General features: G+C 41.4%; 52 protein-coding genes (1 of these 52 running past the window's edge). 7 read left to right on the plus strand and 45 right to left on the minus strand.

Annotation, left to right across the window (positions count from 1 at the left end; genetic code table 11):
- Nucleotides 1-372: 372 nt before the first annotated feature.
- From WC788_07275 to WC788_07315, 9 genes are all read right to left on the minus strand, one after another.
- Nucleotides 373-738 (minus strand): diacylglycerol kinase family protein, encoded by a 366-nt coding sequence (locus tag WC788_07275; protein ID MFA6097398.1) that lies wholly within the window; start codon nt 736-738, stop codon nt 373-375.
- 158 nt (nt 739-896) lie between these two features.
- On the minus strand, nt 897-1217 hold the full coding sequence (locus WC788_07280) for a hypothetical protein (GenBank protein MFA6097399.1): 321 nt from the start codon (nt 1215-1217) through the stop codon (nt 897-899).
- 141 nt (nt 1218-1358) lie between these two features.
- A complete protein-coding gene (locus WC788_07285; GenBank protein MFA6097400.1) occupies nt 1359-1685 on the minus strand; it encodes a hypothetical protein in 327 nt (108 codons plus the stop codon).
- A 464-nt stretch (nt 1686-2149) separates the two neighbouring features.
- Nucleotides 2150-2716 carry a GNAT family protein gene (locus WC788_07290; protein MFA6097401.1) on the minus strand — a complete coding sequence of 189 codons (567 nt, stop codon included), beginning with the start codon at nt 2714-2716 and terminating at the stop codon, nt 2150-2152.
- A 758-nt stretch (nt 2717-3474) separates the two neighbouring features.
- Nucleotides 3475-5157, minus strand: a complete 1683-nt coding sequence (locus WC788_07295; GenBank protein MFA6097402.1) for a hypothetical protein — start codon at nt 5155-5157, stop codon at nt 3475-3477.
- Between the two features lie 121 nt (nt 5158-5278).
- Nucleotides 5279-5998 carry an ABC transporter ATP-binding protein gene (locus WC788_07300; GenBank protein ID MFA6097403.1) on the minus strand — a complete coding sequence of 240 codons (720 nt, stop codon included), beginning with the start codon at nt 5996-5998 and terminating at the stop codon, nt 5279-5281.
- A gap of 180 nt (nt 5999-6178) precedes the next feature.
- Complete coding sequence (locus tag WC788_07305; protein ID MFA6097404.1) at nt 6179-7627, minus strand: saccharopine dehydrogenase NADP-binding domain-containing protein; 1449 nt, start codon at nt 7625-7627, stop codon at nt 6179-6181.
- Between the two features lie 233 nt (nt 7628-7860).
- Nucleotides 7861-8259 (minus strand): hypothetical protein, encoded by a 399-nt coding sequence (locus WC788_07310; GenBank protein ID MFA6097405.1) that lies wholly within the window; start codon nt 8257-8259, stop codon nt 7861-7863.
- A 329-nt stretch (nt 8260-8588) separates the two neighbouring features.
- On the minus strand, nt 8589-9200 hold the full coding sequence (locus tag WC788_07315) for a hypothetical protein (GenBank protein ID MFA6097406.1): 612 nt from the start codon (nt 9198-9200) through the stop codon (nt 8589-8591).
- A gap of 185 nt (nt 9201-9385) precedes the next feature.
- On the opposite strand from WC788_07315, the gene WC788_07320 reads away from it, so the two are divergent.
- Nucleotides 9386-10516 carry a DDE-type integrase/transposase/recombinase gene (locus tag WC788_07320; protein MFA6097407.1) on the plus strand — a complete coding sequence of 377 codons (1131 nt, stop codon included), beginning with the start codon at nt 9386-9388 and terminating at the stop codon, nt 10514-10516.
- A gap of 120 nt (nt 10517-10636) precedes the next feature.
- Here WC788_07320 and WC788_07325 read toward each other — a convergent pair whose 3' ends face one another.
- The 11 genes from WC788_07325 to WC788_07375 all read right to left on the minus strand — a co-directional run bounded on the left by WC788_07325 (nt 10637) and on the right by WC788_07375 (nt 20109).
- On the minus strand, nt 10637-10879 hold the full coding sequence (locus WC788_07325; GenBank protein MFA6097408.1) for a hypothetical protein: 243 nt from the start codon (nt 10877-10879) through the stop codon (nt 10637-10639).
- A 21-nt stretch (nt 10880-10900) separates the two neighbouring features.
- Nucleotides 10901-11179 carry a hypothetical protein gene (locus tag WC788_07330; protein MFA6097409.1) on the minus strand — a complete coding sequence of 93 codons (279 nt, stop codon included), beginning with the start codon at nt 11177-11179 and terminating at the stop codon, nt 10901-10903.
- 385 nt (nt 11180-11564) lie between these two features.
- Nucleotides 11565-12035 (minus strand): hypothetical protein, encoded by a 471-nt coding sequence (locus tag WC788_07335; protein ID MFA6097410.1) that lies wholly within the window; start codon nt 12033-12035, stop codon nt 11565-11567.
- A gap of 86 nt (nt 12036-12121) precedes the next feature.
- Nucleotides 12122-12916 carry a methyltransferase domain-containing protein gene (locus WC788_07340; GenBank protein ID MFA6097411.1) on the minus strand — a complete coding sequence of 265 codons (795 nt, stop codon included), beginning with the start codon at nt 12914-12916 and terminating at the stop codon, nt 12122-12124.
- 195 nt (nt 12917-13111) lie between these two features.
- Nucleotides 13112-13768: a hypothetical protein gene (locus WC788_07345; protein ID MFA6097412.1), complete on the minus strand. Its 657-nt coding sequence runs from the start codon at nt 13766-13768 to the stop codon at nt 13112-13114.
- Nucleotides 13769-13784: 16 nt separating this feature from the next.
- A complete protein-coding gene (locus tag WC788_07350; GenBank protein ID MFA6097413.1) occupies nt 13785-14582 on the minus strand; it encodes a DUF4145 domain-containing protein in 798 nt (265 codons plus the stop codon).
- An 85-nt stretch (nt 14583-14667) separates the two neighbouring features.
- A complete protein-coding gene (locus tag WC788_07355) occupies nt 14668-15801 on the minus strand; it encodes a HigA family addiction module antitoxin (GenBank protein MFA6097414.1) in 1134 nt (377 codons plus the stop codon).
- A gap of 5 nt (nt 15802-15806) precedes the next feature.
- Nucleotides 15807-16133 carry a hypothetical protein gene (locus WC788_07360; protein ID MFA6097415.1) on the minus strand — a complete coding sequence of 109 codons (327 nt, stop codon included), beginning with the start codon at nt 16131-16133 and terminating at the stop codon, nt 15807-15809.
- Nucleotides 16134-16879: 746 nt separating this feature from the next.
- Nucleotides 16880-18829 carry a hypothetical protein gene (locus WC788_07365; GenBank protein MFA6097416.1) on the minus strand — a complete coding sequence of 650 codons (1950 nt, stop codon included), beginning with the start codon at nt 18827-18829 and terminating at the stop codon, nt 16880-16882.
- A gap of 59 nt (nt 18830-18888) precedes the next feature.
- Nucleotides 18889-19200 (minus strand): hypothetical protein, encoded by a 312-nt coding sequence (locus WC788_07370; GenBank protein ID MFA6097417.1) that lies wholly within the window; start codon nt 19198-19200, stop codon nt 18889-18891.
- 297 nt (nt 19201-19497) lie between these two features.
- Nucleotides 19498-20109: a hypothetical protein gene (locus tag WC788_07375; protein MFA6097418.1), complete on the minus strand. Its 612-nt coding sequence runs from the start codon at nt 20107-20109 to the stop codon at nt 19498-19500.
- A 354-nt stretch (nt 20110-20463) separates the two neighbouring features.
- Between WC788_07375 and WC788_07380 the strand changes: the two genes are divergently transcribed.
- A complete protein-coding gene (locus WC788_07380; GenBank protein ID MFA6097419.1) occupies nt 20464-20868 on the plus strand; it encodes a hypothetical protein in 405 nt (134 codons plus the stop codon).
- 94 nt (nt 20869-20962) lie between these two features.
- Here WC788_07380 and WC788_07385 read toward each other — a convergent pair whose 3' ends face one another.
- The gene (locus WC788_07385) at nt 20963-22306 is read right to left on the minus strand and encodes a radical SAM protein (protein MFA6097420.1); all 1344 of its coding nucleotides are present in this window, start codon (nt 22304-22306) and stop codon (nt 20963-20965) included.
- Between the two features lie 292 nt (nt 22307-22598).
- Here WC788_07385 and WC788_07390 point away from each other — a divergent pair, with 292 nt between their 5' ends.
- Nucleotides 22599-22862 carry a hypothetical protein gene (locus tag WC788_07390; protein ID MFA6097421.1) on the plus strand — a complete coding sequence of 88 codons (264 nt, stop codon included), beginning with the start codon at nt 22599-22601 and terminating at the stop codon, nt 22860-22862.
- A 698-nt stretch (nt 22863-23560) separates the two neighbouring features.
- On the opposite strand, the gene WC788_07395 is transcribed toward WC788_07390, so the two are convergent.
- The 16 genes from WC788_07395 to WC788_07470 form a co-directional block, all read right to left on the minus strand.
- Entirely contained in the window at nt 23561-23869 is a 309-nt protein-coding gene (locus WC788_07395) for a hypothetical protein (GenBank protein MFA6097422.1), read from the minus strand.
- A 172-nt stretch (nt 23870-24041) separates the two neighbouring features.
- The gene (locus WC788_07400; GenBank protein MFA6097423.1) at nt 24042-25325 is read right to left on the minus strand and encodes a hypothetical protein; all 1284 of its coding nucleotides are present in this window, start codon (nt 25323-25325) and stop codon (nt 24042-24044) included.
- Nucleotides 25326-25621: 296 nt separating this feature from the next.
- The gene (locus WC788_07405) at nt 25622-25912 is read right to left on the minus strand and encodes a hypothetical protein (GenBank protein ID MFA6097424.1); all 291 of its coding nucleotides are present in this window, start codon (nt 25910-25912) and stop codon (nt 25622-25624) included.
- A gap of 397 nt (nt 25913-26309) precedes the next feature.
- Nucleotides 26310-27386, minus strand: a complete 1077-nt coding sequence (locus WC788_07410) for a TFIIB-type zinc ribbon-containing protein (protein MFA6097425.1) — start codon at nt 27384-27386, stop codon at nt 26310-26312.
- A gap of 97 nt (nt 27387-27483) precedes the next feature.
- Nucleotides 27484-27969 (minus strand): nucleoside 2-deoxyribosyltransferase, encoded by a 486-nt coding sequence (locus tag WC788_07415; protein ID MFA6097426.1) that lies wholly within the window; start codon nt 27967-27969, stop codon nt 27484-27486.
- Between the two features lie 133 nt (nt 27970-28102).
- Complete coding sequence (locus WC788_07420; GenBank protein MFA6097427.1) at nt 28103-28963, minus strand: hypothetical protein; 861 nt, start codon at nt 28961-28963, stop codon at nt 28103-28105.
- A gap of 48 nt (nt 28964-29011) precedes the next feature.
- A complete protein-coding gene (locus WC788_07425; GenBank protein MFA6097428.1) occupies nt 29012-29566 on the minus strand; it encodes a hypothetical protein in 555 nt (184 codons plus the stop codon).
- A 301-nt stretch (nt 29567-29867) separates the two neighbouring features.
- Nucleotides 29868-30866 carry a hypothetical protein gene (locus WC788_07430; GenBank protein ID MFA6097429.1) on the minus strand — a complete coding sequence of 333 codons (999 nt, stop codon included), beginning with the start codon at nt 30864-30866 and terminating at the stop codon, nt 29868-29870.
- Between the two features lie 235 nt (nt 30867-31101).
- Nucleotides 31102-31320: a hypothetical protein gene (locus WC788_07435; GenBank protein MFA6097430.1), complete on the minus strand. Its 219-nt coding sequence runs from the start codon at nt 31318-31320 to the stop codon at nt 31102-31104.
- A 183-nt stretch (nt 31321-31503) separates the two neighbouring features.
- A complete protein-coding gene (locus WC788_07440; GenBank protein ID MFA6097431.1) occupies nt 31504-31977 on the minus strand; it encodes a CxxC-x17-CxxC domain-containing protein in 474 nt (157 codons plus the stop codon).
- Between the two features lie 101 nt (nt 31978-32078).
- Complete coding sequence (locus WC788_07445) at nt 32079-32915, minus strand: hypothetical protein (GenBank protein MFA6097432.1); 837 nt, start codon at nt 32913-32915, stop codon at nt 32079-32081.
- 249 nt (nt 32916-33164) lie between these two features.
- Nucleotides 33165-33662, minus strand: coding sequence for a hypothetical protein (locus WC788_07450; GenBank protein MFA6097433.1), 498 nt, complete (start codon nt 33660-33662; stop codon nt 33165-33167).
- A 142-nt stretch (nt 33663-33804) separates the two neighbouring features.
- Nucleotides 33805-34713 carry a hypothetical protein gene (locus WC788_07455; GenBank protein MFA6097434.1) on the minus strand — a complete coding sequence of 303 codons (909 nt, stop codon included), beginning with the start codon at nt 34711-34713 and terminating at the stop codon, nt 33805-33807.
- 295 nt (nt 34714-35008) lie between these two features.
- Complete coding sequence (locus tag WC788_07460; protein ID MFA6097435.1) at nt 35009-35395, minus strand: hypothetical protein; 387 nt, start codon at nt 35393-35395, stop codon at nt 35009-35011.
- A 150-nt stretch (nt 35396-35545) separates the two neighbouring features.
- Complete coding sequence (locus WC788_07465) at nt 35546-36847, minus strand: hypothetical protein (protein MFA6097436.1); 1302 nt, start codon at nt 36845-36847, stop codon at nt 35546-35548.
- Between the two features lie 121 nt (nt 36848-36968).
- The gene (locus WC788_07470) at nt 36969-37844 is read right to left on the minus strand and encodes a hypothetical protein (GenBank protein ID MFA6097437.1); all 876 of its coding nucleotides are present in this window, start codon (nt 37842-37844) and stop codon (nt 36969-36971) included.
- Between the two features lie 443 nt (nt 37845-38287).
- Between WC788_07470 and WC788_07475 the strand changes: the two genes are divergently transcribed.
- Together WC788_07475 and WC788_07480 are read left to right on the plus strand one after the other, a co-directional pair.
- Nucleotides 38288-40213, plus strand: a complete 1926-nt coding sequence (locus tag WC788_07475; GenBank protein ID MFA6097438.1) for a hypothetical protein — start codon at nt 38288-38290, stop codon at nt 40211-40213.
- 342 nt (nt 40214-40555) lie between these two features.
- Nucleotides 40556-40984 (plus strand): hypothetical protein, encoded by a 429-nt coding sequence (locus WC788_07480; protein ID MFA6097439.1) that lies wholly within the window; start codon nt 40556-40558, stop codon nt 40982-40984.
- A 216-nt stretch (nt 40985-41200) separates the two neighbouring features.
- Here WC788_07480 and WC788_07485 read toward each other — a convergent pair whose 3' ends face one another.
- From WC788_07485 to WC788_07505, 5 genes are all read right to left on the minus strand, one after another.
- Nucleotides 41201-41917, minus strand: coding sequence for a DUF4386 domain-containing protein (locus WC788_07485; GenBank protein MFA6097440.1), 717 nt, complete (start codon nt 41915-41917; stop codon nt 41201-41203).
- A gap of 228 nt (nt 41918-42145) precedes the next feature.
- A complete protein-coding gene (locus WC788_07490) occupies nt 42146-43198 on the minus strand; it encodes a Fic family protein (GenBank protein ID MFA6097441.1) in 1053 nt (350 codons plus the stop codon).
- A gap of 630 nt (nt 43199-43828) precedes the next feature.
- Entirely contained in the window at nt 43829-47302 is a 3474-nt protein-coding gene (locus WC788_07495; GenBank protein ID MFA6097442.1) for a hypothetical protein, read from the minus strand.
- A 729-nt stretch (nt 47303-48031) separates the two neighbouring features.
- On the minus strand, nt 48032-52165 hold the full coding sequence (locus WC788_07500; GenBank protein MFA6097443.1) for a PxKF domain-containing protein: 4134 nt from the start codon (nt 52163-52165) through the stop codon (nt 48032-48034).
- A 591-nt stretch (nt 52166-52756) separates the two neighbouring features.
- Nucleotides 52757-53284: an RNHCP domain-containing protein gene (locus WC788_07505; protein MFA6097444.1), complete on the minus strand. Its 528-nt coding sequence runs from the start codon at nt 53282-53284 to the stop codon at nt 52757-52759.
- Nucleotides 53285-53555: 271 nt separating this feature from the next.
- On the opposite strand from WC788_07505, the gene WC788_07510 reads away from it, so the two are divergent.
- The gene (locus WC788_07510; GenBank protein MFA6097445.1) at nt 53556-54239 is read left to right on the plus strand and encodes a PIG-L deacetylase family protein; all 684 of its coding nucleotides are present in this window, start codon (nt 53556-53558) and stop codon (nt 54237-54239) included.
- A 6-nt stretch (nt 54240-54245) separates the two neighbouring features.
- Complete coding sequence (locus tag WC788_07515) at nt 54246-55148, plus strand: TIM barrel protein (protein MFA6097446.1); 903 nt, start codon at nt 54246-54248, stop codon at nt 55146-55148.
- Here the strand turns inward: WC788_07515 and WC788_07520 are convergent.
- The 3 genes in view from WC788_07520 to WC788_07530 are tightly spaced (each overlapping or abutting the next) and all read right to left on the minus strand, a layout consistent with a single transcriptional unit that may run on beyond the window.
- A complete protein-coding gene (locus WC788_07520) occupies nt 55126-55998 on the minus strand; it encodes a peptidoglycan bridge formation glycyltransferase FemA/FemB family protein (GenBank protein ID MFA6097447.1) in 873 nt (290 codons plus the stop codon). The genes WC788_07515 and WC788_07520 overlap by 23 nt on opposite strands.
- The gene (locus WC788_07525) at nt 55970-57229 is read right to left on the minus strand and encodes an aminotransferase class V-fold PLP-dependent enzyme (GenBank protein MFA6097448.1); all 1260 of its coding nucleotides are present in this window, start codon (nt 57227-57229) and stop codon (nt 55970-55972) included. The genes WC788_07520 and WC788_07525 overlap by 29 nt, the downstream gene beginning before the upstream one ends.
- Nucleotides 57219-57671, minus strand: the end of a protein-coding gene (locus tag WC788_07530; protein MFA6097449.1) for an NAD-dependent epimerase/dehydratase family protein. The gene runs 465 nt beyond the window's last position; the window shows 453 of its 918 coding nt (coding positions 466-918); its start codon lies beyond the right edge, outside the window; it ends in the stop codon at nt 57219-57221. The genes WC788_07525 and WC788_07530 overlap by 11 nt, the downstream gene beginning before the upstream one ends.

The following is a 57671-nucleotide window of genomic DNA, read 5'->3' on the forward strand; positions in this document are numbered from 1 at the left end:
AAGTAATAGAGAGATATATAGAAAAGCAAGGAAGAAAAGATGACATAAAACAGTTAAGGCTCTTTGAGCTGTAAATTACCACCAGACGCCCTGTGATGTCCAGCAGGACTCACAGGGTGATTCACAATTATTTTTTTTTGATTTCTTCTTTCTTAATATATGATAAAACTTTACATTTTTTTACCAAATTAACCTATTAGTAACTCCGGCGCTTCGCCGCACCGGATACAGAGAGGCTCTCCGCGCCGCCATCCGATATCCAAAAAGCATATTTGCAAGGCACGTATATTTTTATCTCTAATGAACTCATTAGGGACTTTTCCAAACCTGCGCACACCATCGTCCATAAGCTTGGAAAAGAATGGATGTATTTTAGAAATACAGAGCCATGATTTTAGGTAAAAATATATTCCATCCAATGATAACGGCTCCGATCGCCGGCACGAGCACAGCTCCTGCGGCAAGATCCTTGGACAGTCCCGCATACTTGTTATGATCCGGACAGATCATGTCCACGATGGTCTCTATTGAAGTATTTACCATCTCATATGCGATCACTACAACAATTATCGTGACCAGATCATTCCATTCGCCCCGGGAGAGATCAAGGATAAATCCCATAATAATGGTACAAATTGCGGCAAAATAATGAATGCGGATATTCCGCTCTTTGAATGAATATATTATACCCTGAAACGCGAATCCTAAGTTCGCTATAAATGATGTTTTTGGTTTTATAAGAACTCCTCCTGCCTATAAATGATATCATTTATAGAACATGACATTGTAGCACAATACGCGCCAAGAGTCAACGCTAGATAAAAAAACTCTGCCTATCGTTTAAGGCAGCGTTATGCGGATTCGGCCGATATATTATCACCGAACCGTGAAACTTTTTATCTTTTGTCGATCACATGGAAGCTTTGGCCATTCACGGAAAATTCCGTCGGCAATTTGTGATGATCGGCGGGCGAAAGTATCGTCAATTTATCTCCCGACATAACATATATTCGGCCTTTTTCCTCATCGGTCACACTGACAAGGTCGTTCGAAGCGGGATTTGTAAAGCTTGCGGTCCTCATCGCCACTTCTTTCTCGGCGATCTCGACCGCCTGCTCCGGACTTTCGGCATTGACCTTTACGTCATAGACCTCGCACCACAGATTATCATCGTGTTCGTCATTGTGGCAAAAGACGATTCTCGCTGTATATTTCATGTTCTTTTCCTCCTTTTGTTAAATAGTCTTTCGACGAGCGATTTAACTGTTTTGTTGACATAAACGTATCAGATCCACGGATTTTGTCAAAATATTAAAGGCGGATAATTTCGTATAAATGAAAAAAAGGTATTTCTACCTTTATATATCAATGCCATATCGAACGAACGAGTATAATGAATCCCGCTTCATTCCGAGAAGGTCTTCGGCGATATTCATCTTTGCATACGCCAGGCCATCCCATTGTATATTTGCGCCCAACATACATTCTCTTATCTGATATTTCAGATTTCCGGGCTTAAGCCTGAAAGCGACATAGATCATGATAACCGCCTCACTGAGACATCCGCTCGGAGCAGCCGAAAGAGCGAGCAGCAAAACATCGGATTTCTTTCCAAGCTTCATCGCTTCGGACCTGAAAACATCAGTAAGCGCAAGCTTTTCATTGTTTACACGATCGCGGATCATCCTACCCAGTTTCTCGCAGTCAGCACCGGCATTTTCTCCTGTCAGCTTCAGATCTCTGCCCGCAGAAGTGTCAAGATCAGATCAAAAAGCTGTATTTTCAAATGAACATACCCCTGGCTTAACACCGGGGGTATCTGTTTGGCAGGCTATGCCTGCGACTTTAGTAAAGATAGCTGGTTGGAATTCGTCCTATGTGTGTCTTGGTTTTTTGATGTAATTTCTCATCTGTCTTAATTGATTATCTCTGCCTGTTTGTCATTCCGGACTTGCTTGCCTCGACGTAGCTTTAGCGAAGGACGGGCCTGCCTCGCCGTATCCGCCAGACGGCGGAGACGGATGGGCCTGCCCGCCTCTGGAGGGATCCGGAATCTTCGTTTTATTTCGTTATAGCCTTACTATATCGCTCTTACGAAATGTAACGAAGATCCTGAAGCAAGCTTGTAAATAAAATAGCCTGGCGTTCATTACGCAGGCTTCTTTGAATTTTCCTTTTTCCTTATAATCTCCCAGTCAACTTTCAGCATTCCGAAGTTTATCCTATCCCAGAATCTTCCGTTCTTGTATATTGCCTCCCGGCTGATTCCTTCATAAACAAAGCCGGCCCTCTCGTGCATTGCAATGCTTCTTTCATTGTAGTCACATACACCCGATGATACTCTGTGCAGATTCAGCTCCATGAAACCATAGTCGAGAAGCAACCGTGCAGCTTGCGTTCCAAATCCGCAATCCCAGTATGTTCTTTCGCCGATCGCGATCCCGAATTCGGCGCATTGGTCTTTCGCATTCAAATTATGCAAACCGCAGCATCCTATCGTCTTTCTCTGACGATTATTCCCGATCGCCTCAATAACGAAAAATACCGAATCTTTGCTGGTTGATATTTCTTCGATCCAATTTTCTTCGCCGATCTCGGTCATCGGCAGATACATCGACAGATATCGGATTACCTCCTGATCGTTGAACCACTTAAGAAAATGATCGATATCGGATCTTTTCACAGGCCTTAAAAGAACTTTCTTTCCTTTCAGCATTTTGACCTCCATTTTTGAATTAAGCCGTTTTGCGACTTAACGGAAAATTATAACAAACACCAAAGATAAGTCAACAACGGCCCTATCTCGGGTCAAATCTACCGATTGCGGTATAAAGTATAGAAGTTGATGTAAATGAATCTCTAAAATAATGTTTGTATTTCTTTTACACCAATTTTTATGCTATATATTCCGCGATCTTTATTGTGATCCAAAAGCATACAAGTTGATGTAAATGATTCCCTTAATATCAATTTACGTAAGTTCTTTTACATCAATCTATATGCTTTATCCATATGCAATTTGTATCTGTCCGTAAAACACAGAGATCGATGTAAATGAATCTTTTAAGTAAATATTTTGTATTTCTTTTACATCAATCTATATGCTTTATCCGCGTGCAATTTGTATCAGTCCGTAAAACATAGAAGTTGATGTAAATGATTCCCTTAATATTCATGTACGTAAGTTCTTTTACATCAATCTATATGCTTTATATTACAAAAAAACGGTTGTGATCGTATTCCATGAAGAAAGAGACAATCTTAACCGTTTTTTTATGCAAAAGACTAGATAAAATATGACACTTGATCTCAGATCCGGTCCCGATGGCGCACGGCCATGGCTCAGATCATGTAACGTTTTAAACTCGTTATCCTACGAAGATCTAAAGTATAGCATACAAAATATTTCTTGTCAATACCTTCAAGGCAAAATTCCGCCAAAAAAAGTCGTTATTTGCCATATTCAGGCCGTTTCTATACTTCTGAAAATATGCGGTTGCCCGCCCAGCTTGGAGTTTTTACCAATATTATCGCGATCAGAACGAAGGTCGCCATCACAAACAACAGCAGATTATTCATGTTCCCGCTGACTACGGAAATATAAAGGACCCAATCACCCATTGCGCCAAAGATCAATGACAATGCGGTAAAAAATAATCCGGGTATGCTCGTGCTTATGACTTCCGGATCGTCTGTTTCAAAGTTCGGGAAGATCGCCCCCAGGGACAATCCCAGAGTGATAATAAAGATCACAACAGAGATGAAAAGAAGCATCGAATATGCCGCATGGGCAAAAGGCAAATTTAGAATGCTCACATTGATAAAACTCATAACAATGCCAACCAGCGCAAAAAACAGCATATAGAACAGATATTTGCCGAAATATATCCTTTTAAAACTGAGTGGAGCGCTCGCCAAGATCCATGCCGTTCTTTTCTCGACGCTAAACGCGGGAAACACGAATCTTAGCGTGAATGAGCAGATGAAATATATGGCAACGATGAACTGCAGCGCCTGGATCACGGCCAGCTTCTGGCCCATGTCAGTCTGATGCCTCTGGATAGTACTGCTAAGGATCGTATTCGCGCCAAGCTGCGACAGCCAGATGAACGAGAGAAAAAGGAACCACAGTATGCCTCTCGGATTTCTCATCGACACCAGTGCCTCTTTTTTGAATAACGCCGCAATACTTCCGCCTTTGAAGCGGAAGGTCATCCCGCCGAAAGGCGAAACGCCTTGGGTTCTGGTTTCACGGAAGGCTCCCTCCTGCAATTTCAGCCATGCGGGATAGAACAGGCCGGATATGCGCCACAGAGCAAGAACAAAGAGCGCGGCAATGAACGAGATCGTCAGAAAATCGGCTGTAGCATCCCACGGATGGTTATTCTGCCAATTTATGATCTCCAGTGCGAAAGGATGGGTAGGCAAAAAATAGAAATGGCTGCTTATGCTTCCGATATCGGCGACTGCGCTTGCTTCGTCCGCTCTGAACAATTTTACGAGATCGGTATTCCCGGAAACTCTCCAGACCAGCGAAGCCGTTGCTGCGATCAAAATGAGCAGCACCGCGATCAACCCCCTGAAGCCGAATCGTATCCAGCCGATAATCCCGGAAATCCTGAGATAGGCAAAGCTGATCGTTATGATCACAGCCAATGTCGCGGCATTGAGCAGGATCAGAAGAATAGCGAACGACAAGAATATGAAAAACAGGCTCAATATGCTCAAGTTGTATACTCTATATAATGCAAGAACGGCCGGCAAAAAAGCGACAAAGAACGGCCAAGCCGAAATCATCAAGCTCCGCGTGAAAACCAATTTCGGGAACATTCTGAATGCGGGCGAGCTTATGATCCAATCGTCGTTTGCGCCCCGGAACAAACTGAAAATGCTTGAGATCGTACAGCTGAACACGATTATGCCCGCAAGAACCGCCAGAAATATCTCATAAATAAACAAAGTTATGGGCAACCTCAGAACTTGTTCGACATTGGAATTGATATAATTGAAACCGGCGGCAAAGAACAAATAGATACCGATGAAAATAAGCAGAAAGACCAGCAGAAACAGCGAGCCCGTGATCGATTTGGCCAATCGCTTTGTTCTGAAATACTTAGCTCCTTTTCCCAGTTCTAATTTTAGAAATAGTTTCAGCATAGATCTATGATATATGATTTTGCAATTTCTGATAATGAATGAATCTCGAATGTTTAAAAATTAAATTATTTATTCATTCAATAGAAATTAAAAATTAGAAATTAGAAATTTTCCTGAGACGCTATGCCAATTTCCTATAAACATCTTCCAGTGGCGCATCCTGGCTGAGTCCCGACCTCTGCCGAAGTTCAGCCAAAGTCCCGACGGCCATCAATGCGCCTTTTTTCAGAAATCCGATGCGATGCGAGATATCCTCGGCAACAGGCAGCGTATGGGTCACAAGAAGCACCGCACCCCCAAGCTTTGCGAACTCCACGAACATTTTTTTTGCACGCTCCGCGCTTGTCGGATCGAGACCAACGATCGGTTCGTCGATCAGAAGCAGTTTGGGCTTGTGCGACATAGCTGCGATAATGCTGAATTTCTGCTTGTTGCCACGCGAATAATCCTCGAAATACTGCTTTTCCAGCCCCGACAGATTGAACTCACCGAGCAATTTCGGCATGCTTTCCAGGCGGAACTTTTCGTCCACACCGAACAAAGCCTCGGTGAAAAACAAAAATTCTTCGCCTGTCATATAGGGCCATATAGAAGGTTCATCTGGAATATATCCGACCAGCGCCTTCGCTTCCTCGGGATTTTTTGCGACATCAAAATTTGCGATCCGGATATCCCCCGCCGTCGGCTGCAGAAGCCCCGCGATCGTCTTGATGATCGTCGTCTTTCCGGAGCTGTTCGGACCGATCAGCGAAAATATCTCTCCGCTCTTTACTTCGAAGCTGACATTATCGACCGCCTTATTGCTGCCGAAATGCTTTGATAATTTGTTTACTTTTAACATATGATTTTATTATCGTCACAAATACAGCATACGTTATTTACATTATTACTCCGACGTTCGACGCGATTAAGCTTAAGCTAATGATATTATACACCCGCGACAAGATCAATGACAAACATCGTTAACTGCCCGGATATTTCATGACAAAGACCTTTGCAGCCGGAACTGAAATATTATCAATTAATCGATAAAAAGATAATTTTCGAATTGCCACGGATCGGGATTCGGTTTTGACGCAGGATTTTCTTTGAAAAATATCTTGCGGTTCTTGAGCGGCGTCCAATCCGATGCGACGGAAATGAATTTTCCAAGATAGGGCTTTGCGAAATCCAGCACGAAATCATGAGGAAGATCATCCGGCGAACAGATGCCTTCTTTCGGATTTTCGATCATCCACAGCACGGCACCGATGATGCCCGCCGCCACCTGGAGAGTGGTTGCGTTCTGCCCCGGAGCCAAGATTCTTGCATCTTCAATATCCAATGAACTGCCAGTCCACCATGAATTATATGGATGCCCCATGATGAGCGCTCCCAAGGTGTCCGCGCCGGAAGTGATCTCGTCTCCCATGATCCTGACCTTGCTCTGGAGATCATAATTCCTTCCCCTGAGCTCGCAAAGCGATGAAAGCGTTTCGTGGCACGGCATATATGCATAGTGCACGGTAGGACGATAGACCGCCACGCCATCTTCCCAAACAGTCAGGGAGTCCGACAGTCCGAATGCCTCTCCATGGCGGATCGCCATGCCGACAATTTCTTCGTCGGGAAGCCATGACCTAACCCACGTATTGACCCCCATCTGGGCAAGAAAGATCTGATTTTTTGGACCATAGGGCGGCTCATGCGCCAGCGCGGGAAGCTTTTTCTCATGTGTGCCCCACCCCATTTCGGCGGGAGCCGTTCCCTCCTCTCTGAGTCCCTCAATGCTCCAGGTGCCTACAAATTCATTGACCTCTTTCGGCCTGTTCGTGATCTGCGTATCGCGCTCGCTGCAATGGATCACCTTGACGCCAAGTTTTTTCGAAAGCCTCGCAAAATCTTTTTTCTCCGCGAAATCACTCAGTTCTTCCGCGTCCTTCACGGAATATTTCTTTTCAGCGATGACACGCGCTGCGATATCCAGAAGTCCCTGTTTCACGAAGTGGGAAATGAGCCCCGGGTTCGCGCCATGTTCGATCACGGCGGTCGTTGCGTCTTTCCAATCCTTCGAAAGGTCCCGCAATTTCATCTGCCTCCAATATAGAGATTTCTCAAATGGGCTTTTGGTGAACATGCCGGCCACGGGGTCCCAAATTTCCACGGATGTGTTTATATAAAGCACGTTATGATCATGGCACCATCCGATGATGTCATTGGCGCCTATGTTCCACGCAAGATCAATGATCAAGCCCCCGTTATCGACATATTTTGACAGCACTTGTCCCAGATTTTCAGGAGTGATCTTTTCCCGCACAAATGTTATTCCTTGATCCGTAAATTTTTTCAGAGCCTTTGTCTTGTCTTCAAAATCCATTATCGTGATTTTTTTCATCGGAACATCGATCTTGTCCAGGATCACCGGAAGAGTGCACTGCGAAACCGAACCATAGCCGATGATCAAAATTTTATGATCGAATTTTGTTTTCATTTTTTTATTTTAAAAAATAATTTTACAAACGTTATGCTATTCCGATTTTGATTGTATCACAAAATCAACGCAATATGAATACTTATAGAAAGCAAATGCTCAAAAATATCGGGTTATTCATAAATTCAATATGATCGCCACGCACAGATCACAACATAGTTCTATGCACATCGCCTCCGGCATCTCCGGATAAAAAAATACTCAAGCCGGAGCCTGAGTTCATTTGAATATGTTTATTCTTTCGGTTTTTCGTAATAATATAACATTACGCCATTTTTACTTTTTGAATAGTCCGCCTCCATGCCATATCCGTTGCGTCTTTGATAGTATGTTACCGCCATCAGTGCAAGATAAAAATTTACCCTGTCGCGGTGATCGCGAATTATCCTCCCCCGTAATTCCTCCTCCGTGAAGCGCACGCCTTCGCTTTTTCGCAGGAATGCCGCAATGCGCACCTCCATAGGCTTCTTGGATTCGATCCGCCGTTGATCTTTGTTTTCCGATCTGATCTTCTGTTCCACTTCCCTTGCCTTTTCCCTGATCTTTTTCTCGAACGCTTCCCGTTCTTTCAAAAACAGCTGCGCTCTGGCCGCCAAAACAAGAACTACGATCGATCCTACAATTGTGATCATCAAATTCATCCTCTCCTTTTTCGATATACCGACATAATTTCGTATATTTTTTACATTGCCATGATATATTAGGGTAAATCATACGAAAAGTCAATGACACACATTCAAATAAAGCTTTTCCGATACAAATATAAATCCTAATTTTCTAGCCTAGGCTAGAAAAATCAGTCATATATATCTGCATTGGTTCAAGTTTGCACACCTGCTCTTCGCCAAAACCTTCCAGACGACCAAGGATGTCACCCTGAGCCTAAGTATACACTGAGCATAGTCGAAGTGAAGGGTCCCTCGAAAAAAGAATAAAAAAAGAGGCTTTTGGAATTATATCCTCAAGCACTCATTAAATCGGTTTCTTGAAACGGGAAAAATCCTTCAGGACATTTTGAGATTATGATCCCCTCAAAATGGTCAAAAGCGGCATCCATCCCCTCCTGCAAGCTTATTTTAAAAAACTCATTGCTGTTTACAGGAACCACCCAAAGACGCGATCTTTTTGTGAATATCATTTGAATGGCATCTGCATAGTTTAGAATGAAATTCTTGAAGAATAACATTCCCCTTTTGATCTGTTCACCCTCTTTGACCATATTGCTGATATAGTCATTGATACTAAACTCGCAGCCTTCAAAGATCTCTACTTCCGTGAAAGTCCTCATTGCCTTCGGAAAAGGCCCGGGAGATCCGTCCTTTATCGCTTCTTCCATTCCCCCCTTCAACTCGCCTGTGATCGTAAATTTCATGGCTTTCCACGTCCCGATAGATACGGCAAAGATCAATGCCTTGCCGGGCAGATAGCACGTAAGAACGGCGATCACGGAACCCGGCAACATCTGGTCGTTCGTATAAAGACTCTCGTCCACAACAATGATTCCTAATTTCTCAAGCTGTGTTTTAATTTCTCTGCTGAGTTCTCCCAATCTGAAAATGTCTATGTTTTCCATATTTTCCTACCTCCAAAGTGAAATTCGCGGGATCAAATAACCCGACTGCGCATAATAGCACATTTTTAGCATTATGTCAATAACGTATGTAATCATTCAGCTATAATGTCCTCATAACTATTCAGCTAAATGTCCGCTTGGTATAGAATAAGCCGGTCCGGAGAAAGGGCCAGAAAGGAATGCATATGAACTTTGAACAGCTTAAGAATTTGGAAATGCTCACGCCCTATTATGAGAACGGCCAAGTCGGAATCGATTTTGTCGCAGCTCATCTGAACATAACCGATCGACACGCAAGAAGGATTTTAAAGAATAAGATCTTCGGTCAAACCAAAAGAGAGGCATGGAATAGATACGGGGAAGATATACGGCAATTCATAATAGAACAGAAGAAAGACTATCCTCATCACAATTGCCAATGGATATCCGAGATCGCTTCAGATCGGTTTGCTATCAAGATATCCCAATCCACGGTTTGGAGGATCCTAAGAACAGCAGGAATGTTCAATCTCAGAAATGTTAACCGAACTGCGAGGGAACGGTTTGAAGCTGAAGAATCCGGAGATATCGTACAGATGGACACTACTTGGGGTTATTGGCTGGGAGAGAGGAAACTTTGCTTGATACTTTTATTGGATGATCATTCCAGATACATTCTTGATCATCAATTTACCAGGCATGATTCTGCAGCCAATAATATGGCCTTGATCAGAAGAGTGGTTGAGAGATATGGCTCTTTCAAGCTTCTTTACACTGATAATGCCAGCTTCTTCAAGGTTATCAGACACAACAAAAGCGCATGGCAAATTCATAATCAAAGCGAATATGAAACCGATATTACCAGAGCTTGCAGGGATGTCGGGATTGTCCATGTTACGCATAAACCCTATCAGCCGCAAGGGAAAGGAAAAATAGAAAGATTATTCAGATTCATTCAAGAAAGATTCATTGATGATCTTGATTCCGATGAGCTGCCATTATGGCTTATCAACAAGAAATTCAAGGAATGGGTCGAGTGGTACAATTCCAGACATATCAATCGCACCACGCATCAAACGCCGAAAGAGCGGTTCAGTCCCAAAGGATTCAAACCGCTCTCCAAAGAGAAGAATCTCGACGATATCTTCTGCTTCAAGGATACCAGAAAAGTTGATAAATGCAATCAGTTCAGCTATGCAGGATCGATCTATACGATTCCCAAGGATAAATGCATGGTTGCCTGCTCCGTTGATCTGAACATCAACCCTGATAAGTCGGTCAGGGTTTGGCATAATAGCGATTTTATCTGCGAACTGCCTACGATCTCAAAAGATTAATTAATCATTAACGGCCCTTCCCTTTCGGACATTTTGCTGCATAATTAATCTGGACATTTTGCTGACTTGCAACATAACGTAACCTACAATTGAAAAAAAGAGGATTTCTCCTCTTGTATTTTATCCGGAATGCCTTTCGTATGAAATTGGGACTTTTTCCTTTTTTACATCGAACCTGATGCCTATCAATCTGCCGTCCGTCGGACCGACAATATCGATAACCTCGACATCCTCTTCCTTAAGCTCCGGAAAATCGCTTTTAGCCTCCCTGAACATTTCCATAATTTTGGCCAATGAGCGTCCATATCCGCCTTTATGTATCGTACATTTTTTTGTTTCTTTGTAATATTTCTTTCTGAACATATTAGACCTCCTGCTCGAACCTCATTTCGGCAATGTCCATCTGGTGAAATTGAAATTTTCGTCGATCTCATGTATGATATGTGGCCTTCCCAGACAATCACTTTCCAGCTCGGGTGGCAAGGAACCTTTCTGAAAAGCAATAACATCAGCAGAGACAAATTTATCAGCCTGTGATAAAATATCTCCTTCCAGATCACTCAGCTGAAATAATTCGATTTCTCCCAGGACTTCTTTCAAAGCCTTAATGGCTTCCTCGGTAAGATTTTTCTTCTTAACCCACAATACGCTTTTTTTACTCATTTTCTCAACCTCTCTTTATATTTTCAATAAACTTATATCTCCGAAGAGATCAATTGCCGCATATTCAAAATATGACGGACTTGCCATTATAACAGATAGATATCATAATGTCAATCGCCATGGATAAGAACTTAAACCCCCATGTTGGTTCAGGTCTCTGCACCTGAACCATATATTCTGATCAAGCCTAGAATTGCTTGGTTCAAATTCGGAGATTTGAACCAACGTAGAAGTTCGCAAATTGTTTTTTGTCATTCCGAGCGGAGCCGAGGAATCCCTTTCGGTCTAGCGCTATCTTAAAATAATTGCTATGGCTAGAAAATTAAGATATAAAAAAAGAGGCTTTGCCCCTTGTTATTTATTTCCGTCATCGCTCAAACATTTATCAGCAGCCGCAACTGGCTTTGCCCCATCTCTCCTCGAGCTGGGCCGATTGTGCCAAAAATGCTCCATCCGGTAAAACCACATAATACCCTTCAAGAGCATCATAAGTCTCAAGATCACTCAACCACTTTCGCTTTCCGGCCTTATTTATTATAGCCACATCATCACTGTAATGCAGCGACATTATTTCCCCGGCATCATTTATCAAAGAAACTTCATTCGCGACATTTCCATAATATCTGCCTTCATACTTTATGAGAGTCAGGTTCTTAACCTGTTTCAAGTTCTCTATATTCGATCTCGCTTTTTCCGCATGAGCTCCATCAGGATATGAATTCAGATAGTTTTCCAATGAGCCTATGGTGAAAGAAGTTTTCGCATGGTCCCAGCTCCTTGCTTCAGGAGTTATTGGGACAGTAAGTGCAATTATCACCAGAGCAGCCAAAATGACCGCCAACATAATTTTTGCCATTATTCTACCTCCTGCTTTTATCGATAGGTTACGACAAAACGCGCGAAAGGTCAAGAATGCTATAAAAAAAGAGGCGTTGCCCCTTGTTATTTGATTGCCATGACCAGCCAGTCATAAATTTCGTCATGATCCGGAAAATAGTCGTAGCCATATTTTCTGCAATGTTCCCAGCTATATCGCACTTTCCCGATCGACTTCAGCTTGAATCCGGCCTTCCTCATCATGAACATAATTTCATCTCTATAGAAATACTTCTGAACCAGATTATCCGGCCCATCCCTCATGAATCCGAAAATGCCATCGAATTTCTTCACTTCCTCATATTCCTTTCGGATCTTTTCGACAGCTTCAGCTTCAGACAGTCCCTCGCCTATCAATCTCTCAAATTGCAATCTTGCCAGATAGTTCGAAGTTTCGATCGAAGCCATGACAGCCACAAATTCTCCGCCGTCTTTCAGCGACCGATAGATCTCTTTGATCATCGCGTCCGCTTCCAAAATGGAACCGGGCAGAATTGAATTCGTCGCGACAACCACATCGAATTTGCCATACCATTCATTCAGTTTTCGCATGTCGCCCACGCGATACACGATATTCGTCAAATTCGAATTCCGCTTCTGTGCCTCCTTCAGCATATTTTCCGCATAGTCGATCTTGACCACGACGCTGCATCTTTCCGATAAATATGGAAGGATGTGCCCCGGACCGCATCCCAGATCTGCGACTATGGAATGGGGATCCTTGAGGACCATGTCGAGGCGCGAAAGAATGTGCCTTCTGGCTTTTGTATCGCTGAAAATGCTGAAATTGTTCTTTTCATATTCTTCGGTGTTCTCATTCCTGTTCCAATATTCTCTCTGTTCTGTTAATGTATCGATCAAACTCATTACCTCCTATTTTTGTGATTCATGATCATTCCTGCTTGATTTTAGATTATTCAACCAAGCTTTTAATTCTAGCTTATACGATAGATTTGTCAATTCACGTTAAGCAAATTATATATACACACAAAAAAATCTACTTATCTTTAGAAAAGAGTAGATTTTATTCACAAAGAAAATAAAGAATAAATTATTTTAAGTGATGCATTCGATGTCATGATTGTCAGAAAATTCATCACCGCCGACTTTATCTCGACTCTTTTTTGCAATAAAAAATAGCTTCTTAAGCTCTTCCTTCGCACGTTTTGTGTTTATGCAAGCCCAAAATTCTACTGAGAATAATTTTGCATTATATATCAAATATTTCTTTAAGTATTTTTCATAACCCTCTCCAGAACCGATTATCCTTTTATCCTTCCAACAATTAAATTTAAAATCAGGATCCCAGCATAATTCATAAAACTCGAAATTATTACTGAAATTATCCTTTCCACACAATACAAATGCTGATATTTTAATACTTTCCGTATTTGGCATACATTGTAAATTACTCACGAGCTGGTGGACGACAGTTCCTTCAATAAAAATCTTAAAATTACAACTTATCTGTTCTAAGGTCTTGTCTTTCCAATGACCTGTTTTCTCATATTCACAGCAAAGCATGTCCCATGACTTATTATCAAACTTATTAATCCCATGATTAAATATAACTAATGGAATACTTTTAAATCTATATATTTTATTTAGATTGTCTTCAGTTTTTATCAATACCCCATTTCTCCATGTTTGACTTATTTTGTCGGCACAAATACATATTCCATCTTTACATAATGCAGTCAAAATTAACGTCATTTGAAATAACTTCTGATTAATTTATTAATTTTCTCTTACTCAGCAAGTCTTCTTTTGCCTTTTTCGCAGCGACAGGCGCAACAAAAAGATCACTGACTATTTCGAGAAAGATATTGTAAAGATTGCGAGAATCCTCTGGTGCGAAATCTAATAAGTCGGGATCGACATCAGGATGAGCCCCTTGATTGCCACATTCCTTGATAATGTAACTATTTTCGGAGAAATCATTCGTTAGTGTTATTCCGAGTTTATTCTTAGTACCTATAAGTGACTTAATTTCATTTGCTAAATTAGCAGGTTTTGCACCTAAAATATCCCTAGTTATAATTTGCAATGCTCTTCTAAACATAGCAGCTGAGGCAAGAAAACAATTTGCATCCATGCATCTAATTGCCTCTATATACGCCTTTCTTAATGACACAGGATTTTCTGGCAACTCAGGAATGTCCTGCGTTCCTTCGTTAGGCAAGGAAGTTACCCTGAAAATGTGCCGCACTGAACGTATTTCCTTTTCATCGCCTATAAGTTTTTCCTCATTCATCCTTCTTTCGAAAACAATCCAAATCTTAAAAAGCTTGCAACTTGGACAACGAAAATATATTGAATATGGCGGGATAAAATCACTTGTATAGGTTGATCTATACGGCGTGTGCCTTGCATTGCACATTGCAACTTGGCGCTCAATAATTTGAAAACCGACAGTTTTTTTACATTGGCCGCAAAAACCAGTCAGATGATCATTATCATCAAAGTCATTAGAAACATCGGTGTAATGTTCCAAAATATATTTATCGAGCAATTCATCTGTTAACATAATTTTACATTTAAAAAAAGTAATTGAATATATGCATCTTTAAGAAATAACACGGTCCAATATATCTCCCTTGAGCAATTGTTTACTACGCTTTTGTGTTTATACTTGTAAAATCAATTTTCCCTATAAAACCGTTTGTTAGCTTCCAAGCATGCTGATAATTTTTATTTTCATAAGCGATCCTACCAGCAACTATCGATTGCGAAATTTTCTGTTGCTTGGCGATTGACTCGATAGCCGTTCTAAGGTCAGTATAATTTACTATTAGCTCTTTATAGTCAGGGATTAATTTATCCTGCGCAAAATCATTTGCTTCTTTTTCAATATCGCTCTCATCACCATTATCAAAATTAATGAATATCTCCTTCTTACTATGGTTCTTTAGAATATGTCCCATTTCATGGAAAAGATTAAACCAGAATTTATCTTCTCCTTGTTTCGTAGTTTTCAAAATAATATATGCCTTATCCCTATCTATCCATTCAGTAGCACCTTGAGCATAAGTATTTTTAAAATACGGAGCATAAACAACCACGATTCCAGCCTCCGCTAGAATATTTTTAATTTCTGGAAGATATTCCTCTGGCGTTTTCATAGACAATGATCTGATATTTTCTAAGTTATCCTGAAGTATTTTTCTATCAAATACTTTTACTGTCGTTTTTTTTGCCTCTATCTGACCCAATCTTAACCATGCCGCCAGAGAAAAATGATTTATATTGTTACGACTATACTTCCTAAATGCAGCTTTGAGAATGAATTTATTTAAACCCAAAGAATCAACTCCAAAATATCTCTGCAATTCTAATATAATAGACGCAAAATTCGTCTTAGTCCACATAAGATTATCGACTAGATTGTATTTTGTAAGTTCCTTATATGTTTCCTTAAAAGAAAAGATATATTTATTAACTTCGCCCTCAATCCTCTTAGCCTCCTCAAGCCTTGCCTTATCACTATCGTATAAATTTTGAAGATTAATCCAATATTCAACAGACAAGTCAAAAACTTTGCTTAGCTTAAAAGCAGTCGCAAGTGTGATAGGATTTTTCCCCTGTACAATGTCATTGATAATCTTTTTTGAAATGTCAGTTCTTTGTGCAAGCTCAAGTTGCGTAATCGAACACTCATCTAACATGTCCTTCAAAAACTCACCTGGATGAATTGCGACTGGAGATTCCCATCCTTGAATCATAAAATCATTTTTTTCTTGGGTCATATTTTTTATTTTTTGTGATAATCATTTATAATATCCACTATGATCAACTTCGTAATGGTTTCTTTTTTGTAATTACCACCTGGGTCAACCTCACAATCCCCAAAAGGTTTACATCGATATCGTTTGGGATTATATTTATCTGTAACATCTAGAGCAAAACATCCCTCGTCTTTTCCTTTTAAAAAATGTGCTCTTCCATTACATTCAAAAACTAGGTCGTTATAATCTTTCGCCGCCTTTATATTTGTCATTTTTTTTGCCGCCTTTATGTCGCTCGAGGCTAATTTTGTGGCTTTTTTAAAAATTTTATTGCTTTTCCAATATATTTCCATATTAGCACATATTTTAAAACCTGTAAAGTTTTTATACACATGACAAGTGTATCATTTCTATATATAGTTGGCAAGAGAATTCAGATTCTTGTCGAATATTTTCGAAATTTGAGTCACACATAAACGCAACTATATAGAAGTACTATCTCGCCCTAATATAAAAAAAGCTTTTCATTGAAGCTTTAAGCGTACTCTCAGCCATTTCTGCCGTCATTCTATCCCAATATCGAGAAAACTGCAACATTCCATATTCCTTGGTCAGTCTTGAACTCTCAAAATATAAAAACACATCCCCACCCTTCTATCTTAAAATTTTTGCTATAGCAATAATATTAAGATAGCGATATATCCATATTGGCCCACGTCGCAATGACGAACATATGTCCGCAAGAAATCCTAATTTTCCAGCCTAGGCTGGAAAAGTCAGTCGCTTCATTCAAGGAGATTAAAAGGCTCCAAGTACTTGGATTGGTTCAGGTCTGGGCACCTGAACCATGAAATTCTAAGAAATATTTGGTTCAAGTCAGAGACATTGAACCAACATAAATATGGGCTGAAAATATTCAGCCCTCAAACGAACGAACCCCCTCGTACTCCCCCTTAGTTAAGGGGGAGATTAAGTGGGGGTCTAAAAAAAAGCAAAACCCATCGGATCTTTCCGATGGGTTGATGTTTTCCGAGGTCGTATTACGGAAGCGACGTCCACTGGTCATTAAGGCCAAAAAATATGCGGCTAATTAATAATTTCATTTGAAGAATAGCGAGAACACCGCCCTGGGAACTCCTGACAGCAACATATAGATCGCATTATAACCTAGCACCGGAAGCGTCTCTGAGGGAGGAGGAGGCGGAGGAAGCGGCATAAATTGGCCATCTGCAGGCGGCTGAGAATTATCCAAAGGCTGAGTGTATCCTTCCGGTTGCTGCGGAGCTGTATAATTTATAGGCTGGTCATATGTCGGAGCAGTACCGGGCGGAGGCTGAGTTCCGCCTTCGGGATAAGGACCTGATCCGCCAGAGGGAAACGTTTGGGAGTCTGGTGCAGGGGCAGTGGACGAAGCGGGCGGTGGCGGCGGCGCAAAATTCTGACAAGCGCTGGGATTATTTGTGCAGTAGACCTGACACTCTTCCGGACTTGAACATCCTCCCGGACCGGTTGGTGCTATCGGAAGATTTTCGCCCTCGCCTGTCGGATAAGATGGTTGCTGTGAATCTGCGGGAAGCGGCGGCAGCTGCTGCTGAGGCTGCGCCGGTGCAAAATTCTGGCATTCCGCAGGATTATTTGTGCAATAAGTCTGGCATTCCTCCGGCGACTTGCAACCTCCCGGTCCTGATGGCAGAGGCATCATTTGATCACCCGGATTTACGGTTCCCGGACCCGGCTGAAATTGTTGGCATTCATCCGGATGGGATTCGCAATACGTCTTGCACTCTTCCTGGCTCGTGCATCCGCCCGGACCTGTCTGTCCCGGCTGCATAATTCCGGCTTCTCCTTGCTGAGGCCCCATTTTCTGGCCGCAAAGACCCATTTTGTCTCCTATATCTTTTGAAAGCATCGCCGTTCCCGCCTTTAACTTTTCCACGACATCGGCTCCAAGTTCTGTGTTGAGGCATTCAAGCATTTCCTGCGGCATTTGTTGAAAGGCTTGCTGCATTTGCTGCTTTCCTTCTTCCATCTTTTTCATATCTTCTTCGGATATGAGTCCATTATCCTTGGCAAAGTTGAAACACGTTTCCTGGTTGCCGGGATCCTGGCAGAACGCTTCGCACTCTTCTTTTCCCTTGCACCCTCCAGGCCCCTTGCCTTTGGTCTTTCTGGCCATGACCGCATCATCTGAGGACATCATGCCTGCGGCTTCGGCGAAATTAAGACATTCTTCAAAATGCTCGTCTTGTCCGCAATATGCGTCGCACTCTTCTTTTCCCCGGCATTTCGGCGGATTCACTCCTTTCTTCACGGCTTGAAGCATTTTTTGCGCCTGCCCCTGCTCCTCATCGCTCATAAATCCGGCCGCAATGGCAAAATTCGTGCAGGTTTCCAGATTAGCCGGAGCGCTGCAATACTCATCGCAGGCTTCCTTTCCTTTGCATGGCGGCGGTATCGCTCCCTTTTTGACCGCCGCAAGCATTTTCTGGGCATCGGCTTTTTCCTTTTCATTCATGAATCCCGCCTGCGCTGCGAAATTGATGCACTCCTCCATATGATCCGGCTGCTCGCAATAGTCATCGCACTGTTTCTTGCTTCCGCAAGAGGGAGGTTTCACGCCCTGGGCGATAGCAGCCTGGATCTTTTTTGCCTGTGCAAGTTCATCCGGCGGCATCAGATTATTTTTTTCCGCAAAGGACACGCATTCGTCAATGCGGCTGATGTCGTCGCAATAGCTTTCGCAGGACTCTTTCGATTTACATCCGCCCGGACCTTCGCTTCCCGCCGCAATGAAATTTTTTGCAACATTAACTTCTTCTTTCGACATCATGTTGCTCTTTTCGGCATAATCCAGGCACGACGTCATATTGGCCGGCTTGTCGCAAAAAGTGGCGCACGCCGCCTTATCCGCACAGCCGCCCAGCTCCGTTATCGGATATTTGATATTCGCATCATCAACTCCTTCTCCAAACACGCTCTTCACGTATGAAAGCGTTCCCCACGCCGCGAATGACATTACAAACAGGACGGTTAAAATTTTTGTTTTCATAATTTTGAAATGAGAAAAAAGTGAAAATATTTTTAAACGATACTTGAATCAAAGATGCCTTATTTAAAAGGGTTGGTCTTGATGTCTTTATATGGGTTGGTCTTGTCGACCGGATTCAGGTCCGGTTTTTCTTCAAGCGGATTCGTCTGGATGCTGGGAAGAGTCCCCTTTGTGGCGCTATCCGTTATTACCTCGTCTGTTGTCGCATCTTCTTTTTTTACATCGTCAGTTTTTTTTGATTCGTCAGCGACGGGCGTCTCGACGACTTTTGGTTTTTGGTTTTGACTCTTCTGGCTCCAATAAAAATAGCCTCCGCCCAAAACTGCCACCACGAAGACAATAGCCACCGGAATGATTATTTTTTTGTTCATTTTTTTAATGATTAAGGTTTTTGAAAATTTTTGCGCAACATCAAATGACCTTATTTATTATACCACAAATCTCTCAAATGCCTAATCGCCATGACAAATAGGCGTATGTTTTCCAGACGCAAAAACCAATCCCAGACACTGTCCCTGATGTCCCAAGGAATCAAAATTAATTAAAATAATGGCCTTGAAAAAGTTCATTTTTTTATTCTGAGATCTGATTCTAATTTCGAGCCGGAAATAAAAAGGGGTCAGATATTTAAAAAAGAGGAAGAACCTTGTGGTACTTCCCTTGATGACTTATTTTTTATTCATGGCCGCATCGTATGCCTTGTTATAGACATTTAATGCATCCATATTATTTGCGCCCTTTTCCTTTGCCTTTTTATACGCTTCATGGGCTTCAAATTTAGCCATTCGCTTCTTCATCTCAAATCGCTGTTTCGCTATGTAAGACAAGATCCCGGAGCAGTATGCGCTCACAACTTTACAGATCTCTTCCCTGGATAAATGGCCTCTTGAATAGACAATGTAATCCGGAGAACCTCCTTCGCGCCACGGTTGCATCGCACCGGCAAAAATGAACACTCTCCCTGCGCCTCCAGCTCTGATCGCCAGGCCGCGATACCAGCGATACCCTTCAACTTCAGGGCCAAGCTGTCCGTTGAATATTTGATTTCCAATGTCGCTTTCTTCAGCTTCATAGCCTTTCAAAGCGAACAATCCGCCGTTGATACATTGATTCGTATCATTATAAAAACGGATTTCTTCAATATGCATTTTTTGCAGCAATTCATTGATCTTTGCGTCTGTGCATTTTATGGCACCCTGCGGAAGTCCGGAATTTCCATCTTTGACTTCTCTCTCTCTTGCGAGTTCAAAATTAGGACCCATGTCCTTTTTTTCTGACATATTTTTTCCTCCATTGCAATGGCCCCGATATCCGAATTTGAGGCACAAAACTGACGACAAGCCAAACTTGACGTGACTTTCGCGCACCAAATAGCCCTTGAATAAAGAACACGACATGACATAATAGCCGATGTTTAACTAAAAGTCAACAACAAACAGGCGCTGCAGATGCTCCGTTATATCGCCGAAATAAAATTAGCATTGCGAAGGACTCCCTTGATCTCTTTGTAATGCCTGGAAAACTAATTCCAAGAATTCTTTCTTGAAAGCTCTGATGTTGGAAATATTTGTCTCTTTTTGTGTGATTCCGTTTATATGATAAGATAGGGACATATAACAAATCAGATCAAAATTATGCAAAATCACGAAAAGAAAGGCTTCTGCCCAAAAAAACTTAACACATTGCTTGAGAAATGGCGGAAGAATCTTATTTTGAACGACTGGAGACTATCTTTGGAATTTGTGGACTTTACGAGAAAAGACTACAGGCAAAGCGGAGATATAAAAGTTAATCCCAAGAAAAAGACTGCGATATTGTTTCTGACCAAGGATCCGTTCTTGGACGAGGAAGAGGTCATAGTTCATGAATTAATGCATCTTCTTCTGTGGGATCTCGATATCTTTTGTGAAAAATCAGTTCTCGAAAAAAGCAAACTTCTAAAAGGCAAACATGGCAGATATATGGATAAATTGGAAAAAACCGTCGAGCATCTGACCCAAGTTGCGATTATGATCGATAAAAAAAAATCAGCGACATAATTTATAATCACTGATCATAATTTTCATTTATCTGCCTCTGCAGCATTTGCTTGTTGAGCTATCGGGCATTGCAACTCCTGTCTTTAACGCTTTTCTAATTCTTTTCATGCATATCACCTCCGCAAATAGCATTTTTATCAATGCTATTTTGGTTTAATACTAGCACTTCCAGAAATTTAGGCAAGACATACTTGAACTCATCACAGCAATTTATTCCCTTCCGGAATCTTTTCAAATTGCATCCGCCCATGCATATCGGCATAATGTTGCAATCTTTACACTCCGGAAAATTAAGAGGGTTTTTTTCTATAAACTGCTTCGATCTATCCTGATCCAGGACCAGCTCGCCATTTTCGGATATATTGCCAATCGCCTCCTCCGGAGTGAACAGTTCTCCGCATCTATAAAGATTTCCGCGTGTGTCTATTATGAATCTTCCCGGGAATTCAGCATGGCAAAAACCCATGCACTGAAGTTTATCGACGTTGGGAAAAACGATCCAGCCATCTTCAGCCGCTTGCTTATAAATATCCGCCGCTCTGCCAGCCAAAACATCTTCGGGCAGACAATGCGCTTCGCATGGATTTGATGATGATGAAACAACCGGCCGCAACATGATCTGAACTCGATTTTTTAAGCCATGCGTTTCAATGGCCTTATATAATTTCGATATCAGATCGATGTTTATTTTTGTCATGTTAACCCTGATCATCACTTCAATTTTCTGATCGACCGCCATTTTTATGTTCTCCAAAATTGAATCAAATGTCGGCTTTCCATTTTTCAACGGCCGGCATACATCATGAGTTTCAGCCGGACCATCGAGCGTAATTTGCAGATGAGAAAGCGGTATGGTTTTTAAATATTCGATCACTGATGGAGTCAGCAGATAGCCGTTGGTCGTAATTGATGTGCGGTATTGGACATTATCCTCCTTGCATATTTCCATGAATTTGCCGTTCAAATCGCGCAGTTTATCGAATGATAGAAGCGGCTCTCCTCCGTACCAGTCTATGGATATTTTTTTTGCAGTTTTGGAGATTTTATTCATCATCAATTCAATTTTTTGCGAGACTGTATCGTTCAGATATTCTCCGGAATGCGATTCGAAACAATAAAAACACTTGAAATTACAGTCTGAATTCAGCATGATCGAAAAATAATATTCATCAATCAAACTCTGCCGTTTTATAACCAAATCATTTATTTTTGTCAATTCGTCAATTCCGCTTTCAACAATAAAGCCATCTTCAAGCAAAATATTTTTTATATCTTCCGGTATGGATAATGCCTGATTATTTTGTAAAGCAATTGAAATTTCGTCTGATTCCGGATTTTCAAACAAAATCAACGCCCCTGTCATTGAATTATACAGCACAAGTTCATTGTTATCTTTCAATGTCCATGCATTGAATCTTGAAAATTTTATGTCTTGCATTTTTTATCCTCTCCTGGTTTTAAAAGAACCATGTTTTGTATAACACATAATTATTTGTATTGCAATATATACAAATATTAAATAAACCTGCACAAACGACCAAAACGGAATAAAATAATTTCACAAAAATCCTAATTTTCCAGCCTAGGCTGGAAAAGTCAGTCACCATATTCAATATCAATTTTACACATATGCCGCTCACTTGAACCGATTTAAGTTGTTGACATGAGATAATGATTTTGCTTCAATATGGTTATCCAATCACTTGATCGGAAAATATAAAGAGGTAGCCATGTACGCGCTAAAAAGTGTAGAAAGATTCATAAAAGATAATGCAGAGCGAATAGGCGAAAATCGTGTCAAAGAAATGCTCGAAAGAGCAAAAAATGAAGCGCACAATGGCACGGTCTCCGGAGGCAGTATTGAAAAGATCATGCAAGATAACTTGCTGTCTAATGAGTACCATAACATTGCCCTAAGAGATGAAGAACATTTTGAAATCAACATGTCCACTCTGCACGCTTCAGACAAACAAAAACTATCGATAACGCAATAAAACCCGAGAACAGTTCTCGGGTATTTTTTTATACTCTGCGAACTCTGCATCGGCTTTTATTTGAAAGCGAAAATAATGACCATACCCCCGGCTTAACACCGGGCGTATCTGTTTAGCAGGCTACGCCTGCGACTTTAGAAAAGATAGCTGGTTGGAATTCGTCCTATGTGTGTCTTGGTTTTTTGATGTAATTTCTCATCTGTTTTAATTGATTATCTCTGCCTGTTTGTCATTCCGAACTTGCTTGCCTCGCCGAAGCTTTAGCGAAGGACGGGCTTGCCTCGCCGTATCCGCCAGACGGCGGAGACGGACAGGCCTGCCCGCCTCTGGAGGGATACGGAATCCACACTTTCAAGTTTTTACGATATAAAATGGATTCCTGCTGGAGTTTATCCTGATGTATATCAGGGCAGGAATGACAACAGAATACAGAACTTCCTTGATTCCTATTCTATGTTAAGGGAAACATACAATGTCTATCCGACTTTTCTAGCCTAGGCTAGAAAAGTCAGTCAGCACAAAAACAGATGTCTGGTGCAAATAGCGTGCTATTCGCCTATTTCCGCCCGAGGCGGACAGGCACGCGAATTAGAGATATAATTGAAAAAGGAGCATGTCGTGAATAGACCTGTCTAAAGTTTCTAGGCATAGCAATAAAATTAAAAAGGACCGCTGATTTTTTTGTGCGGTCATTGGATTCACACTGGGATCTTGATTCGATCTGATCGCTCAAGACAGAGGCGCATGATCACTGCGAAAATTCCCACTGCCATCATTGCCGTAGCCGAGATGGATAAAACTGTTAGACCAGCAGCGTATCCCAGAAAAAGAAATGGCGCGAACATAAGCAGAATCAAAATTCTCATTGTCCATAAGCCGATTCTGGCCAAAATTCTCTCCTTTGAGGCCAATTGCATCATTTCTCTTGTCGCGGCCCACATAAACACCAGTATGCAAAGCATGAAGGCCTTGAACATAAATCCCGTTAGCGTTAACTCACTATTCATTTATTTTTCCTCCAAATCAAATATATAATGCGGAAAAATGTTTGTCAAAAATAAGTTCTCAGAAAAAAAATTAGTCGCTTTTCACATCATGTTACTTGGCGACTTTATATATCCCTATTTTGAAACTATTATCCTCAATGGATATTAATGGACTGTATTATTTTGTTTCCATTCACCTGTTCTTCCACGCAAGCCTCTTGGCCGTCCAGGGCGTGTGATAGGAAGAGCAGTCATCGCCGCAGACAGGGCACAAACTGTCATACCAGTCATATTTTTTCGGCTCGTTCTTTTCCTTCCATTCTTCCCAGCAGGTTCTGTGCATCAGGTGCACTTTCTCGCCAATGCAGCCCATCTGGACAATGTCCTGATCCAAGGTGTCGGAAAACTTTTGTCCGCACACGCACGTGTCATTGGCTTTCTCCGAGATAAATCCTGCGAAAGCTTCCCTGGTATCGCCGTTCTTCACGATGTGATCATACATCACATTCAATATCCTGATGACCTCAGGCTCCACATCTGTGGCATATTCCCTGTTGAGGCCCAATTTCCTGGAGATCGTGACCTGTGCGGATATGCTCTTTGCATCGGCAAATCCGAGCACATTGCGGCAGGATATGTTGTAGCTTCTGCGTTGTTTTGTTTTGGCGATTTTCAGCGCCCCGACATCTCCAAATGCATCAATGAACTGATCGCTGAAAAATGCATTCAACCCGAACTTGAGGGTCTTAAAAGATGCTGATGCTTCGGATGTAAATCTCTTTGAACCGCCTTCGCCGCTATGGCATGTCACGCCATTTTCCCTGATGCCAAAAACATTCCACCAGTCCATGTCATTTCTTGTCAGGCTTCCCGAATTTTTCTTGCTTCCGGATTGTCTTTCGGTCAAAGACAAAAGGAGAATATTGTCCATCATATCCGAGGTTTCCTTGCTTATGTCAAAAATGGTCCTGTCGCCAAGCTTGCAGGCGTTCTTTAGATAGATGGTATTGACCCCCTGAAAACCGTCCGTAACTTCAAAAGTCATGTGTTCGTTTGAAACCGAAAGCCCCGATTGCGATCTCAAGGCAAGACCGAGCGAGTTTATGAACGCAGGGTTCAATATCCTCCCGATGTTCAAACCCTCGACCGGCTTTTCGATGATAACTTTCACGACGGGTCCGTTCGTGCCGCTGAAAAGTTCCTGAGCGATCGCGTCAATTTGTGCAAATTCGCAGGTACATACGTTTTCGAAAATCATTTCAAATTTGGCCATTCCAAAGTGAACATCGGGGCAATCTTCATATATGCGAAATCTTCCCGCCAGATTGTTTTCCGCAAATTGCCATTCCCGATCGACTAAGAACGCTATGTTGTGTCCGCCCGTTGCAGGCACTGCGCTTTTTAGTTTGTTTTCCGCTTCCGATATCTTCAATAAAATATCTTCTTTTTTTATTCTCGCCGTGATCAATACTTTCATTCTTTACACCTCTCATTTCTATGTTTGGCAGATCCTATTATTTGGATACACCGGCCTGACCGGCTCGCACGGGAAACGGGCAGACCGGCATATCCAACGTTTCAAAGAACATTCCGTGTAATGTATCAATTGAACGGCATTTTGTCAATGACCACAGAGAACAATTCGATCCCCGCTGTAGTATTTTTATGTCGAAAATCAGACAATAGAAAAAAGCGATCGCGTTGATCGCTCAGGTTGTTTCATATTGCATTGTTTATGTCGTCTTGCCCAAGCTAATCTTCGGAATCCCCATTTTACCAATGATTATCTTTTAGGGTCAGCTTAACCAAGAAGCCTGTCCAAATTCCACCGACCACCAGCAAGGTTCCGACAAAAGCAAGTTCTCCGGGATACCTTTCGTGTATGTGCCATAGCTTTGTGGATATTATCCAGTATATTCCTGATGCAAACAGTAGAGCAACTAATCCGGCGCGTTTCCTTGCCAGCTTTCTCCCGTTTTTTCTGTCCACGAGCAATGTCGCCCCAATCACGGCTGTAAGATAAAAGCAGGTAGCCGCCAAGATCAATCCTAACATTTGGTCCATTGAATCCGCCTCCTAAAAACTTCCGTTTTGATGCATAACAATTTATAGCAAATTTCGATCTGAAGGTCAATGATCACAGACAGGCACTTATTCTGAAGAGGAAAGTAAATTGTCATACTGAACCTGCCTACTCGCCTTGCCATAGCTTCGGCGTAGCGCAGGCCGGACAGGCAGGCTCGTTTCAGCATCTTCGTTTTTCCATGGAAAATACCGAATCAAGCCTGCCCATTCACCATGGACAGAGAATCTGCCTTGAATCACGTTTCTAAGTACTTCGTGGATTCCCGTTTTCACGGGAATGACAAAACAAGCGAACTACAAATCCGTTTTGATACCGAGTAAGCTACAACACTCAATACATTTCAACATTTCCGTTTTTTCGCCATAAGAAAAAAGGTTAAGTATCTTCCACTTCCAGGTGGAGAAGCTTAACCAGCTCTTTAAATCTTGTTCTTATTGTGACTTGTGTGATCCCGGCTATTTTAGCCAGTTTTTTTTGTGTTACTTCGGTATCGAATCTTGTGTTTCTTGACGCTATATATATGGCCGATGCTGCAATTCCCTCCGGCCCCTTGCCTGAAATCAGATTAAGCTCTTCCGCCTGCCTTATGATCTCTTCGGCTTCCGATTGGATGCTTTTATCCGGGAATTGAAATGGCGAACAGAATCGCGGAATGAATTCTGCGGCGGAAGGCGGAAGAATTCCAAGTTTCAGTTCCGAGATCAAAGCCCGATAGGATCTTCCGATCTGCAGTTGCGGTACGCGCGAAACCGTTGCGATCTCATCAAGCGTCCGCGAAACCCTGTGCTGTTTGCACGCTGCATAAAGACTGGCTGTCACCATCCCCTCAATGCTTCTTCCGCGTATGATGTTGCCCTCAACGGCCTTGCGATAGATCACCGCCGCGGTCTGCTGGATCGATTCCGGCAATCCCATGGCCGAGGTCATCCTGTCCAGTTCTCCCAGAGCAAAAGCAAGATTTCTGTCTTGAGGATTTCTGATCGTGATACGCTTCTGCCATTTTCTCAGCCTGTCCATGCTTGCAATGGTTTCCTTCGAAAGATATTTTCCGCCCGAGTCTCTGTTCTTCCAGTCGATCATGGTTGAAAGTCCCTTGTCGTGGACAAGAACGCTCGAAGGAGGACCGGTTCGCGCTTTTTTTTCGGCGTTATATGAATTCCATTCAGGACCCTGGTCCACCTTGTTCTCCTCCAGGACAAGCCCGCAATCACGGCATACGATCTCAGCCCTCACATGGTCGTGTTCCAGGTTCCGGCTTTCGCATTCCGGACATTTGATCACGTTTTCCCGAAGGCCCGTCTTCCGCCCTTCTTTTCCGCTGCGGATCTTTTCTCTGATCACAGCGCGCTCTCTCGCAAGCCTCTCATTTCCGTTCTCAGTCGAAGTTTCCCTGGTCTTCTCAATTTCCATCGTTCGATCGCTTTTTTCCGATAACAATGAACAATTATTCATATTTATACCTCCTTTTTTGTTTCAGACAATATTACCAAGATAGAAGAAAATCTGTGCGGTGTCAAACCCCGAAAATGCATGAAAAAAGACCGCCGGTTCATTTCGTGCGGTCCGAAGATAGTCTGTTTATGGCTTCGTGGATCTTTATGGCCAATCCCCTATAATATGGCTCAACCTGTTCGAGTTCCGTGAAAAAACACGGTTCATAGACGAATTCCGTCCCTTCGCCTGTCAGCATGGCATTGATGCCCAATTCTCTGTCCAATGCGGTCCTGAAATCCGTGCGATAGACGACCGCTTTTCTCACCGTCGTGATGGCGATCCCATATTCGACGCAAGTTCCGCTGTCGGAATCGGGTCCGTCGGCATTGCCGACAAATATATATTCGGGATCAGAGCTTGATTCCCGGCAGCTTTTGACGATGGCTTTCACGTCAAAGCTTTTGCCGTTAAAAGCCTTCAGAGCTTCTCGTTGAGGAAGCATGACCTCATAGCCCAATTCTTTCAGATATTTTTCAAGATTCAGATTGTGAAGCCGTTCACCTGCGCTGAAAAGCCCTCCTGCCAGATATATTGTTCTCATTTCACATTCCTCCCTTTTTTCTTTCTGCATTCTAGGCTTTGGCAGGCTTCGTGTCAATTCATGCAGACTTCGTCATTCCTTATTATGCCATAGAAAAAAGGACACGTTCTGTCCTTTTGGTTTTATTCTTTGTTTATTTGACGATCCCTTTCATCAGCTCTTTCTGTTTGGGAATGGGTCCCTTCCCCTTTGTCCAGTCCAGCAGATCCTGCAGAGTGAACAATCCGAAATTATCATTGTCCTGATCATACTGGTTCAGCCAATAGAGAACTTCCTTTTCGCTATCGTCTTTCCATCTCGGAGACAAGCCGAAATATAATTTGCCGGCTGCCGCAAGCTTCTCGCTCGCGCCCTCCTTTTTAACCGCTTCCTCCAGTCTGGCTTCGCTCATATCCGCGTCATACATCTTTTTTTTGATCTCTTCTGGAACTCTCGACGCGATCGCGATGATCAGCCCCGGGGCCATGAGGAATTCGCTTCCTCCGAAATAAATCGCAACGTCTTTTATGCTGAATGCCTTAAAGAGATCTTCTATGAATTTTCCGTGCTCGTTTTCGACAATGATGCCGAAAGACTTGTTGTCCCATGCCGCTGACAGCGTTTTGGGATGTTTCTCGAGTCCGTAATTATTCCATCCGGAATGTTTTACATAGAGCAGCTCGGGCTGGAAAGTCAGACACGTATGCGTTATGCTCCTCTCAAAGAAGAAATCGCTCCGGTTGAAGATCCTGACTGTTCTGGCTCTTATGCCAACTTTGTCGTTTTCCTCATCGGACTTGATCCCGAACAGCGAGCCTATCCGTCTTGCGATCAAATACAAGATGTTCATCGGTCCGAAACCATCTTCGTCGGGAATGTCTGCATTGATCCCGAGATATGAACGCATCTTTTCGATGCCTGTTTCATGCTCGCAACACGCGTCCGAGCTGAAGTTTATTCCGTACAGTCTTCCTTTCTCATCATATATTAACTTCGGTTCTAATCCTGCTTGCATAGTCTTGTCCTCCAAAATTCTTGTCATGACTTCTTCATAAATAGTCTACTACGTTATTACGCTCCGGAAACTCGTCGTTCCAAATGAAGCAAGTTCCGCCCAGTCTATGGCCACTTTCTCTCCATCCCAGAATACCATAGGGATCTTCCATGAAGAAAAATTTGACCCTGAACAGATAGTCGCGCTATTTGGATCCAGATGTCCTCCGGTCTCGTTGTGGAACTTCAGTTCCATCAGCAGCCGTTCGGGCAAAGTCATGCCATAAAAGGCTTTTGCTCCGAACTCCTTTTTGGAAATATTTTTCAACTCTTCATCGGAGTCGATCGCATCTTTCACCCATATGGCATAGGCGCCTTTCGCCGCCTTTCTTTCCGACCGGACGAAATCATCGTCGATCCCTTCGCTGAAATATTTCCACACACCGAACATTCGATCGCACTTCTCAAAGAGATTCCGCATCGTCATCTCCGGAATGACCACGATTAGCCGATCAAACCCCGCTGCTTTTTCGGGGATCTTTATCCCTGATAAATCGACGTTAATGTCGAAAACATTCCGATAAAACGTCTGCCAGTCCGATATATGTCCTGCATTTGTTACCATGTCTATCACCTTTTACTTGTATATTTGCAGAATAGAATACTTCTCTTCCTGCGTCATATAAACTCGATTTTTCCAGTTGATATAGCGCAGGAAGATTGGCTTTCTTTTAAAGAGCTGATAAATCTAGCCATGATTTTTCATCATGACATATTATATTAGCATATTTTAAGCTAAATGTCAATGACAGACTGGATCAAAGACTGGATCAAAGAATACTCTCCTGATATGTAATATTTGAGGTGTGTATTAAAAAAAGAAGGTAAAGAAATGCTCTGTTTGCTTCCTTTTCCCTTCTCTTTGCCTATGCTTTTTCTCTGAGAGCTTTGAGCTCCCATTCGGTCGTCCCCAATTTCTCCAGGGGTATCCGACCTTCAATCGAGTGCATTATTATGAAATCAATTTTATATTGTTCCGGGTCTTTCCTCGCGGATGCAAGCCAAAATTCAGCGCTTCGCTTATGGGCTTCTCTCACAAGATCACTGATCTCGCTGATCGATATTCCAATCGCGTCAAGTGACGAGTGTGCTCGCTTCATGTCACTGAGCAAGAAATGGATCTTGAACAGTTCAGGCTCTCCTCTTATCGATGCAGCCCAAAACTTTGCGCTCGACATATATGCCTGTTTCTCAAGGACATTAAGTTCGTCGCTTGACGTTCCAATTTCCTCAAATGAAACATTTGCATTTTTTACATGTTCGCGTGTAAAATCGACCATAAACATCTCGGGCCTGACCCTTGCCAATCCAAGCCAATATTCTGCCCAAGCGATCTCCTTTTCCCTGGTCAATGCCACGATTTCTCTGCTTGGTTCGGAATTGCTTACCTGCGGTTTGCTGGTCAAGGATATCAGGGAAACGTAATATTTTCCCCTCGCACTGATAGTGGTTTCATCCGTCGACGAAAATCCGTCTTTTTCCATTTTAATGGATATCTTCCACGGGTCGCCGCAGATCCAATATCTCTTTACTTCAGCTTGAGATATTGAAATAACCGGACCCTGATTGATCTCTTCAGTGGCTATAGTCTGGTATTCGGTCTTCAGCAGGCAAGCCGGAACATCGAGTTTGAACTCGCCATTTTTGTCCGACTTTGTCGCAACCGATATTCCCACTTCATTTGAAACGGTAATATTCATTCCTTCGACCGGAGAGCCGTATATCTCACTTACGATCCCATTGAAGTGATAAGGATCCCTATTCTCAGGTTTCTGCTTCCAGTCTTGGTACAGATACGTTCCGCCGGCAATAATCAATGCGCTGATCACTAATGCTGCAAGAATTCTTTTGTTCTCTGGTTTCATAATCATCTCCACCTCCGTGGGGAAATTGCCATTAATTGTTTACCGGCAAATTTTCCACGGACATGAAAATTTCATTGCTTTTTCAACGAGCAGATTTATTTACATAAACTTTGATATAGTCACGATTTTTGCATCATGACATGCTATACTAGCATATTTCAAGCTAAATGTCAATATCACAACAAACGCACATGAAAACAAAGTTCCAATAAAAAATGGGCGATAAATTCGCCCGCTAGCTCCCGATTTGATTTGGATAGCCGTTAAATTCGCGATAAATATCTCTTATCATATAGCCGATGGATGCCACGATACAACCGTAAAATATCGACATACTGACAACCTCCGCATTGTTTGTGGCGAGCATGCGAATGCTTGCGCTTATCAAAACAGCAATAAGCAGAACGCCAAGTATTATATCCATCACGACGTATCTCCTGTGTTCATTGTCCAAGCCAATGCCTCCTGGATGAACTTTATATTAAAACCGAGACTTGTCAATGATATTATCGCTGATCGGAAACACATTCGCCGAAAACAGTTTGCATTCAAAAAAAACAAAAACTCCCTCACGGGGAGCTTTCTGTCGGATTTTGATGATTGGTTCTTCCAAACCAAAAAATATAAGAATGTATTACTATTTCTTTTTCTTTTTGGCCGCCTTTTTCACCGGTTTCTTGTCTTTTGCGACCGGCATTGTTTTCACCGGTTTTTGATCTTTTGCAACCGCAGGCACCGGCTTGGTTCCGCTGATAGCCTCCGCGGCTTTGATAAGACGATCCATTTTCACGTTCAATATTACAAGCTGTTTCTTCACGTCATCAATGGCGCTTTTGCCTGCATTACTCACTGAACCCGCATTGGCAGGATTACGAAAATTATCTTTCTGATATCTATCTCCCCCTCGTTCAGTGCCTGCGTTTTTCTTGGCCCCGAAACAAACGCTGCAATACACCGGTTTGCCGTCAGTCGGCCGAAAAGGCACCTCGCAGGGCTTTCCGCACTCGGCACAAATTGCCTGATGCATCGTCACCGGACGGCGATCTCGCCCCCCGAATCCGCCTCTTTGATCCCCAAACCGTCTTCCTTCATCATGTCTGAAATCTCCCATAATATTTATATATTAGTTATTATATTCAAAGTATGCACTATTTTCATTTAAAAAGCAACCGAAAGCATAAAAAAAGATTGAAAGACGCATTTATCTTTCAATCAGCTGCATATTATTTGTCTGCAGACTTTTTTTTGCACGCAGAACTCATCGAGTTGGTCAATGAGCTTATGGCAGAAACTTTCAAAGTTGCCAGGATTGCCGATTATGGCGAATGCGCCCAGGCTCATGCTTATTGCCCGGACACTCACATCCAAAATGGGATCCCTGATGTCATACCACATAATTTCTTCCGTCGCTTCATTTCCACGAATAGCCGTACACGTTGCCGCTTCCAGCGAAAGGCCGCTTTTCTTCCAGTCATGCTCCATGACAAACCTTGCAAATCTTCCTTGATTTTCTTTTGTCATTTCTTCCTGCGGATAGAGATATACGTATATCGACTTTTCATGGTCATTGCCGCTTATCCATATATGCGCGGAAATTTTATATTCCCTGCCCAGGCTTGATCTCAATGTGGCATTGTGTTCGCACTGAACGATGGCCATCGGATGAATGAATCCGCTTGTGGAATTGAAACCCATCCTCACCTGCCTCTCGCTATAGGCCATGGCTTCGCAAAAGTCGGAGAAAAATCCCCTGGACTCCGCATAGCCCTCTTTTACAGTCCGATAATCATCCTCGAATTTCCGGTTAATAGTCTCTAATTCCGAAGCGGTTATTTTTGTTCTGGCGCACTCTTCTATAAATCCCCTGAATCGCGGATCATTATCATTGAAATAACTCGCGTCACCTTCGTATTTTCCGATATGCCAGTTCCTGGGATGCGCATTCAGCTCCGAAAAATTGTTCGGATGGAATGCAGGCTTGTATTGTGCCAGATCAAATCCGTTATTTACAACTCCCATAGATCCAAATCTTATTTTCCTAAATTTCATTATCAAAAACCTCCTGTCATTCTTTTCTGTTTTGATCTAAATTTATCTACGCTATTATTTTAACGAACACTAAGTCTGTCATGTCATAGATAGCATGACGTGATAGTATAGCATTTTTGTTGCGTTTAGTCAAGCATTTATTCGCCTTTTTCAAACATGCTTTTGACGATAAACAGCCTCTCGAATAGGCGTCATTATGATCCGGAAATGAAAAAAGAGAGCATGGTAACTCTCAATGTTTTTATGTGTTTACGCCGTGGTCGGAATTTGTCCGGCTTCCTTCTGTTCGTTTATTATGTCCTGGTAATACGCCGATACCATCAAAAATACGAGTGCGAACAGAAAGTTCAAAAAGAATGCGGCGGCTGATGCATCGCCCACGATTATTCCGTATATATTCACACGGATATAATTTTGCATCAGATCTGCATTGGATGCCAATCCCATCAGCAAAGTGACGCCCATTGCCATTCCAAGTTGTATAAAGCAGCAGATCATCGCAGCAAGGTCCATTTTTTTATAATCATTCTTTGTCGGGATCGCATATATTGACAATCCCGCGATCGATACAGCCAGAATGCCGAGACTCACAAGACCCGCGATCGACAATATCTCACGGATGTCTTTTCCCTTATAAAAGGATGCCGCCGCTACTGTGGCAATTATGATCATTCCGATCGCAAATGACGGCCACATGGACGCGATCACCTTTTTTTCCGATTCAGTATGCTCTATTTTTCCGCTCATAATATTCCTCCTTTGAATACAACAACCGAACACCTTCCTGTCGGTTTCGTCTGATCGCCTCCGACATCTCTGTCAGAAGCTTTTCTGAGCCTATAAATTATTATAGATTCGGAAAAAAATAAAGGAAGATGTTTGGTATGTTTTACCAAATATTTACGGTCTGCTCGGTTTCCCCAAGGACCTCGATACCGATCTCTCCGGGACTCTCCAGGATTTCCTTTGCCAGCCGCGGCAGATCGTAGTCTTCATATACCCGCATCCTCTCCTGGTCAAAACTGGCCAATGACACATGCGTCTTGTCGACAGATGTGACAATTCCCATATACTTGCCCTGGTCATGGATCTCCATAACGAATATGGGATCTCTCTCGGGCAGGTCCCTGAAGATCACTCCCTTCCGAGCCTCCATAATGATCGGAAGGAGCTGAAGAAGTTCCGACTTTATTGCCGATAATATGCTTTCCGAGTCCACTCCGCTTTTCTTGTGATCGTTGATCTTTTGCTGCATTTCTTGCAATTCAGCCATTCGATAGCCGGTGAGGCCGTTGACTGATTTCGGAGTGACATCAATTTCACTGCTGTGTCCCCACGACTCAGTGTATATGATGCAGTCCTGGGTTTTCAGCCTTATCACCATTTTCTTCAGCGATATGTTGGCATTGCTTCCGCCAAAGAGCGTCTCGACCTGCAGGATCCTGTATATCGCTTCGGAAGGAATTAGAACATACATTCCATCCAGAACTTTATACGTGAATCCCCCGAAAGACCGCGGAACGCAGAATCCTCCGACAAATTCGATCTTATCCATTATTTCGCTCATTCTCTTTTCACAAATGAAATCAACGCGCTCCAGAATGGTGAATCCGCTCACTCTTGCTTCCTGCAAAAGTTTGTCAATAAGATCACTCCTTGTGCTAAATACACTTTCAGCATCTTTGCGGTCCAAATTGCCCGCCCGACTGTCTATTTTTTTGATTTCGTCCACCATTTGCGGGATTCCCACATATCTATTCTTTAATAATTTTCGCAGTTCTGAAATTTTAGTTGTCATATTCGATCGACTCCTAGCCTGATACTTTTATTTTCTCGAAGCTATGGATCAGAAATATACTATTTATTCGCCAGATCCATAACTTCGAGATTTCATCTTCCCTTTTTCAATGAACATACATATTTTTACATTGCTGTAAATTTATGATTATTGTCATAATGTTTGCAGTATGACAGATTAGTTTAGCACATTTTAAGCCAAATGTCAATATATAGCAATACGCAACGTCTCTAAACGGCATAAAAACCCATACGGATAGATGCTTAAACTTCTATAAACAAAAAATGAAGCCGAGTTACTCGACTTCTTGTATCTTATTTAGTGGTGGAGTGTATCGGCAAGAATAATATTCTATCGAAAATGATGGATGGAGTTTTTCAATTTCCTTAATAGCTCGAGCCTCATCATAGAATTTTCCGCATTCTTGCCTCAGCTCATCATCATCCGCTTTGCCATCCTTGGCAAGATTTCTCGCTTCTTCAGTTAGTTCAACGACGATCTCGGCTGTCGGATCGCAATATTTTTCAACTATTCCGCCGTCTTTCTTCTCGTAAACAGTAATTACACTGTCAGACCGCTCAATGGCGATGCCAAACTCCAGAAGCGGAAAGATTCTTTCCATAAAGAATTTTTCGATCTCATCGTTCTTTTCCGCGCTTCCGCCCTTTAAGACAACTTTCATTTCATTTCCTCCGTTCTAATCTATGTACTACGATGATACAGCTTAGCGGGATTTAAGCCAAAAGTCAAGTATTATTCAAAACAAAAAAACGCCCTTCCGACGTTTTATCACTTACTCCCAAAAGTTCTCGCTATCGCATCTGCGGACGATCTATTTCCCGAAAACTATTTTTTCAACATTGAAAGTCCCGAGTTTTTCCGCCTCAAAATACCCTTTGATGGCTGATTCCATGAAAATTCCTTCTTCCAGCCAGTCAAAGATCCACTCGCCCGCATACTTCGGGTCTTCTTGTTCGACACCGGCGCCTGTTGCCAGAAGCCATGTTCTGTTGAATTTTTCCTGCGACCCGATAGGTGGCGCCATGATTATAGGCATTCCCAAACCCGCATAAAAACTCAATTCGCTCGGCTTGGTCCAAAGAATATCCGTCCTTCTTAGAACGTCATTGAATTTTCTGAAATATGCCTCTTTGTCATCGGCAAAAATTATCTCGATCCCTTTTCCGATCTCACTGCCCAAACCCAGATCTTTTATATTGCTTTCAAAAAAACAATTCACATCATTATTAATACCGGCTATCAGGTTTAAATGGATCTTTTTGCCGATTATTTTCTCCGCCAGGCTTTTCAAAATGTCCACACCAAGTTCTTTTTGGGCTCCGGCGCCGCCAATGGCAAAAGTCAGGGACAATTTCCTCTTTCCTGCGCGGCAAGACAGCTCCTCCCTGCTCAGTTCTTTTGCAAGCTGATATTTTCCGATATGCTTCTGTTCCGGATCAAGATTTGCAAGGCGCGTGCAAAGGTCCTCCTTCAAAATTCCCATTTTCTCGTCTCCCAGATTTTCAAGAGGCAAAGGAAATCCGCAGAGGTATATTCTGTCTTCCGGCACTCCGTACAGTTTCAATCTTTCCACAACTCTGTGATTCGGCGCCAGATATTTTATTTTGCTCCGATTCGGCTCATAGGGCGCCCAAGCTCGGCTGATGTCTGCATCACAGACTACCAGATAAATATCAGGAGAAAAGCCATGGATTTCCGCCATATAAGCAGGAACAAAAAAAGTTGAGATCAGAGGAATGTCTCTTTTTTTCAGTTTTTCCACAAAGTGCTTCCCCCACCCCTTTTTTATGAGGAGGATCGAACTTAAAAGCTGAAGATTGGACCTTGAGAGATCCCTTTTTGGATAGAATTTCGGTATGGCCTGGAATTTATCAAAAATGTCAAAGGCATATTTCCCGATGATCGGGAAGTTCTTGAACCGGGAAATGAAATTATAAAACCTTTGGCTCTCATGCCAAATTTTTACATCTTCTTCCGGGATGTCCTCATAGGCGTTGGCGTTGATGACTTTTCCGCCGAAAGCCAGATGTTTCAACGGATATGCCGCTCTTTGGTGTCCGTATCCCATGTCAACCGCCACAACCCAGGCTTTGTTGTTTTTTTGTGTTTCCATACTGTGAATTTTATCACAACTCTTTCAACCAATCAATTGCCAATGCTGTTACAATGCCGCAATATGACCGGTGCCCCAATGTCCACAACAGGCATGCTAATAATATTCTTTTATGGATATTTCACATCTGCCAATCAAATACTTGGCCCTTCATTCGCACCCTAATTCGTTTTGTCTTTTTATTGACGGTAATTTCCAGAACATCTTGCAAAGCATCCGTACTTTGATTTGCATCAGTTTCTCCTTCTTCGCATTTTGGCGAAGGAAATCGTTCAATGGCGGTTAACAAGGCATCGAACGCTTCTTTTCTCCGATCCGGTGACATAAAACTCACTGCTTTCGTTTCCTTTATGCCGGAATACTTATTTCTTTCTCGGCCCAAGGCATCTAATAATTCTGCAGTATCTAAGGGACTAAAGTGCAGGACTGATATCAGAATGTTGCCATCATCTTCTTTTCCTGCCAAGACAACATTATCGCAACCGCCCTGACCGAGGCTGAATATCTTAAATTCATCCTCCTTGCATTTAACATCTTCCGCAGAGAAAGTTTTCCCTTCATTCATAGAAACTATCAAACCGTTTTTTTTCGCTTCAATTACATCGCGCGGTAAATAATCGCTGATTTGATCGCCCAATTCAATTGCTCCCGATCCGGCAGTGACAGATTTTTTTATATTTTCAGTTATGCAAACAAGAATATCCTCTCCGGGATGCCAATTCGACAAATATCCTTTTTCTCTATTGCTCTGAATCATTTTTCTTTCGCCTTCAAGCAATATTTCAAAAGAACCGGGATATATTTCCCTAAAATAATCTTCTCGCTGCGACAAGTAGGCGTTAATTGCAGTTTGAAGCTGCGGATGCTCTTGATTTCGTTCCGGTTCCTTGATTTCTGCATCTTGTCCGTTTGGTATTTCTCTCATAATTTGCATAATAATTAAGTTTACCAAATTATACCAAAAAACCATCCAAAAAGCTAAATAAATTGAACCCAAATTTATGTAATCCAAAAACTGAGAAGAGTCTCGGATTAAATTGATGTTGATCGATGGCTGCCATCCCGGACAGAAATCTCATGGTTTCTGACACTTTCCCATTTGAGTCCCGCATGTCAAAAAAAATGGCGCGTACTTACCGCCATTTCCGTTTTATACTCCGGCTGGATTGTTGATGTTAGAACCGCGTGCCAAGAGGCCAGTAATTTATGACAAAACGCCAATCCAATTTCGCATATGTCGCAATATGTGGTATAATATCTCAAGTACATGCATAAAAATTAAGATTTGTGTGTAAAATATTTTTTCGGGATTTGTCCGCAAGAATTTGATGAAATTTCATATTCGAAGATGTGAAATTCTTTAACTATAATTTATAAAATTATACAAACATGACCTAAGCCTAAAACAGATAGTGCCACTCAATCACCTAAAAAATAAATATGTTTAAAAACTTTAAAAACTTTTTCTCCATCTACGTATTTGCTGCGTTTGTGATAATGTCATTTTCATATGTTCTATTTTTTGTTGCCGACAATACTTCGAGGTTTAATGATAATTTTTATGACTCACGATTCCAAGGGATAGCGCAGCCTTTTGATCTGGTGGAGACCACCAATGCCGCAGGCATTTTGCGAGTAATGGGAACCAATCATCCAAATCTCTGGTATAACCAAGCGGAGATCGATAAGCTGCGTTCGATTATTCTTGGAAGTGAGCCGGCGGTAAAAAAAACCGAACTGGTTAATATCTACAATACCAAGGTAAAAGGAGCACTGGCGGTTAATGCGCCTACTAATTGGTTTACCACGGAAGTGGATAACTGCAACTGGATTAATAATGCGTGTACATACCCTGCAGTCACAAACTGGAAAGATTCATATTTATTGGCCTTGCCGCTGGGAGCAGCCAATATGAAAGCCGGCGCCTCGTTTATGATCGAGCCGACATCGGCGAAAGCTCAAAGGATCAAGTCTGCAATATTAAGCTTTTCGGCATATCCTGCCTCAAAGCTCTATGATCCGCAAAATACCGGACAGGCGATATGGCCGGTAGCATGGTTATATGATCTGACTTACAGTTATCCCGGACTTTATACTAGCGAAGAAAAAGTAAAGATCGAGGCCTTCTTTTCAGGAATAGCAAATGCCATGAAGAACGCACAAGGCAATGGATATCTCCCGATGTGGAAAAAGGTTCAAGACGAAAACGGCACATTAAGAGAAGGCTACGAAAACTGGTTCGCCTTTTATGCGGGACAAGGCGTTGTTTTGTCCTTAGTGGGAAACAATCAAACTTTATTGGATTATTTCAGCAAAGGTCCATCAAGTTACAATACGCTATGGTTCACTCCCACCAGCCAGGGCGCCACAGGCACAAACCCTTCCACTGCCAGCAATATCAGGGATCTCTATCAATATGTTAATGGGATGGTTTATCCAAGCGGCAAAACGTGGGATTACTATGTCCGCATAAATGACGGCAATAAATTGTATCATGAATTCAGCTTGTGGGGCGTTTATTTAGGCCTGGAAGCGGCTGCACATAACGGCTGGAACGGCTGGAATGAAAACATTGTTAATGGCAAGCCGGCCATGAGACGCGCCATTGACTGGCAGATACAATATCATCCCATGCTGCAATCAGGAGGCAGATACCCTGCCGGGAAAGCGGCTTTTAACATTAGGCGTTTCTATAATTCATCTCCCATAATACAGAACTACGTTAACGGGGTTAATGGAAGCAAGATCGACGAGACCGGCCACTCTTATATATTCGGAGATTTTGGCAGAATATTTATGTATCCGATGTATAGCACTTCTTCATGTGTTGCATCATGGAAATGCGAGTCCCCTCTTAATGGATATGAATATGACGGATGCGGAAACAGAAGATTAAACGCCGCCTGCAACGCCACGACAAGCACCAATCTTGCGCCTAATTCCAGCTTCGAATCAGACCCGAACACGGATTATTATACCAATGGAACCGCCGCTTTCACTTGGGCAACCGACTCATATCATGCAGGAACTCATTCGATCAAGATCGTATCTTCGCAGTCAACCGCCCTAACTCGCTGGATGTCCAGAACCACCAAGATCGCGGCCACTCCAGGCAAAACATACGCCGCATCTGCGTGGATGAAATCGAATGTTTCAGGTAAAGTCAATTTTGTGATAAATTTCTGGAACGCGTCGCAAACTTATTTGGGCGGATTCGAATCAACTTATTTGACTACAATAAATACCTGGAAGCAGCTTTCGACCCAAGGAATAGCTCCTGCCAATGCGGCTTACGCCAGAGTTGAATTCAGGCTCTATGGCCCGGGAACATTATGGTCGGATGATGTAAACGTGACGATAAAATAAAAAAATAGAATATTCCAGGCCTATGTAAAAACTGCTTTATTATATAAAAATACGCCCGAAAGGCGTATTTTTATTTTGCTCCCCTTCGTGGACAAATTCAGAACTCCGAGTTGGAGCAATATTGAAAGCGAACTTCAATCAAGCGGGATATTAAATCTATTTTTCATGCACTATTATTCGAACGAATAAACTAAATATTCGACAACCTACAAAAAGCGTACAGTTAGCAGTCAAGAATTGACTGATAATTCCTTAGGAAGTAAAATATATAAACAAGTAAGATATATAAAGAGTATCTTGCTTCAAAAAATATAGAGAAAAAATCAAGAAAGGAGTGAGAAAATGACAATGTTTGAAGTTGGGAAAGTAATTAAGGTGAATGGAGAAAAAGCAAAGGTGCTGGGAAGAGTAAACTATTCCAGTCCATTACCAGAGTATTCCATTGAAATGCATGGCAGATCTTGGCTGGAGCCGACCGAGCAGGCGTGGAGGTTGTGGAAAGAAGTAGGAGGTGAAGGGAATCCCGTTGTGGAGGCAGTTAGAAATTCTGAGGCCGATTTGACAGGAGTCTATGGAGATTTTCATATTATCAGTCATGGCATAGCGACTGCGACGGAATCCATCGGTAACGCCTGGGGAGTAGAAGTTGGGGACAGTGTGGAGTTGTGGCGAGGTAAGAATATGGCCAATGAGGAATGGCCGCTATTCATTGTTGAGCGCAATAAAAGCGGAATTACACTATGGATCGGCCAATATGTAACAGTAATATAATAGTTTGAAAAATCAAAGGGATGCGAAAGCGCCCTCTTTTTTTATAGTATAAAATCAAAAGGGGGCTTTTCAGTCCTCTTTAAACGTTGCAGCGTTAACTCTTGCTCCGCGCATCAAGAACCCGGGCAAAGACTTCTGCGATTTTTGCAATATTATGATGATGATATGAAAATACGAATAACAAAGATTTCATATTAATTTAATTGTTATATAGATCTAATTGTTTGACTCACTAGCGATCGCCGACGGATTAAATCCTTTAACGATCAGCCAAACCGCAAAAACCATTTCTTGAATGGCGATCGGGGCTGCCAACAATAACAGATTGCCTGAAGGTTCTGAAATTCTTTCGCCAAACGCGAGCAACAAACTCATCAAAAACAGCAAAGCGAGCCCGACCAGACCCCAAGCGGATAGCCAGCGAGGGATGAGTCTTGCTCGATACATAATATAATAATACAAAGATCCGCCTATGCAGAAAGCGATCACTCCAAACACGAAACCCGCCCAAACACGTACTTCGAGAATCAGATGGCCTAGGACTTGAAAAGCTGGAGCAGCCTGAGACCCTGCGCTTATATATTCCTGGCTTAATGACAGTAGAGAAAGTAAACCAAGCGCACTCACAAGATAGAACACTCCTTCAACAAGCCTGAAACCAACTGACCCAAGAGCCAGGCCTTCATTGTATTTCCGTAATACCGGATACAGAGACATCGCGATGCCAGCGCTTCCGACCGCCGCCATAAACGAAAAAATCGCTCCCAGCACGATCATGTTCTTGTTTGCAACTATCTGAACAAGGTAGTCCGAAGCGCCTATGATAGACCCTATAAGACTGTTAGCCAGAAATCCTGACACTGTCGCAACTATAAATAATGCTCCCGTAATTACTGCGATCTTTTTGTTTGAGTCCCTTTCGTTTGTATTCATATTTTTTTATTAACTACTCGGGGGCAAGCCCCCGAGTTTCCCACAACGGGAAAGATTCTAATACAATACTGCTTTCCATCTCGGAGGCAAGCCTCCGAGATTTCCGCAACTTAATAAATTATTTAAGGGATTTCTCAATCGCTATCACTCATTTCGAAATGTCTAAAAAGGCATGCCGCGATTCAAAGTTATTTATGATAATATTTCATTTAGTAAATTTTCCGACTATCACTTCACTGCATAGTTAGCCGCAGCAAACTCATATTGATCGATGAATATTTTCTTGAAAGGAATAATAGAGTTGATTTCATAGAACACTAAAATCGCTTCTCGATATTCATTTTCATCAACACTGCGATATGAAAGCGGTGCTTTTTGATTGGCCAAAAGCAATGCGTTTGCCATAAGCCTGGACGTCCTTTTATTTCCATCTTCGAATGGCTGAATGTAACTGATGCCAAGAATGGCGATAAGGGCTTTTGCAAATGACGACTCCACCTTTGATATGGCGCCGCTAAGCGCCTCGACGGCTTCGGAAATTTGATATCCGTTATCCAACGGCTGATATTTTGAGCCGACAACGCCAACGGGTTTTCTACGAAGTCCGATATCGATGCTCAAATTCTTCACAAGAATTTCATGGAGCTTCTCCAGATTAGCGCGTGTCAGTGTCTGGAATTGATCCTTACTCTGATAAATGAAATTAAAAGCATCCTTATGATTCAAGATCATATCCGCTTCTTTTTTTTCGTGTCCCACTGCTTCCTTTTGCTCCAAGATCAGCCTTTCCGTGTCAAGAAGGGTGTAGGTGTTCCCTTCGATCTTTGATGATTTCCATGCCAGTTCAATAACAAGCCGTTCCAGTTCCTTTTTCCGAATGACATCCGACAAATCTCTTGTTCTTTTTTCATATTTCTCTGTCGCTGCTTCAAGCGATTTAATTTCATCTTGAGTAAATATTTCTGACGGCAAGGAAGTTAGGAGATTGAAATTATATCTATTCAATCCATAGCGTTTGTCAGGCTCGATTGCACAATATTTTTTTGCATCAATTGGAATAAATATTCTGCCCAGCTCACTGATTTCATAGCTTGTTGACGGACCGGACCCGGATATTTTCAGTAATTTTGACTTCGTCATTTCAGAGAGCGCACGCTTGACCGTTACAAGAGATATCCCCTCGCCAGATTTAATGAATATTGAATGTATGGCCGATGATGACATCAAGCTATTTTCCAAGACTAAAGACAGTAATTTCTTTTGTTTTTCATTGATATTCATATGGATATTTTATCGTATCATTTAAGCACTTTTATCGTATCATATTGATACGATAAAATCAACTATTTGTGCTTCGCGAAATTTCACAATATCCTTGACTGACACAAAAACACGCCTTTCAGGCGTATTTTTCTTTTGCTCCGCTGGGTGTACGACGTTCGAACCGCTTTGGATGACCTGTAACTTATGATCTTGAAATTATGATGACAATGTTGACGATGATGACGATTATTTTGACGGCTCTCACAGATCGGAAGACTTTCAAAACTTGATTAGATAGAAATTTATGAGTACTCTGTTGTTATCTTGGAACTGGTCAAAAAGTTAGTAGAAAAAGTACAAAATCAGACTTAACTTATAATTATATTAGCAGAAACTAATATTTTAGAGGCTTTTCATTCTTCTGATATTGCCTCGCATTAATTTTATTCAGAAGCTCAAAAAATCCTATTAATCTATAGGCTGTATCAGTAACCTCTTTCTAGGTTAATCTTTGATTATATTCTTCCCCGAAGATATCCTGAAGCTCTTTTATTTGTGTTTTGGTAAGTTGTATAAGTTTATTTTATTTAAGCGGCTGAAAATCCTACAAGCTTAAAGCAACGACAAAGATGATGCAAGGAGGATTGTCTAGACTGAAGAATTTGGCTGATTATTAGAATTAAGTAGATCATTAAATTCAGTATAGCCCCTTGATACCAATCGGTTAATTAAGATTTTTGCCTCTTCGTGCGTATTGTTATCTGGCGCTTGTAGTGCAATAGATAAAATAGTGTTTACTTCTTCTTTATTACCAAGAACAATCCATCCGCCAGGTTGCTCAGCTAAAACAATTTTACTTAAAATCTTTACCGCTTCGATTGGTAACGTTTTTGCCAGTTCCACCAAACGCTGAAATACAAAGTAGTAGGATTGGGTCTTTTTTCCAATATCAAGTGCTTCAAAGTATTGATCGCTACTCCATTTATCATCAAACCTGCCTGAAGCAAACCACCATCCAAATGCCGACATTTCATTTTTATAATCAGCTTTATTGGGTGCAGATTTTGCTACAGCAATTCGACTTTCCCATAACCTCTTCATGCGTTCGAGAATATCATCGTTTAAATCATTCTTTTCATCTTCCAAACTGCGCCCAACAAAATCTAAGGCGTGTCCGCGCAATTCATCATCCGCTGTCCCCCAAAAATTTTTAAGAAGATCATCAGATAACTCAATTTTACCTCTTCCATATTGAAGCATCAGGTGTTCGGCAAGTCTTTCATCTCTATCAGTAAATCTTCTCTTGCTTTTATCCACATTACCAAGGTTTCTAACAGCCTCGCTATAACGCTCCTTTAAAACTTCGAAAGGGTCGTTATAAACTGGCACGTACAGCATCAACGTGTTCCAAGCCGCCATATATAGTTGGTCTCCAAACTGGCCAGGTGGCAAAATCATATCCAGATGATCTAATGTCCATTTTCTATCCATAAGTAGTAACCAAGGGAAAAATCTTCCATAAATTGAGCGCACAGCAACGGATGGATCGTTTTTCGGGTCCAAATGCCATTCCAGTACAGATTTAACTTCAGGCATTATGTCAAAGCCTGTTTTTATTTTTTCTTTACCATCTGGTTGCTTTTCAGTACACCTATATACCCATAAGGCATATTCAACAACCGCATTCATGGCTTCACCGCGTGTGCAGTTAATAGCGGATGTATATGCGTCATCACTGTGCTCCTCGCGTTTACTATCATCTTCTGGTGTGGGATCGGGGTCATGAGTTAAGGGTTCAAGAATTTTCCAGACGCTCTCCCTGAGTTCACAAGGAATAAAATTGTTATTTGCACCTCGTGAAATAAGTGATGCTATTGCTTTTCTCGTCCAACCCCAGTCCGGATCATGATCCATAATTTCGCCCTGCCGATTCGGGATTGTTCGAGGTTGCTCAATTACCCATAAACAAAGCTCGAGCATCTTTGGCCAGTCTAATTCATAACCGTTTTGAGCCAGTTCGTAGAAGGTTTGAATATAGGCCCGTACGTAAGTAGGGTCTAAATACTTGAACCTTTCTGGAATACCCTTAAATTTATCCGGTTTTAGCTTTATAGCAGCACCGAGCTCGCGCCCCAAACCTTCTTTAGTTGGCCCAAATCCATGAGGTTCGTTCTTTAGTTGCCAAGTCTTAAAAAGATTAAGCAGCTTTTCTATATCCATATCTACTAATTCTTGAGCTTTAACCTCGCTAGTCGGGCCAACCCAGCTTGTTGTGTAAGTGACAAAATCTGGGTGTTCTGGCTCGCCGTACTTTTTTATGAATTCGGCATAGCGAGTTTTCCAGCTTTGGGGTAAATCGTCTTTCATATACGACAATTGATCCCTTTGCCACTCCTCCTTGAATCTCTGTTCTTGATCTTTATTAACTGAAGTTTCTTGCTTGCGTTTTTCTATGAGTGCAGTAATTTTCTCAGCTTTTTCAATCCAGCCTAAAATCCTTTCCTGCTGCCCTAATGTTAGCAACCGAAATCCTTTGTTCATCAGACGAGCCTGCTCGTGCTCGTAGTGAGAGTTATCGAAAAGTGATTCGTCCGTCAGATATTGAGTTACTAAGTCCTTAGCTGATTCTAGTGATTTACTTAAAAAATAAAGACCTATACGACGGAAGACGCTCCACTTTCTATCTTCCAACTCGCGTATAAGTGTTTGCAGCTCCGCTGGGTTTTTACTGATGATTTCTAATCCGACGTTACGTACAGCCGTGATTAGAGTATTTTCGATATCATCACGGTCTCGATTTTGCTCGTGGTCTTCTATAGATGGTCTTGAGATATATGAAAAATCTTCGAAATCAATCTCATCTTCTTTTCGTCCCTCGTGTCGAAGTCTTAGGTATTCAGAGAGTAAATCGCAAACAAAATCAAAAGAGCGTTTTGGATTAAGCTCTACCAATCTTTGAAAATCTTTCTTTAAAAACTCATTATAATGCCAGTGTTCCAGTCTAGTTTTTGGATCACGAAGTGGTATATATTCTTGGTCATCTGAGATAGGCTTAGGGTCTGGAAGAATCTCCAAGAACGTCTTTGCAATTTCAAAAGCGGAATCTTCCTCACTATCTTCAATAAATTTATTCATTAACTCAGTGCCGGGTTTCAGTAAACTAGCTTGGAAGAAATCATAATCAGTTATTAACCAGCTTTTGATTTTGTTGGTTAACAAAAGTCTTTTTTCTTTTGGTAAAAGCGAGGTAATTTTCAATAAACTACCCTTTGCATTCGAATTATCGGTATCTTTAACTTCTTGTAGAATTTTGGTAACCAAACCAGGGTTAATTGGAGTCATTTTTTCCAAGTAAAGTGAGGCAGGCCAAGGAATATGCCTCATACCACCGTTTTCGATATCTTGCTCTGGTTCCGGTGCTTCTAAAAAAACAGATTCTTTCTCCAATAAAGGCAACCAATCCGGATTGGTCAACCTATTAAAAAAATGAAAGTGGGTGTTATAATTATTTGGAATCTTTGAGAAAAAAAATTTTGCATCTTCTTTTGTAGGATTTTGTTTTACTGCAAGTTCATCAAGCCTAGCAAGAATTTCAATGTAACAAGTCTCTAAATTATCGAGCACTACATTAAAAACTGTTTCCATTCCAGTCCAAAGCTTATTGAAATCCGCATCAATTTGTCGTGCCGACCTTAATCCAGATCGATGAGCGAATTTCTGCAATCCTTTTTTACCAGACAACCCCAGCCAGATATCAGTGACTTTTTCCGGTAACTTTAACTTCTTACTCACTATCATTATTTTATCTCCATGTATCGCCTGCTTTATTTTCTGGCCACATGTTTCGCAAGATTTATTTTCGAATTTCTGCTCTGCAATAGACTCAAGAACATCATGCAATGAGCTTTCAACCTCTCTCAGTAAGTGAGCAACAAGATGTGCAGTAGACTCGAAAGATGGCTTAGCCTGAACATGCCTACAGGCATCTTTATAAAACGACGCGGCACCAGGACCAACAAGCCTCATCAAACGATCATAGATTATTTTTTGTCGAGGATCACCAAACCTAAAAGGGGTAGGAATTGCTGAATCAAATGAATTTGGAGTATTTTCGTCTGTCATAGCTATATAAATAAGGCCGCTTACATTTTCAGAAGATTTTCGATTACTGTAAATATAGCACTAAGAGTTTAAAACATCAATTAAACTTATGCTTATCCTGATTATCCAAAAATGCCCAAATTAGGCATTTTTGGATAATCAGTTATTGCTGATACGAGCTCCGCGAGAGGGACAATCTCACTGCTCGCCCTTCGACTAGCTCGGGACTACGCTCCATAGGGCTTCCGCCCTCTGGCGCTCTCCGCCAACTGGCGGATCGCTGTCACCCCGAACGGGAAACTCTCGTTTCCCGACCCTTTCCCATTCGAGTCCCTCATTTTACAAAGCAAAATGAACATACCCACGGCTTGACGCCGAGGGTATCTGCTTGGCAGGCTATGCCTGCTTTTTCCATAACGTCTGTTGTGCTAATTCAACTCTGTTTACATCTTGGTTTTTTATGTAGTTTCTGATCTGTCTTAATCGATTATCTGCCTGTTTGTCATTCCGGACTTGATCCGGAATCCTCGTTTTATTTCGTTATTGCTTTACTACATCACTCTTACGAAATGTAACGAAGATCCTGAAACAAGTTCAGGATGACACGACCTAGAATGATAATATGGCAATTACTATATTACAGTTACACAAGAGCTATCGCTCTAAACGCACACACCGGCTAACGCCGGTGGTTTTTGTTATAACAAAAACACGCCCTTTCGGACGTATTTTTTCGCAAATGCCAAGCTGCTATTTTAGAGAAACATTTATATTGTTCACCGTCCCATCATCGAGCTTGATGCTAAGCTGCCAAGTCCCAACGGAAAAGTTTTTGGTTCCAAGATTATAAATATATTGATTGGTAATGGCATCATACCTGAAGACATTTCCGGTATTAGCTTCACCAACTGAGACAGCTTCATCGGTTCCCGTAACAGTATTGCTTATTTTAGTCGCATAGAGATAGGCAGTTGCGTTGGAAATAAAATTGCCATAGAAATCTTTTATCTGGAATTTGATCGGTACTGCACTTCCCAGCTTGGAAACGCTTGATCCGTCCTGCCTCATCGGATCCAAAACCCCGCTGAAGCTGTAATGCACATAGTAATTGATTGTTCTAGTCAAGACGTTCCCCGCATTGTCTTCAGAAGTCTCTGCAAATGTTTTTGCACCGACCGAAGATGTGTTGATCGCTGAACCGTCTGGAACTGACCCGAAAGACGAAGCGACACCGGAAAGATCGTCTTCTGCCAACCAATCCGCCATGACAGATTGACCCAATACATACACCCTTCCGCTTAACGGTGAACTGATCGTTATTCGAGGAGCTGTCTTGTCGATTTTTATCTCCTTGGTTCGCGTTTCTTCGATGTTGCCAAAGAGATCTTGCGAGCGATAAAGCACGTTGTGTATTCCTTCTTCCGAAATGGTAATAGCGTTTTCATATTTGTTCCAAATTTGGCCATTGTCCAAAGAATATATCGCATTTTCCACTCCGATTCCGTCATCATTGTCTGAACTGGACAATTCAACATTTACGTTAGAAACAAACCAATCATTATTTCCTTTTGCCCCTGAAACCGACATCAAGGTTGTCGGTGCAATCGCATCGCTAAATGTCGCGCCAATATTTACAGTTTGCTCAAAAGTGCCATCGCCTTCTCTGTCGATCTGCATCGTCACACCCTTGCCACCTTGAGACAAAATATTCCAGTCGACTGAAAATCGTTCAGTCATGTGCGCTGATATGGGAATATCCGTAGCAGTAAAAGTTACGTCATTGCCATCAATGTCTTTATTGAAGACCAGATTATATTTTTTCGTTTCTTGATCCGAAGAAGCGGAAATGCTTACAGCATCGGCAGAAACTGAGATCTGATCAACACTGCCCTGATTGATGGAAACATCGAAAAAAGTGGCAAAATATCCCGGACCGAATTTTGTGAACGAATATGTGCCATTTTCCGTGCCGGTAACTTCGCTTTTAAACGCAACGTCGCTTTCGGCATGATAGGTCTGATTCCAAGGCCGCACTTCTTCGTCCGACCCCACATTCAGATCATAAATCGGACTGATGTCTGGTATTTCTTCCACGATCAATGCATCCTTAATTCCCGTAAATCTTCCCTGGTCGTCAGCCAAAAGCAGATTTGCATTCCCGTCCAGAGATACCGTGGCTGTGTTTTTAGACAAGACGAACGGCTTGGGCAACGCCCCGCCATTATAAAGAGCATTTACGGACAACAATCCAATATAATTCTTATAAGTATTAAAGATATTATCTTCAATCGGCCAACTCAAACCATCATATTGCCAAGTATTATTGTTTCTGTCAATTTCAATGTAGCTATCATAGGAATCTCCTCCGTTATTTTCTTCACCAGCATTCGTATTCGGATGATTAACGTCATAAACATATATTTTATTGCCTTCAACTTTGTATGGAACAAGTGCGTGGCCCTGGTTTGACGGTTTCGCAAATAGATACCTGCCCAGTTCTACATTCCCCATAACTATGATATACGTATCATTGATCAATGGTCCTGTTTTGTCCGAATATTCTTTTGACAATTTATCAAAAATACTTCGAGCACTACTGGTTCGATTTCCCGCCTCGTCCAGATCCCACGAAAATAAATTAGCTGATTTAGCTTGATTCACGGCATTCTGGTATACATCTCCTTTTTGCGACAGCTGAAGGCTTAAGATAGTTTCCAGGACCGGCTTGCTGGCAATGTTACTTCCAAGCCAGCCCCCGCCAGTGCCTTTGGCCGGCCCATCGAGATTCCAGATTAAATTTCCTTTTGCAGCCAAGCTTTGTCCAAAATTGCCATAATAACCTCCAGCAAAGCCATTTTTTCCATACTGTATTTGCGATGATAGTGCCATGCCATAACAGGACCCATTAAATATGTCTGGAACACTTACGTTTAATCCGAATTTCTTATAAATTTCAAACTGAGTTTGCTGACTCACTCCACTTAAATTAAAAGTTTTTCCAAAAATGTCCCATTTACCGCCAGCTGTTAAGCTATTCGGTTCAACTTTTCTATTTTCAAATCTATATCCATAAGGATGGGGTTCAAATCCGTAGTCAAAATCGGTTTCAGAAATTGCATTTTCCCCAAACTCCACCCATTCACTTGTCTCTCCATTTTCATCGACCGCCCTAGCCCTCCAATGATAATTGCCATCAGAGCCATTCACAATTTTGAAAGTGACCCTAGTCCTCGTCCCATCTCCGCTTACGATTTTTTCACTTGTTTCGTTAAGTTCCGCCGTCGTCTCGTCAAAACTTCCTCCCAACTCAGCAACTCTTCTCATCTCCACTTGTAAGGTATCTTTTTCCGAATCTTCCATTTTCCCTTCAAAAATTATTGCATTCTCCTCTATAGTTTTGCCAATTTCTCCTCCCACTGCCATTTCTTGATTGTTGCCATCATATTGCTTCAAGTAGGTCGGCGTTGCCGGCGATTGCGCAATTCCAAAATCAGTATCAAGCGTCGGATTGTTTCCAAATTCCACCCAAGCGCTTTTATTGTAGTGTTCATCGATTGCCCTTGCTCTCCAATGATAGTTGCCATTTGTGACCTCAAATGAGACGCTCCCCGTATATCCACTAATTGTCGAGCTGCTCGTCCGAGTACCTGCAACTGCTTCATCAAACCCTCCTCCTAATTCGGCAATGCCTCTCATTTCAACCTCCAAAATGACAAAATCATGATCGCGATCCTCCAATTCTCCTTCAAAAACTACCGTATTTTCACTTTTTGTTTTACCTATTTCTTCCCCGATTGGTATTTCTTGATGGTATTTTGTATATTGCTTCAAATTGGCAGGCACAGCTGGAAGATGCTCAAATCCAAAATCGATATCAGTAGTAAGATTATTGCCGAACTCCACCCAAGCACTTGTGCTTCCAAATTCATCGATCGTTCTCGCTCTCCAATGATAAGACCCGTCAGCGGCATCAAAAACTATCGTTGCCGTATCTCCGCTGTTTATCAGGTCACTTGTCAAAATATTTGCAGTAGCATCATCAAAGGCTCCTCCAAGCTCAGTTATATCCCTTGCCTCGATTTGCAAACTCGTACGATTATTGTCTGGGTCTTGCAGCGTTGCAGCGAAAATTATTTCATTTTCTCCTATGCCTAAATTTCCTCCCATCTCTATCTGCCGAGAATTGACGTCCGATTGTATTAATAATGTCGGAGGCGCTGGCAGATGGTTACGGCATGAAAGGAAACCGCGAGCTGATACGGATTGGTTATCAATATAAGCGCTCCGTATCTCGATGAATGTAGCATTGCCTGTAGTGAGATTATCCAGAGTCAGGCCCGACGGCAATACGGGACCCGACCAGGCAGTTCCAGTAACATCCTGCAAAACAAGCTGGATACCGGCGCCAGGCGCGAGAGTCAATCCGCCGAAACTCCCATGTACATCATACGTATAAAGATGAAAAAGATCGGTCGGGAATGTATTAGGTCTATCCGGGGCGCTGTAATCATATGTCCCATGGTCATAAACATTAATAACTCCCGTGCCATAGTCCGTAACAGTCGCACCTCCCAAGGTCAGCGAAATATAATTATACTTATAATCACCTCTATAGGGAGGAATGTTTGATGGATTTCCGTTCGCATCAAAAGGCTTGTTAAGATTGGGCTGTCCGGGATAATAACTTGCCCATCCAGAAAACGGCGCACCTGCCGGCAGAGAACCAAACGGCTCATCGAGAGTTCCCTCAAAATAATAGCCGTCGCCATTCCAGACCAATCCACAATTCGATTCGGCTGCTTTCGCATTGCCGCTAAAAAATAAAAAAATCGCCATTGCAATGAATGCCGAAATAACTTGACCCCCTTTGTTTGAGAAATTCATTTTTGGTACTTTAATTGATTAAATACGAACCGTCTTTAAAATATTCATCCCGAATTAGTATATGGCAGCTTGTTAAAAATGTCTAGTTCTTGGTTGATGAGCTGAAATTTTGATGAAATTTTCCCATCTTCAAAAATCCAATCTTTATATTAATATTAACTAAAGAGGGACAATCTACCGCTTCCCTCGCCTCGCTGTCAGCCTTCGGCGAAGCGGGCCGACCCTTTCCCGTTCTAGTCCCCCATTTTAAAGAGCAAAATAACCCGAATGCTTGCAATGCAGGTTATGAAGTTAATTATTGTTATGTTTTGTATTTCAGCTGTTGAATCTTATTGTTTTTATGTCCACCATAAATGGTCCTCCGTACCAGAATCGGGCATGTATGGATTTTGAGAAGTTGATGCTTGTATCCAGGTTAGGAAAGTCCGACAAGAGAATAGTTATGACCCGTACTCCATTAAGACAGTTCTGTCGGTAGTCTGCAAGAGACAAATATCTCCATTCATTTATTCTGAAACATCCTAATCATCCCACGCGAAAAATAATTTAATTTAAAAAAATGGGAGATACAATAAGATTTATTCGTTCTTATTATATTTTTCCCAATTTGATAAAATCCTTTACTGACAACATAGAAATCACCAAATTCGTGTCTTTTTCAATCAGCAGATCAATGCCGTCCTTTGCCAATCTTAGAACTACCTCTTTTGGCAAATTCAGTGATTCTTTGAACATCGCAAGAACGATCTCTGAGATGTCATCCCCGGCCAATCTGTTTATCGATACCTTTCCGCATCTTTGGCATTCATGGACTAGCATCAGTTCCCCCTTTTTGGGTCTTCCTGAAAAACTGTTGATCCCTTCTTTTTTCAAAGTTAGGCCAATTGGTCTCATGCCTGCTTTGCAGCTGGATTCTCTGTCTCCTTGTTTCTCATGATCCATATGCTTAGACCACAGACAATAAGGACAATGATTGCGATGCCTCGTGCCCATAAGTTCGGGTACGCTGTAGATCCACTCGCCACAATGCTGACATTTGAATCCGTTGCTATTCTTCTCTTTTTCGACTAATTTTTCGTGCTGTCTCATTGATCTTTCTGATTCTTTGTTTCTGGACATTTTCCCTCCTTTTCCGCTTTTGTATTTTTGTATATTTTATAACATGAATTAGTTTCACTCATGTATAACATTTTAAGATATCATACTTTGACTTAAATGTCAAGCGCGGACCTGATATTTTGCAAAATAAGTCCGAAACAAGTTCTTCCAAAGTGCAATTAAACAAACTGGACAAATACATTTTTTAGGTTTAGCATAAAAGCATGAATATTCCAAAGATTTATTGCAAATCTGTAATAAATAGACGACTATAAATTATTTGAATCCTTATATGCAAAAAATATTAGCCATTGTGGCACATCCCGACGACGAAATCATAGGAGTAGGCGGGACCCTTTGTAAACATATAGCCCAAGCAGATCGCGTAACGGTCTTAATTTTAGGGGATGGGAAAAGTTCTCGAGATACTCGTTATAAAAAGATTGATGAAGAAACTAAAGAACTATCCGAAAAAGAAACGCGAAAAGCACTAGCTTGCATCGGCATAAAGTCTTTTATAAAAGAAAGTTTTCCAGATAATCGCTTTGACAGTGTTAATATGCTGGATATAATAAAAAAAATATCTAGCTGCATAAAAAGCATCGAGCCATCCATAGTCTATACGCATCACTTCGGGGATCTAAATATTGACCATCAAAGAACCGCCGAGGCAGTAACTATCGCTTGTCGTCCAATTGAAAATAACTGCGTAAAAGCTATTTATCAATTTGAAACCTTATCATCGACTGAATCGGCCGGATATTTTTCGGGACGAGCATTTTTGCCAAACATGTTTGTCGATATAACAGATTATATTGATAAAAAGATTTGTGCAATGAACTCATATAAAAGCGAACTGCGTGAATTCCCTCATCCGCGATCCCTGGAGACTATTAAAGCAAACGCCATGGTTTGGGGAAGCAAGATAAATATTCACTATGCCGAAGCATTTTTTTGCTTAAGAGAGATTAAATAATGAAATATGATAAGACTATGTATTCCATTTTTATTGACTGATACCAACCAAATACCAGACAGATCTGAATATGAAGACGAGATCTTTTTGGAACCGAACATATTTGACGGAATTGAATTGCAAAAAATAATACATCACGATCAGCTAGATAAATTATTGCAAAATGCCTCAAAATTTGGCAAAATAAAAGCTTTTCACTTTCCGACTGAAAATGCGGACTATTTAAATATTAAACGCATAGAAAGAACTCTTTTAGAAACAATTAAGATTATAGGCAGGAATAAAATCCCACATTTAGTGTTACATTCAAACTACATTCAACCCTTGGGTGAATTTGAATATTCCAATATGCCTGAAACAAGAAAAAGATTTATCAAATTCTACAACGAGATAAGAGCAACGGCCATAAAATCTGAAGTTGTTATTTGTATAGAGAATTTACCGATAATAGGCAATAACGGAGATGATTTTGATTCAGTTTTTGTCTTTCCTCAGGACTTTGATGATTTTGATTCCCCAAATATTCGAATTGCGTGGGATATCGGCCATTGGGCATATACATGCAAAGAATTTTTAAAATTATCAAGACATCTTGGCTTTAAAGAAGACTATATACTAGACTTTTACGATTTTATTAAACTTGGCTCAAAAATCATCAGATTTCATTTTTCTTCTTTTAAAAACAAAAAAGGCAACTCCAATTTTCCAAGTTGCGAAGAAGGAATCATCCCCCAATTAGGCCACTATGACGAAAAAATTCTTGCTCATGCATGCCGAATAATAAACGATTGGCCCCAAGATGTCGATATCACGCTAGAGATGAAAGAAACAAACTATCACAAGAGAGAAAATCTACATCATGCTATAAATTGGTTCTATACTAATGTCATCTCCTGTCAAAAATCATAAAATCCATATTTTCAGCTCCCCAACGATTTTTAAAATCGATAATGCCTTTATTATTTGAGCTAGCCATATCAAGAAATCTAAACCCCTCTGTTGATAATCGGTTTATTGTTGAAAACATAATTAGATAGTTGGCATTATATTTGCGACCATCATCCGATGAGACATTCCACCAATAAAAAGACCATTCCTTGTGATTCAAAAAAATACTTGTTGCAATCAATTTATTATCATGGAAAGCACCTACGAAATATACATCTGGGAACAACAATAGTTTTTCAAAGAATAATTTCGGTGTTTTATAGGAGCTGTTTACCCTGTCCATTGTTTGATCATATATACTGTAAAAACTATCCAGGTATTTGGAATCTAGGCATCTGGTCATAACTCCGTTTTTTGTTGCATTTTTAACTGCATTTTTTGCATTCTTTTTTACAAAACGCACCCAGCCGGGTGTTATTTTTATTACGGAAGTTATTTCCGCTGACCAGCCGGGCTTACCCTTTAATTCTGTTTTGTCCCTCGGAAACAGCTTCATTCGATTAATTTTTACTTCAAATTCTTTCTCAATCCCTTCTATGATATCAGACATGGCTTCATAACTTAATTGTTCCGAAGAGATAAAGCCTCCATATCCAATAAAATTAGCATAAGCTTTATTGTTATCGCATTGCAGGCAGATATATACGTTCGTATCGTTAATATTTATCTTTATATAATGATTGATTAAATCGAATATTTCAGAGACGAGCTTAAGCCATGGCAGTTGTTGAAAAAAATTAGATTCCGCCAAGTCAGCCGAAATCCCGATCCATTCTGATTCGTTAATTTCTGTGATCTTCATTTTTATCATACGAGTTAATTATCCTGCAAATTTCCTTAATTCTCTTTTTATTTATCGGATAACGGAACGGGATAGACAAGACCCTCTTCCACATTTGTTCCGTGTTGGGCAAACTATTCGGATCTACGGATATATCGCTAGACTTGTATAGCGGCAGATAGTTCCAAACTGTCTGTACGCCATTTTTAGACAAGTATTCTGAAACATCAAACCTCTCCCCTTCACTTAATATCATCGTAGCATATAAAGGCAGCATTTTTTCAGCAGATAGAAGAGTAAATCTTAAGTTATTTTTAATATAAATAAAATTATCCAGAGTAGCTTCTATATTATTCTTATGCTCCAGCAATTTGCGCGCAAGAATTGATTTTTGAAAACTGTTCATATTTTTTATGCTGGTATTCCCTTGGTCTATCTTTATGTTTTTTTCTTTTCCGAAATTATACACCAAACCTGTTAAAATAAAAAAGGATAATAGTTCTGAAAAACTTACATAAATAAAAAAACTAAAATAATATTTCCATCGCCGGGCAAAAGTCATCAAAATTGAAGAGAAAGAAACAAAATCTTCCGGCAAATTGATTTCCGCTTTTTTCAATAAATCTTCCCTATTAACAACCATTGCTCCTCCCCCTAGAGCGAATAGTTGCTTTTCCGGTCCAAAACTATACACCGAAATATCACCGTACCTATTTAGCTTTATGTCAGAAAGTGTATTTTCTAAGGTCTGAGAAAGATCGTTGATCAAAAAAATATTTCTTTCTCTGCAAAGTCTCGATAAGTTATCCAAATCGTCTATCAAGCCAAAAGTATGAGTAACGATTATGCCCCTAGTTCTGCAATTTATGGATTTTTTTAGTAAGTCAAAATCAATCCCGCAGGTTGGATTAATATCAATAAATCTAGGGACACCCTTTGTATAGAGTATGGGCTCAACGACAGCTGGACAATTAAATGCCGTTAAGATAACTTCGTCTTGGGCTTTTATGCCTAAAACTTTAAGCGCTAGCAGAATCGAAGATCTACCGCTATCAAGCAAATAAACCCTACTGCTCCCAAAATACTTATGAATCGTAGAGTCGTTTTTTCTATCGACATTCTTAAGCGGTAATATTTTTTTAAAAAGATATCGCACGCAATCGGCATGATCGTGCCAAAATCCCGTCCATGGATATATTTCTTCTATTTTACCATTAATTATCGGCGGGAAAAGCATATCTTTATTAATGTCATTTTTCATAATGTTTAATCGTAAGTAAAATGCCGGTTTCAAGATCAACCTTTGCGGCAAATCCTAATAGACTTTTAGCCTTTTCTACGGATGGCACTCTGCGCGTTATTTCCAGAGCAGATTCCCTTATATTGTTACCATATTGCCTAAATACAATTTCTGATCTTGATTCAGGAATATACTTAAGTATGATTTCGGCTAATTTCTTTATGCTTACTTCAATTGGATTCCCAATATTTACTATTTCAAACGGAGCTTTGTCGTATTTTATAAGCATAGCAACCCCATCAACGGCGTCCTGGGCATAAGTAAAACAGCGCGATTGACTGCCATCACCAAAAATATTTATTTCCCTATTATTTAAAGCAGCTTCAATAAAAATACTAACAACGAAATTATTTCTTTGCGACGGCCCATAAACGTTGAAAAACCGCGCTATGCCAACGCTCAT

It is taken from the genome of Candidatus Paceibacterota bacterium (assembly GCA_041661265.1).
Classification (GTDB): domain Bacteria; phylum Patescibacteriota; class Minisyncoccia; order JAHIHE01; family JAGLIN01; genus JBAZUT01.

Coding starts and splice junctions, on each gene's coding strand:
- WC788_07480 (MFA6097439.1), top strand. CDS start 40,556: ATGACAATGTTTGAAGTTGGGAAAGTAATTAAGGTGAATGGAGAAAAA.
- WC788_07365 (MFA6097416.1), bottom strand. CDS start 18,829: ATGAAAACAAAAATTTTAACCGTCCTGTTTGTAATGTCATTCGCGGCG.
- WC788_07335 (MFA6097410.1), bottom strand. CDS start 12,035: ATGGCAAAAATTATGTTGGCGGTCATTTTGGCTGCTCTGGTGATAATT.
- WC788_07305 (MFA6097404.1), bottom strand. CDS start 7,627: ATGAAAACAAAATTCGATCATAAAATTTTGATCATCGGCTATGGTTCG.
- WC788_07445 (MFA6097432.1), bottom strand. CDS start 32,915: ATGAAATTTAGGAAAATAAGATTTGGATCTATGGGAGTTGTAAATAAC.
- WC788_07390 (MFA6097421.1), top strand. CDS start 22,599: ATGTACGCGCTAAAAAGTGTAGAAAGATTCATAAAAGATAATGCAGAG.
- WC788_07510 (MFA6097445.1), top strand. CDS start 53,556: ATGCAAAAAATATTAGCCATTGTGGCACATCCCGACGACGAAATCATA.
- WC788_07500 (MFA6097443.1), bottom strand. CDS start 52,165: ATGAATTTCTCAAACAAAGGGGGTCAAGTTATTTCGGCATTCATTGCA.
- WC788_07525 (MFA6097448.1), bottom strand. CDS start 57,229: ATGAAAAATGACATTAATAAAGATATGCTTTTCCCGCCGATAATTAAT.
- WC788_07485 (MFA6097440.1), bottom strand. CDS start 41,917: ATGAATACAAACGAAAGGGACTCAAACAAAAAGATCGCAGTAATTACG.
- WC788_07300 (MFA6097403.1), bottom strand. CDS start 5,998: ATGTTAAAAGTAAACAAATTATCAAAGCATTTCGGCAGCAATAAGGCG.
- WC788_07440 (MFA6097431.1), bottom strand. CDS start 31,977: ATGGGAGATTTCAGACATGATGAAGGAAGACGGTTTGGGGATCAAAGA.
- WC788_07475 (MFA6097438.1), top strand. CDS start 38,288: ATGTTTAAAAACTTTAAAAACTTTTTCTCCATCTACGTATTTGCTGCG.
- WC788_07425 (MFA6097428.1), bottom strand. CDS start 29,566: ATGGTAACAAATGCAGGACATATATCGGACTGGCAGACGTTTTATCGG.
- WC788_07395 (MFA6097422.1), bottom strand. CDS start 23,869: ATGAATAGTGAGTTAACGCTAACGGGATTTATGTTCAAGGCCTTCATG.
- WC788_07430 (MFA6097429.1), bottom strand. CDS start 30,866: ATGAAACCAGAGAACAAAAGAATTCTTGCAGCATTAGTGATCAGCGCA.
- WC788_07385 (MFA6097420.1), bottom strand. CDS start 22,306: ATGCAAGACATAAAATTTTCAAGATTCAATGCATGGACATTGAAAGAT.
- WC788_07345 (MFA6097412.1), bottom strand. CDS start 13,768: ATGACGTTAATTTTGACTGCATTATGTAAAGATGGAATATGTATTTGT.
- WC788_07355 (MFA6097414.1), bottom strand. CDS start 15,801: ATGACCCAAGAAAAAAATGATTTTATGATTCAAGGATGGGAATCTCCA.
- WC788_07380 (MFA6097419.1), top strand. CDS start 20,464: ATGCAAAATCACGAAAAGAAAGGCTTCTGCCCAAAAAAACTTAACACA.
- WC788_07460 (MFA6097435.1), bottom strand. CDS start 35,395: ATGAAAGTTGTCTTAAAGGGCGGAAGCGCGGAAAAGAACGATGAGATC.
- WC788_07295 (MFA6097402.1), bottom strand. CDS start 5,157: ATGCTGAAACTATTTCTAAAATTAGAACTGGGAAAAGGAGCTAAGTAT.
- WC788_07310 (MFA6097405.1), bottom strand. CDS start 8,259: ATGATCACAATTGTAGGATCGATCGTAGTTCTTGTTTTGGCGGCCAGA.
- WC788_07360 (MFA6097415.1), bottom strand. CDS start 16,133: ATGGAAATATATTGGAAAAGCAATAAAATTTTTAAAAAAGCCACAAAA.
- WC788_07370 (MFA6097417.1), bottom strand. CDS start 19,200: ATGAACAAAAAAATAATCATTCCGGTGGCTATTGTCTTCGTGGTGGCA.
- WC788_07495 (MFA6097442.1), bottom strand. CDS start 47,302: ATGACAGACGAAAATACTCCAAATTCATTTGATTCAGCAATTCCTACC.
- WC788_07330 (MFA6097409.1), bottom strand. CDS start 11,179: ATGAGTAAAAAAAGCGTATTGTGGGTTAAGAAGAAAAATCTTACCGAG.
- WC788_07515 (MFA6097446.1), top strand. CDS start 54,246: ATGATAAGACTATGTATTCCATTTTTATTGACTGATACCAACCAAATA.
- WC788_07455 (MFA6097434.1), bottom strand. CDS start 34,713: ATGACAACTAAAATTTCAGAACTGCGAAAATTATTAAAGAATAGATAT.
- WC788_07315 (MFA6097406.1), bottom strand. CDS start 9,200: ATGGAAAACATAGACATTTTCAGATTGGGAGAACTCAGCAGAGAAATT.
- WC788_07350 (MFA6097413.1), bottom strand. CDS start 14,582: ATGTTAACAGATGAATTGCTCGATAAATATATTTTGGAACATTACACC.
- WC788_07490 (MFA6097441.1), bottom strand. CDS start 43,198: ATGAATATCAATGAAAAACAAAAGAAATTACTGTCTTTAGTCTTGGAA.
- WC788_07420 (MFA6097427.1), bottom strand. CDS start 28,963: ATGCAAGCAGGATTAGAACCGAAGTTAATATATGATGAGAAAGGAAGA.
- WC788_07320 (MFA6097407.1), top strand. CDS start 9,386: ATGAACTTTGAACAGCTTAAGAATTTGGAAATGCTCACGCCCTATTAT.
- WC788_07285 (MFA6097400.1), bottom strand. CDS start 1,685: ATGATCCGCGATCGTGTAAACAATGAAAAGCTTGCGCTTACTGATGTT.
- WC788_07450 (MFA6097433.1), bottom strand. CDS start 33,662: ATGAGCGGAAAAATAGAGCATACTGAATCGGAAAAAAAGGTGATCGCG.
- WC788_07405 (MFA6097424.1), bottom strand. CDS start 25,912: ATGGACCAAATGTTAGGATTGATCTTGGCGGCTACCTGCTTTTATCTT.
- WC788_07415 (MFA6097426.1), bottom strand. CDS start 27,969: ATGAGAACAATATATCTGGCAGGAGGGCTTTTCAGCGCAGGTGAACGG.
- WC788_07290 (MFA6097401.1), bottom strand. CDS start 2,716: ATGCTGAAAGGAAAGAAAGTTCTTTTAAGGCCTGTGAAAAGATCCGAT.
- WC788_07410 (MFA6097425.1), bottom strand. CDS start 27,386: ATGAATAATTGTTCATTGTTATCGGAAAAAAGCGATCGAACGATGGAA.
- WC788_07325 (MFA6097408.1), bottom strand. CDS start 10,879: ATGTTCAGAAAGAAATATTACAAAGAAACAAAAAAATGTACGATACAT.
- WC788_07280 (MFA6097399.1), bottom strand. CDS start 1,217: ATGAAATATACAGCGAGAATCGTCTTTTGCCACAATGACGAACACGAT.
- WC788_07505 (MFA6097444.1), bottom strand. CDS start 53,284: ATGTCCAGAAACAAAGAATCAGAAAGATCAATGAGACAGCACGAAAAA.
- WC788_07520 (MFA6097447.1), bottom strand. CDS start 55,998: ATGATAAAAATGAAGATCACAGAAATTAACGAATCAGAATGGATCGGG.
- WC788_07465 (MFA6097436.1), bottom strand. CDS start 36,847: ATGGAAACACAAAAAAACAACAAAGCCTGGGTTGTGGCGGTTGACATG.
- WC788_07400 (MFA6097423.1), bottom strand. CDS start 25,325: ATGAAAGTATTGATCACGGCGAGAATAAAAAAAGAAGATATTTTATTG.
- WC788_07375 (MFA6097418.1), bottom strand. CDS start 20,109: ATGTCAGAAAAAAAGGACATGGGTCCTAATTTTGAACTCGCAAGAGAG.